This is a genomic window from Streptomyces sp. NPDC056224, from assembly GCF_042267665.1.
In the GTDB taxonomy this organism is placed as follows: Bacteria; Actinomycetota; Actinomycetes; order Streptomycetales; family Streptomycetaceae; genus Streptomyces.
The window spans coordinates 1-54,278 of sequence record NZ_JBHJTK010000046.1 but is presented as its reverse complement, the minus strand read 5'-3'; the positions used below and the strand labels follow the sequence as shown (position 1 = coordinate 54,278).

The window sequence follows — 54,278 nt, the reverse complement described above, 5'->3', positions numbered from 1 at the left end:
ACCAGCCCACGACCGGGCATCAGTAAGTTCCCCACCCATGAACCGACCAACGACGGACCTGCCCAACCGTCACGGCAAACACCGTTGCAGTACTAGGGCCTGTGTGATGTCGTGATCAGTTGCTGGGTTCTGTCCTGCTCGTGGGGTGGGATCCGGTAGGACTGGGGTCGTGACACGCAGGCAACTCACCAATGCTCAGTGGAAGTTCATCGAGCCGTATCTGCCGATCGGTAGGTTCGGCCCGTACCCGGAGCGGTTGCGGGAGCAGTTCGAGGGTGTGATCTGGCGGTTTAGGTCCAGTGCCCAGTGGCGGGAGATGCCTGCCGAGTTCGGTCCGTGGGCCACCGTCTACGGGCGCTTCCGCGTCTGGCGGGATGCCGGTGTCTTCTCCGCCCTGCTGGAAGGCCTGATCGCCGAGGCGGCCCGCGCGGGGAGAACGGACTTGTCGCTGGTCAGCGTGGACTCCACAACCGTCCGCGCCCACCACGACGCGGCGGGGATGCGCGTCAGCAAGCACCTCATGGAGGCCCTGCAAGAAGCCGCGCAGGAGCAGGAAGCGGCCCGCCAAAAAGGGGCGGACCGGAGGAACAGAACGGACAGGCCGAGCGTCGTAGCGGCCGGCGCAGACGCCGGCTCCGCCTGAAGGAAGCCCTGCTCGGCAGGTCCCGGGGCGGACTGACCAGCAAGATTCATCTCGCCGCTGACCGCAGGTGCCGTCCGCTCGCCTTGGTCCTCACTGCCGGGCAGGCCGGGGACAGCCCACAGTTCACCCCCGTGCTCGCGAAGGTGAGAGTCCGCCTGCCTGTCGGCCGTCCCCGCACCAGGCCCGGCGCGGTCGCCGCGGACAAGGCCTACTCGTCCCGCGGCAACCGCTCCTACCTGCGCAAACGAGGAATCAAGGCCGTCATCCCGGAAAAGCGGGACCAGGCCGCCAACCGTAAGAACAAGGGCGCACGAGGCGGCCGGCCCGTCAGCCACGACGCCGACCTCTACAAGGAACGGAACACGGTCGAACGCCTGATCAACAAGCTGAAGGCCTGGCGAGGCATCGCCACCCGATACGGCAAGACACCCGAGAGCTACCTCGCCGGCCTCCACCTCCGCGCCGCAATGATCTGGATCGACGACCTTCTGAAGGCCCCCGACTGATCACGACACCACACAGGCCCTAGTGCGATGGCGGTGCGGCCGCGGGCGGCGGCTCGCCGCTGGAGCGCTTCGAAGGAGAGCCGCGCGGCTGCGGTGTCCCAGACGACGAGCTCGCCGTCGAGGACCAGGCCGTCGGGCAGCTGCCCGGCGGCCGCGGTGAGGTCGGGGAAGCGGTCCTGGATGAGCGTGCCGTGCCGGGTCTGGAGCAGCAGCCGCCTGCCGGGGCTGGCCGGAGTGAAGAGGATCGCGCGGTGGCCGTCGAACTTCTGCTCCAGGGCCAGGCCGCCCGCCAGGACACCGGGTCCGGGGATGGACTCGGCGGCCTGGGCGAGCATCGGCTCGAAGGGAGGGGCCAGGCCTGGGCGACGGTGCTATTCGGCGGTGGTTCTTCAGTGATCACCTTCGACGGCCGACTGTCAGCGGCCCGTCAGTAGCCCCAACCACCATGGCTACACCGTTCGATTGGCCCTCTCTGAGTTGTGCCCCATCTGGGACGCCGCCGGCATCTTCAACCACAAGCAGTCCGTGATCGTCCCCGAGCTGAGGTGGGCGGCTACGCAGGGGTCAGTGCGGGGGCACGGCCCCGGTCATCGGCCGGCGCTGGAGCAGACGGAGAAGGTCGGCGACGAAGGCCCACTCCAGGTCCTGCGTCCCGCCGAAGACCTGCTCGCAGCGGGCGGTGAGTTCCCGCAGGCTCTCCAACCGCGTCTCGTCGAGGCAGAGTCGGTGGATTCGGTCGGCGGGGACCGGGACCTGGCTCGTTCCGCCGGCCAGCGCGGGCTCCACGGCCAGGTCCTTCATGCCCGCCGTGCGCTCGATCACCCGGCCGTCGCGGCGGACCCTGTAGTGATCCGGTACGACCAGGCCGCTGACCACGGCTTCGCCCAGGCCCCAACTCGCCTCGATGACCAGGACGTCGGAGCCGTCGAGGGGGTCTCGGGAGAACAGGACTCCGGCGCACTCGGGTACCACCAACTCCTGTACCACCACTGCCACTCTGGGCCGGCCGGGCAACCCGAGCCGCTCACGGTAGGCGAGCGCGGCGGCGGAGTGCGCCGAATCGCTCACCATTCGGACCGCCTCGGTCAGCCCGTCCGGACCCCGTACGTTGAGGCAGGTGAGGTGCTGTCCGGCGAAGCTCGCCGCGGCCGAGTCCTCGCCCAGCGCGGATGAACGGACGGCCAGCCCGCCGCCCTGCAAGTCGGCGGTCGACACGTGCAGGGCGGCGAGCGCCTCGTCGTCGCCTGCTGCGACGGCGTCGACAAACAGCCATTCCAGGGCGATTCCTTCCGGTACCGGTAGACCCGCCCGGGCGGCGGCCGCGAGCTGCGAGGACTTGCCGCCGTACCGGCTCTCGTCGGTGGCCAGGCGGAGCGGCACGGGGGCGGACCACGTGCTCGGCGACAGCGGACCCGTCATCGGACCACCGCCGCCTCTCCGGCCCTGCCGTCGACCCGCACCCAGGCGCCGTCGGGTATCACCGCCGTGGCATCCGTGCATCCGACGACGCCGGGGATGGCGAACTCACGGGCGACGATGGCGGCGTGGGAGAGCGCCCCGCCGCGATCGGTGACGATCGCGCCGAGCAGTGGCAGGACGATGTTGAAGGCCGTGGTGGTCGCGTCGGTGACCAAGACGTCGCCGGACTGGATGCGGTCGAACTCGGGCACGCCGCTGATCACCCGTGCCGTGCCCTCGTACACGCCCGGGCTCGCGCCGAGCCCGTGCACGGTCCGCCCCTCGGTCCGGGCAGCCGGGTTGGTGAACATGGCAAGGACGATGGCCCCGAGGGCTCGTTCCAGGCGTGCCGCGGCGGGCGGCAGCCAATCGGGAGGCAGCGGGTCGCCCGGCGGTGGACCCAGCATCGGCGGCGCGTCCGCGTACCGGGCGTGGTCGCGGTAATACGCCCGGGCGGCGAGTTCTGCGGCGTCGGGCCCAGAGCCCGTACGGACCAGGGCGCGCAGCTCGGCGTAGCCCGCCTCGGCCAGGTGGGCGGGTGCGTGGATCCGGCCCTGCTCGGTGAGCCGTCGGCCGGCCGCCAGGACGGCGCGCCGGGTGAGGCCGATGGCCGGCAGGTCCGCGCACGACCCGCGCTCGTCGCGCAGCCGGGAGACCACCCGCGCCTCGGCGAGCAGCTCGTCGAAGCGGGAGCGGTGCGGCGCGGGTACGGCGTCGCGAAGGTCGGCCGCCGCGTCGGCGCGCTGGTCGGCGCGGGCGTCCGCCTGAGGCCTCGTCGAGGAGGAGACCGCCGAGCGAATGGCCGCGAGCACGACGGCGGGCAACTCCGCCACGCAGGGATCGCCCACGTCCTCGCCATTGACGGGGCGCCAGCCCGCCGTCTCCAGGTACTCGGCGAGGGCGGTACTCGTACGTCCCGCGACAGCCCCCAGTGCCGCCAGCAGCTCCTGGGGTCGCGCCGGGGAGGCGAGCAGCACGCTCGCCCGGGGGTCCGCTGCTACGGCGGCGGCCAGCTCGGCCAGTTCCTCCCGGTCCGCCAGCGGGTCGGGGCTCGATCCGGCCAGCGGGGCCAGGATCTCGCCGGTGGTGCGCCCGGTCCACTCCTGACAGTGTGCGAGCAGATCGCCCATCGGCAGCAGTGCCGGCATGTTGAACAGGTGGTGCAGGTAGCCGGCTCGGCGCTGGTGCTCCCGGCACCGGTCGAGGTACGCGAGCAGACTGCCGGTATCGAGGAGACCGGGCTCGACCTGCTGCAGTTCGCGCCGCTCGCGCTGGAGCCCGGGTCTGACCTCCTCGTCCCAGCGGCGCAGGTCCTCGCGCCACAGCTTGCGCTCGAAGACGGTCGCGCTGGTCGCGAGCCTGGTGCGGATCTCGGGATGATCGGCGGCAAGGCGTTCCCAGACCTCTCTCGGCGGGTGGTCAGTGGCGTCCGGCGGGGCTCCCAGCGGCTGGGGATGGTAGTAGCAGAAACCGTTGACGAAGGCCCAGTCCAGCCGTTCGAGCAGCGACCCGTACCGGCGGAGGCTCTCTCCGAAGCCGCGGTGCAGCTCCTCGACGAAGATCTCGGCGTGGAACCTGGTCACCGGGCGGGTGAAGTGGGTCGGGTCCAGGAACCAGGTACCCGGCCCCGGTGGAGCGAAAGTGCGTTCCGTGGCGATGCTCATGGCTCTCCTCCTCGCCGGTCATCTGCCCGGGTGGCGTAGCGGGCCGTCCGGGTCTCGCCGCAGCTCGTCTGTGAGCACCCGCACCGCCCAGGCGGCGGCCTTGCCGGCCTCCGCCCCGTCGAGCCCCGCCTGCAGCCGCATGGCCTGCCAGGCCGGGGCGCTCACCAGCAGGTACAGCACGGCGACCGCGCGGCGGCGGGCTACCGGGTCGGCCTCCGCCGTGAGCTCGGCCAGCGCCGCCTCCACCGAGTGGAACCGATGCCTGCGGCCCTGCTCCCGCAGCGGCCGGGCCGCCTTGGAGTTCAGCATGGCGAGGATCAGTGGCGCGTGCTCGTCGTACGAGCGGTAGAGCTCCGGCGCTACGCGGCGCAGCCCGTCCAAGGTGTCCGGGTAGGACTGCATGAGCACGTGCAGATTCTCCTGGGCCCACCCGCTCCAGGCCGCGAAGAGCGCCTCCCTGGTCGGGAAGTGCCGGTAGACGGTGCGGACGGCGACGCCTGCGCGCTCCGCCACCAGCGGGATGGTCAGCTCCTGGACGCTTTCGTCGGCGATGGCCTCGGTGAGCGCGGCGAGGATCAGCTGCCGGGTCTGTTCAAGCTGCCCGGCACGCAGCGGACTCTCGTACGCGCGCTTCTCTTTCATGGCACGTTGACGATACTCCAATTCATTCTAAAATGTCAAGAAATGGCATATATCTTCCCCCAAGGAGGGATGAGGCCGAGAGAGATGTTGAACGGACCTCCGATTCTCACCGTCCTGCCCGCCGCCGATCTGGACCGGGCCACGAGGCGCCGGCCTGACCGGTAGAGGCGTCCAGCGCGTACACCTTCTTGTCGCGGCTGCCGATGTAGACGGTGCCGTCCCCCGGCGACATCAACATCCGCTGCCGAAAACTCGGCATCAAACGCTCTTCGTCATCACCTACGGAGATTGGATGTCACCACTGCCCGGCCGGGGCATCTCGCCCACACGGCCGGACCGTCAATCTTCGTCGATCCCCGTCAGAGAACGATCACTGGGTCTGTCAATCGAAGAACGATTTACAGTCCCCCGGGAGTGGACACCGGCTTTCATGCGATGAGTGACAGCGTACGTGTCGTGATCAGCTGCTGTTCGAACTCGGCTGATGTGAGGTAGCCGAGCGCGGAGTGGCGACAGCGCCTGTTGTAGTACGACAGCCAGCGGAACAGCTCGAGCCGGTCTGTGCCTTCGAGGTCCAGCGTCGTCCATGGAGCAGCTCGCGCTTGAGGCCTTGGAGGAACGACTCGGCGAGGGCGTTGTCGTAGCTCGAGCCGACCCGGCCCATAGTGTGGCGGATGCCGTGCCGGCGGCAGACCTCGGCGACGGCGACCGCGCTGTCTGGGCGGCCCTGTCGGTGTGGAAAACGGCGCCGTGGACCCGGCCGCCGCGGGCGGCCACAGCGCCATCTTGATCGCGTCGGTGACCAGCGAGGTGCGCATGCGGTCCGCGATCGACCAGCCCACCACCCGCCGCGAACAGATGTCGATCTCCGTGGCGAGGTAGAGCCACGTCGGGCCGACGGCTGTGTAGGTGATGTCGCCGCACCACCTGGTGTTCAGCGTGAACGCGGTGAAGTCGCGCATCACCAGGTCCGGCACGGTGGCGCGGCCCTGTCCGCGATCGTCGTCCGCTCCTTCTTCCGCAGGTGCCGGCCGGCGATGTGGTTCATCCGCATCACCCGGGTCACGCGCTTGCGGTTGATCGTGCGTCCTCTCGTACGCAGCTCGGCATGGACGTGCGGGGCGCCGTAGGCGCCATGGTGTTCGGCGTGGATGGCGCAGATCTCGCCCACGGTCCGCTTCTCCTCGGCCTGGCACTCGGCGCGGCCCTGTCCGGCGGCCAGGTGCCGGTAGTAGCCGGCGCGGGACGCTCCGAGTACCCGGCAGATCCGCTTGACGCCGAAGTCGGCGCGGTGGTCGGAGATGAAGGCCCAGCGGCGGGGGCTCATTTCACCTCCCGGGCGAAATAGGCGGCCGCCCGGCGCAGGATCTCGCGCTCCAGCCGCCACTCCTGCTCGGCCTTGAGCAGCCGGGCGTTCTCCGCACGCAGCCGGGCCAGCTCCTCGGCCGCGCTCACGCCGCCGTCGCGGCCTTCGGGCACTGCCCGGGCCTCGGCCTTGCCACCCACGTCCGGAGCGACTCCGCGGTGATGCCGAGATCCGCGGCCACCGCCGCGTACGTCCGTTTCCCCGCCGCGGCACGGTACAGCGCAACCGCGTCCTTCCTGAACTCCTCCGGATACGGAGACCTACGTCCCACCTGGACATCCCTCCCTGGACCATCAAGATCCATTGTCAGGGTGTCCACTCCAAAGGGTCAGCCTCAGACCAGTACAAACACCCCGCAGGGTGTCACCTGTTGTCAGAGATCCGTCTTCTCGCCTCGGGTGTCCGGCGTCCATGGGGGTGCGCCGTCCCAACCTTGAGGCGTTCGCGGCGGTTCATCGCGCTTCCAGGATGCCGCATCCCGAGCAGTAGGGAGATGGCACCCCACTGCATGCCGTCTGCCCTGGCGTCTTCGATGGCTGCGAGCTCCTCCACATCTAGCACCGCGCGAAGGTGCCGGACGATGGTGAGTCGGATTCCGGCCTGGTCACCGCGGTGGTGCTGCCCGCAGGTCGCCGGAGGCAGCGCGCAGTGGAACCGGCGGGTGTAATCCAGAATGCCAATGGCATCTTGATAGCCAGGCCACAGAGCGAGACATGGATCGTGGACGCCAAGATGCATCTCGTAGAGGGCGGCCAGAAGATCTCGCAATTGAGCGGGTTCGGGTGGGTGTGGGTTTCCTTGGGGCACTCCCCGATCTTGGCGGGGCCATCGCGCCCTTTCAGTCTGGCACGCACATTGCTGCGTAATATGCCAACGGCGCTGAACTTTCCCGCCGCCGGCCTGGGGTACGACCTACGGGGTTCGGGCGCCCGGATCATGTCGTTGCCCACCGGCCCGGACGAAACAGCCATCCAGGTGCGCGACATCATGGAAGACCACGGCATGTTCGGATCCGTCGCCTGTCCCCCGCCGCCCCCGCAACCGCACCGCACTGCGGCTCTCCCTGCACTGCGACCTCACCGACCAGGACATCGACCGCCTCATCCACGCCGCTGAGGTCGTCCGCCTCCTGTACACCACACCCGCTCACCACGGCCTTAGCCCTCAAGCGCCGCCCGGCGGCCGACGTCACCGCCACCCCTTTCGCGCGGGCATGGCGTTGGGGGCTACGGCGAGGCCCCGGGCAGAGGGGTGTCCCGGGGCCAGGCGCAGCCCGTGACTGCGTTGCGGTCCGCGCGGCCGCTCAGCTCTGCTCGGATGCGAGCCCGGTTGCAGCGCCGTGTCCTTCAGCGCAGGGAGCGGCTCGATGCTTGGAGCCGGGTACGCCGCCGGGCCTGCCCTGCGGAGGGACCAATCCGGACCCTGCCGCACGGCCGGGTGTCGGCCGCCGCACCCCTGTGCGCCGTGCTGCGCGTCGCCACAGGCGAGGCAGGAAGGCGTAGAAGCGGTTGGGAAGGAACACCGCGTCCGCAACGATCATCGCGCCGGAGAAGAGAGGCAGTCCAAGGAGCACAGCGATGCCGATGTGCATGCCCAGCAGCACGGCCAGAACGGGGTACTTGAGCCTGCCGAAGAGCACGAACGGGAAAGCTACCTGCAAGAGCACCGTCACGTAGCTGGCGATCGCGATCACCATCGGGTACTCGTCCACGAGGTGGGAGAGCGCGGGCCAGGGCTGGAAGAGTTCGAGGTTCAGCGCGTAGTGGAGAGCGGTGCCGCCGCCCCAGGTCGGGCCCTGGATCTTGTACAGCCCGGCCGATCCGTAGAGGAAGCAGACCTGTGCCGCGATGACGAGGATGCCGCAGTTGTGCACCACCGTGGTCAAGGTGATGCGAGCGTCCCGGAGTTGCTGTGCGTAGAAGCTCCTCACGGGCTCCGGCGCGTTGCCCGCACGGGCTGTCTTGAGCCGGTTCCTGCGTGCGTCCAGGGACCAGTGCCGACCGCACGCGGTGAGGACGAGGTAGAGGGCCATCAGCAGGATCAGGTTGTCGCCCCCGTCCGTCATGAAGATCGATCTGGCATGGAAGGAGGTCACCACGACGGCGAAGAGGACGGACATGGCGCGGGTCCGCCAGCCCAGCATGAACAGCGCGGACGTGACGAGGGCCGTCATGTAGCAGAGTTCGAAGTAGGCATGGCTGTCGGACAGGATCAGGATGCTGTTCCAGCCCGTCTGGTCGAAGAGCTGTTGTGCCAGCGCGGGTGTCCAGGGGGAGCCGGGGCCCCAGATCTCGTCACGGTGCGGGAACTCGCGTAGCAGGAAGATCAGGTAGAGCAGCCCGTAGCCGATGCGCAGAACCGACGCGGCGTACAGGGAGATCGGCCGGGCGGTGAGAAGCGCCCATAGAGCGCCGATCCGGTCGAGGAGCCACCGGTGGGCCGTGCCGACGATCGACGTCTGGACCCCAGGCCGGTGCGGCGTGGCCGTTGTGGAGGGGAGCAGGGGGATCTGCTCAATTCCCATGGGAGGTCACCTTCCACCAGGGCAGGAGCCGGTCCTCGGTGGGCGCCGGCGGGCGGTTCCCGGCCGCTGTGCCGGGCGCAGCGACGGGCAGTGTGATGACCCGGAGCTGAATGAAGCCGAAAGTGCGGCCGTGGTTGTGGGCGGCGACGCGGTCCGCGGCGATGTTGCGCAGGTACGTCTGCAACATCACGGCCCGTTCCGAGCGTGCCGTGTCGCTTCCTCCATGTGTCTCGACATAAGAGGTCCAGGCGCGGCGCAGAAGGTTCTGGGAAGTATGGCTCGGAAATACATTGTGGTCGACCGCGGAATGGTCCACAGCAGCCAGATCGAACCAGGGGGTCACCTGCACCGATCCTTTGGAGTCGGTGTGTGCGGTTCTCGCCAGGATCTTTCGGTTGAAGGAGTCGGGGTCCGGGGCGAAGAGCCGCCAGTTCTGTTCGAAGAGCGGGTACACCCATCCGTTGACCTGCGAGCTGTAGCGCTTCGACACAGGGTTGGAGGGGGCCACATGAAGAAACACCAGGACGACATGGACCAGAGCCGTCACCAGGCAGAGGGCCACGGCGGTGTGCAGCGCCGCCTTTAGCGTACGTACGCCCATGGGCGACTTACCCGGTCTGACCGCCTCGTCATGGCACTCCTGGGAGGCCGGACCGGAATCGGACTGATGAAGTTCCTTCACGTCCGCAGATTCAATTCCGCTCGACACCGCCCACCCGGTCTTTCTCATGTCTGCTGTTCGCCTGAGGCCTCTGCGGCTCGCACCGGCGGCGCGCGGCGGATTCGATGAGGATTCCGCCGCGCGCCGTCATCCGATGAACGGGCTCCGTGTCGCCTGCTGTCTAGCCCTCGTGGCCCTGGTGGCCTTCGTGACCCTCGTGGCCCGCGGGCTTGTTGCCGTAGCCGTAGTGATCGCCGGGCTTCCCGTCGTGGTCGTGGCCGTGGTCCGGCTTACCGGGCCCCTCATCGTGTCCGTTGCCCGGCCCGCCGTGCTCCGGCCCGTGGTGCTCCAGGCCGCCGTGGCCCGGGCCGCCGTGGTCCGGGCCACCGGGCTGACCGCCGTGCCCGCCGGTGACGTTGCCCCCGGTGATGGTCCCGCCAGTCGTGTTGCCACCGGTCGTGTTGCCGCCGGTCGTGTTCCCGGCCGTGTTGCCCGCGGTGTTCCCGGAGGTGTTTCCGGCGATGTTCCCCGAGGTGCCGCCCGACACGAGGTCGACGATCGGTCCGCCCAGGAGGCCACCACCGATCAGACCCACGGTCGTGCCGGTTGTCGTTCCGGCGGTCGGCGTTCCGGTGGTGGTGCCGGTCGTCGTGCCCGTGGTCGTGCCGGTCGTCGTGCCCGTGGTCGTGCCGGTCGTCGTGCCCGTGGTCGTGCCGCCGGTGGCGCACCCGCCGAGGAAGATCCGGTTGTTGTCCATCGTCACTTCGCCGTTACGGGCCAGGGCCCGGCCCTCGATGTTCGTCCCGGTTCGCAGGAAGATCGAGGTCAGCGCCATGATGGTGCCCACAAAGGTGGTGTTGGTGTTGAGCTCCGCCGAACTCCCGATCTGCCAGAACACGTTGCACGGCGAAGCGCCGTTCGTGAGGAGGATCCGGCTGGAGGTTGCCGTCGTCAGGGCTGCGGGAATCTGGAACACCCAGACCGCGTTGGGGTTTCCCCCGGCATTCAGGACCAGGTCGCCGGTGAGGCCGACACTGCCAGCGGGGTCTCTCGTGTAGACGCCCGGAATCAGCTCTGTGGGGCCGGACGTGCCCGACCCGATGGCTGCCGGAAGGTCAAAGTCCTCGGCCTGGCCGGCCGCGTTGTTGTACGCGATGATCAGATCGCTCTTGGCCTGGAGGGCGGCAGCGTCCGCAGGGTGCACGGCACCGAGGACCAGGCCGGGCGGGAATCCGGTGATGGCCGGGTTCGGGTGCGTCCCGAGGTCGTGGTCGATCACCGTGGGGCCGGTGTTGGTGACTCCCTGACCTGCCAGAACGGAGTAGCTGGCGGTGGTGCCCAGAGGCACGGCTGTCGCGATGGCCAGGGCCTGCGTCGGCAATCCGGCGACCATGACACCGGCAACCGTTACGGCGACGGCCGAGGCCAGCCAGCCGGAAAATGTGCGGCGCTGAGCCACTTGGATTTTCAGCTTCATCGAGGGGGCCACTTCCTATGGGGGCCGTGGCATACCGGGCTCCTACCGATCGCCCGGGAAGCCTTGTCGTTGTCGCCGCATATTACGCAGCAACATTCACGTGTCAAAAACAGGCCAGAAGAAAGAGGGGGAATTACAAACATACTCAACACCATGAAGCGCGATGAAAATATCAAAACTCACCGCACCTATCATCCGATACTCCCCCCGCCGTATGGGGCCCGATTAACTCACACGAGGCAAAGCCTCCGCCGGGGGCGATACACCAAGTCCCGCCACACGCGAGAAGTGCCGCCAGGCGAGTGATCTCACGAAATCGCTGCAGGACGGGCGCGCCAACTCTTTCGCCAATCCACATGACCCTGAGGACGAAATAGAAATCATTTACGACCTGATCGCATTGGTGAGCGATATTCCCTGATCTCGTCGTTTCCCCAGAGCGAGCGTGAGTCCATCCGCAAGTGGCTGGCGACCGCTCTTCGTCTCCGGCAACACCCGGTGGCTCAGCTCGCGCACCGCCCAACGCAGCGTCCGAACTCTCGCCCAGCACGCAGAGCGGAAGAAGCCCGTCGTCCTCCGCCAGCACACTGACAAGATCGGCGGTGGGATGATCAAGATGGCGGAGAGCCCGTCCGGGCCGCCGTAGAAGAGTTCGGCGGCTCGATCACGGTGATATGACAGCCTTCGCCTCCAGGTGCCGCATCACCGCGGTGAGCATCGCCGTGCGCTTCGGCTCCGCCGCCCGCTCCAGCAGCGGCGCCTTCGACCCCAGCGCGTACCGGGCCAACGCCGACATCCGGTTCGGCGGGATCTGCGACAGCTTCAGCTGCCCCAGCCGGTACGCACCGATGTCGTCCACCCGCTCCAGCGCGCGGGCGAACGCCGTCCCGGTCGTCCGCGTCGGCGGCCGGCGCAGCCGCTCCAGCTCCGAGAACCGGAAGCCCTCCGGCGTCTTCAGCGTCGCCACCAGGTCACCGGGCAGTGCTGGGTCCGCGCGGCGGGCGGTGCCCGCGATGGTGGCGTGCAGCCGCTTGTCCGCGACCTTCCGCACCTCCGACACCTGCCGGGCCAGCACGCTCGCCCCCGGCAGCAGCACCCGGTTGCGGCGCAGCCAGCCCACCGCGCCGTCTTGGGGCCCTCGGCGTGCGTCCACGCCCGGCCGTGCAGGAACGGACGGATCCGCCGCGACCACTCCGGGTCCTCGTACTCGTGGTACTCGTAGGCGTCCCGGATCTCCCACGCGTGCTCGTACGCCGTCTTCGGCCGCTCGGTGTACCGCTTCACCACCGACGGGTCCTCGATGCCGAGCTGCGCGGCCAGGTGCTCGACCACCGGCTACAGCACCGCGAGCGGGTCCTCCAGGAACAGGCCGACGTACCGCACCGTGCACATCTGGAGCGCGAAGCCGAGCTGGTGGTGCGTGGAGCGGCGCAGCGCGATCAGATCGCGGTCGACGTCGTCCAGGAAGAAGAACCGCTCCAGCTCGGGGCGGGTAGGCTCCTCGGCGAATTTCCCGTACGCCTCGGCCTGCTCATCACCCAGAAATTCCACCAGCACGAGCCAGCCCCGGAGCAGGCCCGGAGACGTTTCACCGAACCCCAGCGGCGAAGTGGATCACTGCGCTAGCCGACCATGATCGTTCTCACCGCTAGCCGCCGTACCGATGTTCCCCGAGGCCGTGGAGGCCCGTGGGTTCAGGGAAACCGAAGTCTGGTCAGCGGGAACTCGCGGGTCGGTCTGTGTGTATCAGCTGGGCGAATCCGTGGGTTCGGTGGGAACCGTGGGGTGGGCTGCGAGGCGGCGGGCTTCGGCTGTGACCTCGGCATCGACCTGGTCCACGGTTCTGTCGCCGTATTCGAGGATGTCGTACTCGTCGTCGAGTTCGGCGAGGCGCTCGGTCAGGGGCAGCTCATGTCCGTGGCGCTGGTGAATCCGGAAGGTGAACTCCCGAGGCGTGAGTTCGCCGGCGAGCATGTGGCGTGCGAGGGCTCGGGCGGCGGCTTCCTGACCGGCCTCGCTGCCGACCGGATAGAAGGTGAGGCCGAGTTCGTCGAGTGCTGCGGGAAGCAGGTCGTGGACGTCGTAGTCCGCCTCGGCGCGCGTGCAGGCGGCGAGAATTCGGAGGCAGGGGGTGTCGAGTCCGGCGACGAGCGCATCACAGGCGGCATTCACGACATCGCTCGCGCGGATTTCCCCCATGCTCCAGAGGGCGGCATGGTCCTGTAGAGCGATTGCTGCTGCTTCGGTCGACGTCACTCGTCCATGATTCCCTTCACGGTGCGTCCAGGTCGAGCAGATTTCATCGAAGGTGCTGTTCAGCGGCCTGTTCCAGCAGGGCTCGTGCGGAGTCCACGTAGCGCATCGCGGTCTTCTCGTCGAGCCCGAAGACCTCGGCGAGATGCAGTGGGTCAGGCCCGTGGGTCAGGGCCTCTTCGAGCTGCCGGTCGACTCGAAGCCGTTCCAGGGTGGCGTCCTGTCCCCGCATCAAGGCACTGATCCAGTGGTTGCTGGCCCGGCTGGTCGTGTTGGCGGTCTGGTTGTTGATCAGCAGGTGGAGGTTCGCGGTGCTGGGCCAAGTCGCCCCAGGCCAGGCAGCCCGGGCAGGAACTGGTGGGCTTGACGTAACCCTTCGGGAAGCTTGCCACCAGCTCACTCCGGCGGCAGCGACCGGCCGTCCCGGCGCTTGGGGATCGCCTTCGGAACGGCGGTCCCCGAGCCGACAGCGGCCCGGACCGTCTCCACCTGGCCAGGTCGGGGCACCTTCTCTGGCTCGGGAATGAGGAGGTCGCCGATCTCGCAGCCGAGGACGACGCAGATGACGTCCAGGTCCTCCAGCTTGAGGGAGACCGGCTGACCGGACCACAGACCGGACATCTTCCCGGCCGAGATGACCAAGCCATTCTCGGCAGGCTCCGCTGGAGCTCGGAGGCTTTCCAGATCCCCTTGTTCGCGGCGGTCAGCCGCAGGTTCCACTTCATCGCAGAAGTCCTTCCAGCCGCTTCGCGGCCCGCTGCCCGGCCACCCAGGCGTCTTCGACCCGGGTCTGTTGGACATGGACGTATCGCATGGTCGTGGCGATCCAGGAATGTCCGAGGACTTCCTGAATCGCAATCAGGTCGAGTCCGCCGAGGTAGAGCTCGGACGCGCAGAAGTGCCGCAGGACGTGCGGGGTGAGCTTGTCGCCCCAGCCCGGCAGATGTGCCGTGGCCGCGGCCTTGAGGCCGCCGCGCAGGGCATCGTCGCCGACCCGCCCCGAGGAGCCGTCGGCGCATCTGCGTTCGGAGGGGAACAGCGGGGCGCCGGGACGGGTGTGGTCGTCGTCGAACTGGCCCCAGACGTCCTCGATGAACCATCGGAGCGTGCGGTCGGCGCCGTTGATCAGGGGGACCATCCGCTCGCGCGGGCCCGAGCCCCGGGCCCCCTTGCCGTGGCGGACGCGGAGCTTGCCGAAGCGGCCCAGGTCCCACTTGACGTCCGCCAGATCGAGCTTGCATGCCTCGCTGACCCGCAACCCGACCTGGGACATCAGCTTAGAGGGGTGTAGTTCCGGGCGGTCGAGGCGAACTTCCGGCAGGTCGCCAGCTCGCCGCCCCATCCGGCGAACAGCGTTTTGACCTCCGGCCCGGATGGCGGAATCCGCAGTGCCGCGTCCTTCGTGCCGCGCGGCCGGTTCATCTCGTCGATCGGGCACTTGATCACCCGGCCGGTCATCCGGTGGATCTCGACCTTGTGCCGCAGCTCCAGGAACAGGAAGTACGTGGTCAGCGCCTGAGAGCGCCCCAGCCGGGTGCCGCTCGGCGAAGCCCGCAGTACCTTTCCGAAGTACGCGTCGGCGTCAGGCGGCTCCATCTCCCACAGCGGCCGGCCGAACCAGGACCGCATCTGCTCCAGGTGCCCGACGTCCCCGCGGATCGTGCCGTCCGCCAACCCCGCTGAGGCCCGCGCCAGCACGAACCCCGCCAGCGCGTCGGTCTCGAACTGCTCCAGTTCCTCCGCCGTGGCCGGCGGCCAGACATCGCGCAGGTCCCGTACGACAGCCAGCGCCAACCCGAGCCCCCTCACCTTCACCCCGATCGTGAACCGATCAAACACAGTGAGAGCGCTTCAGGAATCCCGAAGTTGCGTCACCCTGCGAACTGCTTACAGGAGAGGGGACGAAGCCCCTGGCCACGGGGTTGAGGACTCGGGAAGGCTCAGAGCAACCCACGGGATGTCGCACACTCCGCCCGGATGTTCTGGGAATCCCCGGTGACACCCCGCCCTCCCGCTGCGGCCGCCTCCCGTCCAGTACCGGCGCCCTGCGGCTGGGCCAGCACAGCCAGTCACGACGTCCACGGCAGCGATTCGCGGGGCCTGCCCGTGGCGTCCTGGCTCGCGTCGGACACCCCGGTCTACGTCGCCCTCGAGCGGCAGTGTCTCGCCGAGGGCCGGGAGGCGCCCCGGCGCTCTGGGCTGCCTTGCGGCGGCCCGTCCCGGATGGACGCCGGCGCCCTGTTCTTCCGCGTGTGAGCCCCACAGCCAGCAGACTCCCGGTGACGTCCCCACGCACGGGACTTGGCAGGTGAGCGGGCTTTCCGGCAGATAGGTGGAAGGTCATGGCATTCGGGTGAACTCTGCTCGGGCTGTGCACGCGGCTGCGTTCGCGCGACGTGACAATTGACAGCGGGGCCCGTCGATCATCATTGCGCGGCACATGCGTTCGCCCGGGCCCGGCCACGGCAGTTTCCGCGGCTAACAGACAGTCCCGAGCCGGAGGTAGACCGCCCGTGGCGGTGAACGGAAACCCGACCGTCAGACGACGCCGGCTGGGCGCGGAGCTGCGCCGACTCCGCCTGGCCCGTGGCCTGACCAGTACGCAGGTGGCTGAACACCTGTTGATCTCCCAGCCCAAGGTCAGCCACTTGGAGAACGGCCGTCGCGCCATCAGCCCGCGAGATGTGCGGGACCTGTGCGGCCTCTATCAAGTCACAGACCAGCAGGTCATCGACTCGTTGATGGAGATGGCCAGGGAATCGAACCAGCAGGGCTGGTGGGTCGCCTTCGGGGAGGTCCCGTACGCCGTCTACATCGGCCTGGAGACGGCAGCCGCTTCTGTGCGCTCCTACGAACCCCTGGTGATCCCCGGCCTGCTGCAGACACCTGCCTACGCGGCAGCGGTCATCGCGGAAACGATCCCTCTGGCCACGGAGGAACAGATCGCCGTGCGCCGTGAGGTACGGCTGCGCCGTCAGTCCCGCGCCCACCACCCGGCCCGGCCCTTCCGCTTACGGGTCGTACTGGACGAATCCGTACTGCGCCGCGTGGTCGGCAGCCCACAGATCATGTGCGAACAGCTGGAGTACCTGATCCGCCTCGGCGAGCAGCCGCACATCACCATGCAGATCCTCCCGCACAGCGCGGGAGCCCACCCGGGCATCTCGGGACAGTTCTCCATCCTCGGCTTCCCGGACACCGCCCCGGGGACTGTGTATCTGGAGCGGTTCACCAGCGACCTCTACCTGGGGAAACGATCCGACGTGCAGCACTACAGCACCATGTTCGACCAGCTTCAGGCCCAGGCCCTGAACCCTGAGCACACCCGTCACTTCATCACCCGCGCCGCCGAGGAGCTGCCGGCCGCCGCATCACTGCCCGGCCAGCAGTGATCGCCGCACCGGCCGCAGATCGCTGCGCCGCCGACAGCGCCTCGCGCAGGTGCAGCAGGGCCACGGTCCGCGACGGCGGCCAGATCGGCCAGCAGGGTGCGGTCCGCGTCGCCGTCGCGGACCGCCTACGCGATTGCCGACTGGCTGGCGCCGGCCAGCGGCCGGAAACCGGAGGGTGGGCTGCCCCGGTCTGGGCGAGCCCATCCGACGTCAGGCTGCCTGCCGGGAAAGGCCCGGCGGGATCACCAGGGGTTCGTAGGAGCGCACAGAAGCGACTGCCGTCTCCACCTGCCCGGACTGACGATGCGGCGGATCGCCGAGCTCTACCCGGGTGAGGCCAAGACCGGCGCCCGCGACGCCTTCGTCATCGCAGACGCGGCCCTCGTCATGCCCCACACGCTCCGCTCGGTCGACCTCCAGGACGAGACCATCGCCGGGCTGGAGATGATCGTCGGCTTCGACGACGACCTGGCCGGCGAAGCAACAGGCATCAGCAACCGGCTTCGCGGCCTGCTCACGCAGATCCACCCGTCTCTTGAACGGGTCCTGGGCCCGCGCATCAAGCACCCGGCCGTGCTCAAGCTCCTCGACCAGTTCGGTTCCCCGGCACAGATCCAGCAAAGCCGGACGCCGACGGCTGATCACGCTGATACGCCCGAAGGCACCGCGGATGGCCGAGCGCCTCGTCGAGGACATCTTCACCGCCCTGGACGAACAGACCGTCGTCGCCCCGGGAACCGACGCGGCCTCCCTGATCCGTCCCCAGCCTCGCGAGCTCCCGTCAAGCAGTACGCCTGCGGCCGCGACGGTCAGCGGCACGGCGAGGACCCATCCGAGTCGCCCTCCGCCCCGGTCGCCGCGACGACACCGGGGCCGGCCCCGGGCAGCAGCCCGAGTATGTCCAACAGCAACGCCAGATCTCTTGCGTCAACGGCACATGCGGCAACAGCGCGGCGCGCCGCCGCCCGGTCCGCGGTCCCGGAACACTCCAGGAGAGCCGGTGCGTCACAGCCAAAGGGATCCTTCACCCCACCGATCCCACCACCCCCACCCGTCATGCGCAGGCGAACTACTCCACCTGCCCCGCGATCCGCGATGAGTGCCTCACCGCGCGGGTTCGTTCCCCGTCTTCCCCGCACGAATGGAGTCTTCTGTGCTCGAACGCAAGCGGCTCAAGGACCGCACCCAGGTCACCTTCATCCTCCCCGAGGACACCCCGGACGGGCCGGTCAGCGTCGTCGGCGACTTCAACCACTGGAACCCCGCCGCCCACCCCCTGGAACCCCGCGGCGACGGCACCCGCGCCGCAACCGTCACCCTGCCCGCCCACAGCGCACACTCCTTCCGCTACCTCGCCGCCGGCGACTACTGGTTCGACGACGAACACGCCGACAACCACGATGAAACCAACAGTCGCATCCACACCTGACCCAAAGCCGGCACAGCCCGGCCGCGGCACCAAGCCGCGCCGGTCAACCAGCCACCGCTTGGAAGGAAACATCCGGATGACGACAGCCCGCGAGATCATGACGGCCGGCGCCGAGTGCATCGGCGCCAAGGAGACGGTCCTTGAAGCCGCGAAGAAGATGACACAGATGGGAGTCGGCGCCCTACCGATCTGCGGAACGGACGACAAACTCAAGGGCATGCTCACCGACCGCGACATCGTCGTGAAAGTCCTCGGCGTCGGCAAGGACCCCGCCCAGGTCAAGGCCGGGAAACTGGCCCAGGGCGAAGCGGTCACCATCGGCGCCAACGACGACGCGCAGGAAATCCTGCGCACGATGAGCGAGCACAAGGTACGGCGCCTGCCCGTCATCGACGGCCACCGCCTGGTCGGCGTCGTCACCCAAGCCGACGTCGCCCGCGCCCTGCCCGACCTCCACGTCGGCGACCTCCTCCAAGCCCTCTCCACCGACTGACCACGAAAGATGACCCCGGACGGCCCGCGCCCCCGGCCCCTACCCACGGCAGACATACACAGATAGTGATGACCGGCGGCTGAGGCGCGGCGCATGGACGAAGACTTACTGGACGTGCTCCCCAACGCGGCGACCGAGACCCGACAGAAACTGCTGCCCCTGGAGAAGCCCGAGCGATCGTGATCCTCCGGCGCCCTCGAAGACGCAGCCTGCTCCGACGCGATTCGTCTGACCCGCCGGGGAGATGCGATTCGTCTCGGATCGCGCCTCGCCGTCCCCCGGCAGCCCCCTACCGGCCCGTGTCGCGTGAGGTGGCCATGACGTCCAAACGCAGACGCTCGGAGCGGACCAAGTGATAGAGCTCCGCCGACGTCGCAGCGTCACCCCGCATAGCCTCCCTTGGCGTTCACGTCCGGGATCAGGACAGGGCTTTGACGAGGTCATCGCGGGTGATGTGGGTGCGGCCGGGGATGTCGGCGGCGGCGGCCTTCTTGTAGAGGTCGGCCTTCGACAGGACGCTCAGCTCCTCCACGGGCGCGGAGCGGACGCACTTCTTCGCTCCGGTGGCCTCGACAGCACCTACGTGACCAAGGCGGACCGCGATACCCCGCCCTGGGAAGCCGGAGGAACCCACCACCTGTCTGTCCCCGCCGATGCATTCAGGAAGACCCTGCGCGCGGTGGCCGAGGACTCCCAGGCGTACGCCCTGCTGCGGATGGCAGAAACCCGCACCGCAGCCGGGCAGCTCGCTGCCGTCACCGTGGACGCGACCGGCTCAGAGCTCTCGCTGCCGCCGACGAAGAACGCACGCGCTCTCGGCATCCTGGACGGCATCGCCGACGCATCCACAAGCCAGGACGCCGACCAGGCCCGGAAATGGCACGCCGCGGTCTTCGACCGCCTGCTCACCGAACAGACAGATCAGGCGGAGCCGGCCGGTTGTCTCACCGCCACGTGGCTTCAGGAACTCAAGAACACCCCCGAACAGCAACGCGCACAACGCCTGCATGCCCAGGGCGTTGACATGGCCCGCACCTGGGCCCAGGCCCGCACCATGGACGAGCCAACCCGGCAGGAACTGCTCGCCAAAGTGGAAAACAGCGCCCGCAACGCCCGCGAGCACGTGAAGCACTGACCCCTCTGGTTTCACTGGCTCCAACGAGCTGCAAGCGGACCCGCGTGATCACTTATGGCGTGTGAGGGAGCCGGCACCCGACAACGGGGTCGGCTCTTGGCGTATCCAGCCGAGGCCGTACGCCGACACCCACCGGTCAGGGGCCCGGCCTCCGGTGCCACGGGACTCCTCAGCGGTCCACGCCGTGCGTTCTGCGGCACCTCCACGCCGGCCGATGCGCGTCAAGCCACGAATTCCAGGGGCATGACCCGGCACGGGTCTGTGGGGCCCAATGGAGACACGGGCCCAGCACGGGCCCGCCCGGACAGAGCCGGCCTTCGGCCCTGTCCGTCTCACACCACAAGGAGCAACACCATGATCCGCACCACCCTGACCCAGCGTCTCGCCCTCCTCGGCGCCTCCGGAGCCCTCGTCGCAGGTGGCGCGCTGCTGCCCTCCAGCGCCATGGCCGCACCGGCAACGCCGCAGGTCGCAGCCGTGCAGACAGCGCCCGGCCACCAGGCGCACCCAGTCGGCAACACGGCGACGTCGACCAAGACCGAGACGAAGACCGTCAGGCGCACCCTGTCCGACGGCAGGGTCAAGGTCACCACGATCAAGACGGTCACCAAGACGACCAAGAACCACCACGGCAAGGTGGTCAAGAAGACCGTCACCACGACCGAGACCCGGCAGATCCTCCCGGCACCGGACGACGACTGACGCCGCCAGGGCTGCAGGCCACCGGAGTGAACCAGTGGCCTGCGGCCCGGTCGGGCGGGGCGGGGCGACGCCGCGGCCTCGTATGCCGGACGCCAGCTGCGGGTGCGCGATCGATTCAGACATGACAAAGCCCCCCCACGTCGTCAGCGTCCCACTCACGGCAGAACCCCCCGAGCAGCACCCGGGCTCCTGCGCCGTCGTCGTGCGCAGCCGCGACCGGGCGGGTGTGGAGGGATAGCGGGTACGCGGGCCGGCCGACGACTGCCCGGCCCGTCACTGCAGTCGCGACCACGGGTGTCGCCTCCGGGACGACTTCACCGAGGGCTGGGTCGCAGCAGGTCCGTCGGGCGGGTCACTGCCCGGCGTGGAGTACCTCGCCGTGGTCCTTCGTCCAGGTACGCAGGCGGCGCCGGATGCCGTCCGTCTCGGTCCACAAGGCGATGGTCACGTCGTCCGAGCCGTGCATGTGAAGCCGCGGAACCGCTTGACCGCAGACTCCTCGGCTTCCCAGGTCCCCTCGACCTTCGGTCCGCCGGGGGTGAAGGTCATCGACACGTGGAAGCGGACCGCGCCCCGCGGGGGTGTGCTCAGCACGGTGTCGTCTACCGGCCGTGGGTGGTCTCGAAGATCTCTACAGCCGTGGCTCCGGACTGCACGAGTGCCCGCTGCCGCTGCTCGGCAGGGGGCCGGTCGTCGTGCACGGCTGAGGTCTTCTCCTGGCCGTCGAGGACCCATCTCACTTTGAAGCCCACCATGGCCATCTCCGGACCTCCGTCACGATGCTGCGCGGCCGCCGCGAGAGCGCGGAGCCTGCCGTTTGATGCCAGCTTCTGCCACCACTGACAATCCCGCGGCCGGATGGAGGCCGCCGGACCGCCCGGCGGGGGCGTCGCCCATGAACCCGGCGTACGGGCGGACCAGGTCAGCCCTCGGCAGCGTCCTCCGCGGTCTTCACTGCTGTCACCAGTGCCTTCTCGACCTCGTAGCGGTTCTGGCCGGTCGCCTTCGCATGCTCGGTGACCGCGTCGTGCACCACTGCGGCGGCCTCCAGCCACGGCCGCCACGCCTCCACGCTGTACGGGCCGGCCGTCGCCCGGGCCCGGGCCTGATCGGCCGCACGCCGGAGCTGGACGAGTTCGTCGGTCAGTTCGATTGCCACCGCGAGATCCTAAGGGCTGTCCCAACCCGCCAGTGCGCGCCGCGCCCTGTCCTGTGCCAGGGGGCCTACCAGCCCATACCCCGTATTTACCTGGGCAGCGGCGTCCTCGCTCGACCCGGCGGCAACAACGCCACCCGTCGGGCTCCTTCGTGGGCGCCGTGTTCCTCTCGACAGTCGGCCGGGAAGCCGGTGCCCTGGCTGGTGAGGTCTGGGCGGGGGCGGACCGCTCGGGGTGGGTCCGCCCGCGGGTATGCCGGATCAGGTGTGCAGGAGGCTGTTGATGCCGTCGTGGCCGTCGGCGTGGTCCTCGTCGAACCAGTAGTCGCCCGCTGCCAGGTAGCGGAAGGAGTGCACGCTCTTCGCCGGGAGGCCGACGGTGACGGCGCGCGTGCCGTCACCGCGGGGCTCCAGGATGTGGGCGCCGGGCTTCCACTCGTTGAAGTCACCGACAACGCTGACCGGACCCGGCGGGATGTCGGCGGGCAGGACGAAGGTGACCTGAGCGCGGTCCTTGAGCAGCTTGCGTTCGAGCATGGCGGAGAGCTCCTGCAGACAGGGGTGGCTGTTTCGCCTCATCCTGCGGCCCGCACCGGGGGCAGGCCCCCGCACGCGGCCGTCCCGGGCCCCGGCTTCACCCGCCCGGCACTCGAAAACACGGATGTACGGGGACTGGAAGCCCCTGTCGGCACTCAGCCGGCCACTGCGGCCGGGCCCGCCCCGAACCGCTGATCTCCGCGACCAGCTCCGGGCGCACAAGGGTCACGTCCAGGACGTCCCGGCTGCCCCGTGCCGAGGTGGACCGCAGGCCCGTCCATGGGTGTCCGTGGTCGGCCGGAGGCAGATTCCCGCCGACCAGGCGCGTTGCTTCGGGGCTCAGCGGGACGGTACGGCCGATTGCATGGAGGTGGCTGTGGGTGTCGTGGCGGCCCAGGAGGAGGAGCCGGGGTCGGGTCATGGTGCCGGTGATGGCGCCGATGATCGCTTCGGTGGTGTCGCGGCGTCTGAGTTTGTACCAGCCTCTGTAGCCGGTCCGGTAGGGCTGGTTCATGGCTTTGACGACGCTGCCCTCGACGCCGGACACCTCGGTCCACGACTCCAGCCACTCCTCGGCCTTGACCAGGTCCGTTGTCATCGGGCACAGCGTCCAGGGGGCGGTCAGCCTGTGCGTGGCGAACAGGGCTTCCAGTCGGGCGCGGCCTTCTCCACCGTTTCGCCGGCCTGCTTCGCCTCTACGAGAGCGGCGACCTTCTCCTGGAAGGTGTCGTGGAACTCCTCGGGGTCCCACCGGATGGTCGGGGCGTCGATGAGCTGCTCGGCCATCTTCAGCTCCTTGTCGGAGGCCTTCGTTTTGCCGGGCAGGTTGTCGATCTCCTTCTTCGGGTCCCTGATCTCGTCCGCCCAGTGCAGGGTGTGGAGGGTGAGGACGCCGTTCTCTGCTTTCACCGCCACCAGGTACTCGTGCTGGCGCATCACGAACATGGCGATCCCAGCCTTGCCCGCTCTGGCCAGGGCCTGTTCCAGGAGGCCGTAGACCCTGGCGTTCTCGGCGCCCCGCGGTCCCAGGTAGTACGTCGTGTCGAAGAAGATCGGGTATCGGGTCCACCTCGTCCAGGTTGACGAACCCGGCGATGTCCAGCGACCGGGAGCGGCCCGGCGCGATCTCGTCGAGCTCCTTCGGCTCGACCAGGACGTACTCGTCGCCGGTGTCGTAGCCCTTGACGATGTCGTCCAGCTCGACCTCGTCACGAGTCCGCTCGTTCACCCGCCGATTGCGGATCCGGTCCGAGGTGCCGCGCTGAAGCTGATGGCCGTGTAGAGGCCGACCGGCAGGCTGACCAGCCCAAACGACAGATTCCCGGCCCACACCGGACGAGCCACGACCATCACCGCCTTGCGTTGCCCCCGTACTTACAGCTCAAGGCCTCGGACACGTGTGACTTAGCGCTCCACTTGGCCAGCGTTTCCTTGGTTGGCGCGAGGTGACCCCGGCCCAGCCGTCCCGGCGGCGGCAAGGTGGGCGTCCACGGCAACGACACCGTCGACGCCCTGGCAGAGGCCCACGACCACCAGGACGAGACGCGGTTCCGGGACGTTACCCCACAGGGTGACGACCCCGTCCCGGACCTCGATCGCGACGGTGCCCTCGTCCAGGCCGAGGATGCGCCCCAGGACGTCCTGCTCGACTTCGCCGCGGATCTCGGCGTCGGAGCGGATGAAGGCGTCGAGCAGGTCGCTGCGGCTGACGATGCCGGTCAGGAGCCCGTCGTCGCCGACCACCGGCAGCTGCTTGACGTGCCGACTGCGGAGTTCCCGAGCGGCCCGGGGGATCGTCCAGTCGGCGTGGGCGGTGAAGACGGGGCTGCTCATGAGCGCGCCCGCGGTTCGGGCCCGGGCCTTGCCCCAGACGCCCGCGTCGTTCCCGTCCTGCCCCTGCGGATCGGGCATGCCGGTCTCGTGCCGCAGAACGTCGGACGCGGACACGACGCCGACAAGGGAGCCGTCGTCATCGACGACCGGGGCCGCGACGATGTCGTTCGCGTCCAGCAGGCCGACGACGTCCTGGACCGGTGTGCTGGGGTGGAGGGTGACGACATCCCCGGTCATCACGTCACCGACCGTGCGACGGTGCAGCATGGCATCGGCCTCCTCTGGTTTTGCGACGGGGCGGCTGCGGCAGGACCGCCCGGGCGGACGACGTGCGGCGCGCCGGCCTCCGCGGCCCTGCCGGCTCGTCAACGCGTCTTCCCTCCCATGACACCACCCCGCCTCTCCGGCGACCAGTGAACTTGGACCTGGCGAGAAGGGCCGGCGTCCCCACGGCCAGAGTGCCGCCGCGTGTGTGGCAGGTGCTGGCACCTCGACGCCCTGTCCGCGTCCGTCTGGGGTTGAGCGTTGTAGTTGGCCGAGCCGGCCAAGTTGGGTGCTCAGTCACAGTGATCGCATCCCTACTGTGACCGGACAGGTCAGTTTGCGAGTTCATCGGCGGGATCGGCAGGCCACAGCGTTTCTGGGCGGCGTTGTCTGCGAGTCGCTGGCCGTCGAAACTCGCGAGGCGGGCGCGCCTGACACGCCCTGCCGAAAGCAACGCCCCGGTTTGCGCGGGTCCGGCCTTCGTACGCTGCCCTGGCTCGCGCTACGAGGCGACCGTCCTGGTCGCAGCCCTTGACGAATGGCTTTGACCGGAGGCGGCTTTCCCGTCCTCGGTCACCAGTCCCGGCCGGCGGTCAGCTCCTCCGCATCCGCGCCGGTGAACCCGTACGCCGACGCGACGAAACAAAACTCGTCACAGATCCACTCACGCGCAACCGTCTCGATCCCGCTCGCGGCCGCCACGAACTCCCTGTCCAGCAGGTTGAACTCCTCCGTCGCAGCCTGAGTGAGCTCATACAAGGTCGCCAGATCCGACGGCCGCTCGGCCTCAATTCGTTCGCACAGCCGCAGCAGGACCGCCTTCCCCTGGTCGACTACGCGATCAGGGAAGTACGAGTCGTCGTTCATCTGCCGCAGGAATGCACGTCCCGTTACCTGCTGGTTTGTGATCGACATGGTGCTTTCCTACCTCCACGAAGAGCTGATGCGCCGATCATGCACAGCACCACCGACAACGACGCCCCTATGTATGCCAGACCGCACGCGACCAGGACTTTTTCACAACAGGCCCTATTTGATCCGAAACGGTTCGGGTTCTGGGGCGTTGCAGTGGTGTGAGCGATCTGGTGGGGGACGCGCGGCATCTGTCGCCGTCGGCACAGGAAGCGTTACGGCTGCGGGCGGTGGCCGCGCTGGTGGAGGGCCGGGACCGCGAGGAGGTTGCGGCGGTGTTCAGGGTCTCGTTGAAGGCGGTGGACGGCTGGTGGGCGAAGTGGCTGACCGGCGGCCGTGACGCTCTGACCGCCCGGCCGCGGGGCAAACGCGTGGGTGAGCATCAGGTGCTGACCGAGGCCGAGCAGGAAGCCCTGCGCCAGGCGGTACTCGATCACCGCCCCTGCGAACTGGGTCTTTCAGGGCAGTTGTGGACGCGTGGTCAGGTCGGCGCTCTGATCGCGAAGCTGTACCGGGTCCGGCTGACCGAGCCGGGAGTGGGCAAGTACCTGAAGCGGTGGGGCTGTCCTTCCAGCGCCCTGACAAGCGGGCCGTGGAACAGGACCCGGAGGCGGTGCGGGCCTGGCTGGAGGAGACCTGGCCGGCGATCCGGGCGAAGGCGAAGGCCGAGGGCGGCGTGGTGCTCTTCGCAGACCAGGTCGGCATCCGCTCCGACCAGGTCACCGGCCGGACCTGGGGCGAGAGGGGACGCACCCCGATCGTGCGCCGCACGGGCAACCGGTTCTCGGTGAATGCGATGTCCGCGATCAGCACCAAGGGCCGCATGCACTTCATGGTCTTCACCGAGACCTTCGACCCGACCGTGATGTGCCGCTTCCTGGAACGGCTTGTGGGTCACTTCGAGCACAAGATCCACCTCGTGGTGGACGGGCACTCCGCGCACCGCTCGAAGACGGTCCGCACCTGGCTCGCCGGCCACACCGCGGACATCGAGTTGCACTTCCTGCCGCCGCACTCGCCCGAGCTCAACCCGGACGAGCTGGTCAACACCGACCTCAAGCACAACCTGCCCAGAGGCCACCGGGCCCGCAACCAGGCCGAACTCGCCACGGAGACCCGACGTTTCTTCCGCCGACGGCAACGCCAACCCCACATCGTCCGCGACTACTTCCACGGCCCCCACGTCCGCTACACCATCGAAGAGAACCCCTTGAGTTTCTGATCAAGCTAGTTCACCAGCGTCTCGCGAAGCACATCGGCGATCGACGTGTCCGCCAGCTTCCGCCGCATGGCCTGCTCGACCCGGCCGTAGACCCCGCTCAGGGCGGGCCGGATGCCTCGGCCGACCGGACACTCCAGATTGGGCTCGGTGTGATGCAGGCCGAACGGTGGCTGCGCATCGACGGCGTCATACACCTCAAGCAGGGTGATCTCCTCGGGCTCACGGGCCAGACTCCAACCTGCACCGGCGCCGCGGCGGGCCTCCACCAGACCGGCTCGCCGTAGGTCGCCGAGGCTGCGCCGGATGATCACCGGGTTGGTGTTGACGCTGGCCGCGACCTGCTCCGAAGTGAGAACCTCCTGGCCACGGCGCTGCGCCAACGCCAGCCAGGTCATCGCGTGCGCGCAGTAGGCCCGCGCGGCGCCGAGGTTCTGCTCGAACACGGCGTCGGCGGTCTCCCAGACGATCCCCAGCCCCTACAGCTCGGCTGCCCGTTCGCCGGTCATGGTCCCGGGCCGGTAGGCCTGTCGCTGGTCCGGGAGCCACCTGCCGAACCGCCCCCGCCGAGCTCAGCGGCCGGGTGTGCGGGCGCGCAGACGGTTCGAGACCAGGATGAGTTCCTCTGGCACGACATTCCTTCCCAGGACGAACCGGCCGAGCAGGCCCTGTGGCCCGGTGACGACCACGACGTGCCCCTCCAGGGCCAGCTGCAGTTCCCTCCACGGGTGGCTCCACTGCGGCAGGTAGCCGAACTCCCACAGTTGGAGCCGTCGCGTGGTCGTCGTCAGGGAGTAGGACGTGTAGTCGTCTTCCTTGAAGGGTGCAGGCGCTTGAGCGCCCTCGGGGACGAGCTTCACCCGGTACTGGCTCAGTTCCATTTCGCCCGTGTCGAGCGTGTCCCTGCGGACCTCGGCCTTGACCCTGTCCCGGCGCCCGATCACCGCTCCGCCGAAGGCTCCCAAGAGGCCCACGGCGAGGGAGAACGTCAGGTTGAGCCACCAGGGCCAGTGCTCCGTACCGTCAATGGCGATCGGTACGACGCCGGCCGCGCCGCCGATCCCGCCCCAGACCGTGGCGCGCCGCACACGTCTGCGGCGTGCCACGTCCGCCTCGCCCGCCGCTGCTTCCTCGACCGTCCCGTCCATGGACTCCCCCAACACCTGATGGCACAGCAGTTACTGCTCGTCAGAACACTACGTGCCGCACGGCGTCCGCCCGGCCCGGACGGGGGCCGGCATCCTTGGGATGAGGTGGAGACCGCCGGGAGCCGATACCGGCACGGGGCACGACCGGCCGCTGCCGGCAGCGCTGACGGATCCAGGCCGATGCAGCTGTCCGCCGGGTCCTGCCGCCATGGCTCAACTACGCTGATCAGCTTGGAGGTTGTGCCGGGCCGACACGAGCGCCCCAAGAGGGGCGCCGTCTGGGGAGGGAGGGGCCGCGGCTCAGTGGCTGCGGCGGTACCGGTTCGCGATCACGGAGATCGTGAGCATCGCGGTGATGGCACCGACGGCCAGCGTCAGTGTGCCGGCCGTGCCGCCGCCCATCGCCCAGCCGTTGCCGATCAGGAGGGTGGTGCCGGCGACGCGGGAGGCGATGGCGTAGCCGCGGTTGCCGATGCGGCCGAAGTGACGGCCGAGGACGTAGCAGGCGGCGATCAGCGAGGTGAAGGTGACCGATCCTGCGGCGAAGTGGGCGTAGCTGTGCCAGGTGAGCGCGGCGGCCCCCGCGTCGGGGGCGCCTGTGGGGAAGCCGTCGACCGGGTCCATGACGAACAGTCCTGCGGCGATCATGCCGATGCCGCCGATCCGGACCAGCCGAGGGGCCCAGGTGCTGCCGAGGGTGCCGTGCAGGGCCCTGCGCAGCCCGGTCGCGCCGATGGCGAGCAGGACTCCGGCGATGAGGAAGTTGGTGATCTGGAGCCAGCCGAGCGAGCCGTTGCTCAGGGCGCTCAGCGGGTGGCGGGTGATGTCGAAGCCGTCGCGGCCGGCGGCCTGGGCCAGCGAGAGGGCCGCCCACAGCGGAGAAGCCACTACCGCGCAGGTGAGCAGGGAGCGGGTGGTGGCACGGGCGGGGGTTCCGGTTGCGGCGGCCGTCGCGGCGGTGGTGGCGGTCGCGGCGGCGGTGGTGGCGGTCCGGGTGCTCATGATGTTTGCCTCTCGGGTTCGAAGTGCGGTGCTTGTGTCAACGCGTCGATCAGGCGATGTGACAGGGAATGCACGCGTTCCCTGTCACATGCCTTTGTTCGTCGTGTTGGCAGAAGCGGTCGAAAACCGCATGACGAGATGAGGGAACCCATGCGCTATCTGATGACGACAAAGCCTTCCGACACCGCCCCCGACGAGAAGCTGTACGCCGAAATGAGCAGGTTCGTCGAGGAGTTGACGGCGGCCGGTGTGCTGTTGGCCACCGGTGGCCTGGAGCCGGGCGGCGTCCTCGTGCGGTCTGCCGGCGAGGAGATTACGGTGACCGACGGGCCGTTCACCGAGGCCAAGGAGGCCGTGGCCGGCTTCGCGCTCATCGAGGTCCGCTCGAAGGAGGAGGCGATCGAGCTGGCCCGCCGCTTCCGCCGGATCGTCGGTGACGGCGAGAGCGTGGTCCAGCAGGTCTTCGGTCCCTGAGCCTTCGGCGGGGCCCGAACCCTGAACGGCGACGTGCACCTGCCCCGGGCTTGCGGACGAGTCGGGCAGGTGCTGTCATCGTGCCTGTGCTGGATACCCGTCGCACGGTTGCTGCGGTCTGGAAGCTCGAGTCGGCCAAAATCATCGCAGCGCTCACGCGGATGGTGCACGACGTCGGCCTCGCCGAGGAACTGGCCCAGGACGCGCTCGTCGCCGCGCTCGAACAATGGCCGAGCACGGGCGTCCCGGACAACCCCGGCGCCTGGCTGACGACCACCGCCAAGCGGCGGGCCGTCGACCACATCCGGCGCTCCCAGCGGCTGACGCGCAAGCAGGAACAGCTCGCCCACGAGCTGGAACAGCAGCCGGACCCCGAAGCGGACGACGTCCTGCGGCTGATGCTCATCTCCTGCCACCCCGTTCTGGCGACCGAGGCTCGAGTCGCCCTGACGCTCCGGTTGCTCGGCGGTCTGACGGCCGAGGAGATCGCGAGGGCCTTCCTCGTCACCGGGACGGTGATCACCCAGCGCATCGCAGTGGCCAAGCGGACGCTGGTCGAGGAGCAGGTGCTGTTCGACCTGCCGGACGGCGCGGAACTGACCGAACGTCTCTCATCCGTGCTGGAGGTCATCTACCTGGTCTTCAACGAGGGCTACTCGGCGACCTCCGGCGATGATCTGATGCGGCCCGGGCTCTGTCTCGAAGCGTTGCGCCTGGGCCGGCTACTGGCCGAGCTGGCACCTCAGGAAGCCGAGGTGCACGCGCTGGTCGCGCTGATGGAGATCCAGGCCTCCCGCTCGGCCGCGCGTACCGGCCCGTCGGGCGAGCCGGTCCAGCTGCACGAGCAGAACCGGGGACGCTGGGACCAGTTGCTCATCCGGCGCGGCTTCACCGCGATGCTGCGGGCACGGGAAGCCGGCGGCCCACCCGGACCGTATCTGCTGCAGGCCGCCATCGCCGTGTGCCATGCGCGGGCGCATACCGCAGAGGACACCGACTGGGCCCAGATCGCGGTCCTGTACGGGGCGTTGGCGCAGCTCGTGGCGACCCCGATCGTTCACCTCAACCGGGCGGTGGCGCTCGGGATGGCGTACGGGCCAGAGGAAGGCCTCGCCCTGGCCGATGCGCTGACCACCGATCCCACCTTGCGCGACTACCATCTCCTGCCCAGCGTCAGGGGCGATCTACTGGCCCGCCTGGGCCGGCACCAGGAAGCGCGGCTGGAGTTCTGCCGGGCGGCATCCCTCACCAGGAACGCCGCCGAGCGTGCTTTTCTGTACCGACGGGCGGAAGCGATCGAGGTCGCCGGCCCGCCCGGACCCACACTCGGGCGGGCCGCCCACGACTTCCTGAGCCGCGACGATTTGGACGCGGCTACGATCCACTCCTACGGACAGACCCTGAGGCGCCTGTGCCTGGCCCTCGGCGACCACCTGCCGCTGGCCTCCCTGACGGCCGAGGAGGTGGCGCGGGTGTTCGCGACCGCGTGGGGCGCAACCGCGGCCGCGACGTGGAACCGGCACCGCTCGGCCGTCCGGTCCTTCAGCGCGTGGGCGTCCCTGGGCGACCTCGCGGCCGGCCTGGACCGTCGCGCCGAGACCCGCCCCCGGACGCCGGCGCTCAGCCCCGCACAGCTCGACGCGCTCTGGAGCCGCCCGGGCCTGCCGCTGCGTGAACGCACGCTGTGGCGGCTCCTGCACGAGTCGGCGGCCGGGGTGAAAGCCGTCCTGTCGTTGAACGTCGAGGACCTGGACCTGGAAGAGCGCAGGGCCTGCACGGGCGACACCTGGGTGACCTGGCGCTCCGGGACCGCTCGGCTCCTGCCTCTGTTGCTGGCCGGCCGGAGGCGGGGGCCGGTGTTCCTCTCCGACCGGCGTCCCGGCCCCGCCCGGACACCCGCGCAGGCCGATCTGTGCCCGGACACGGGCCGCCGCCGCCTGTCCTACGAGCGGGCCGAATACCTCTTCAAAGAGACCACCAAGCACCTGGACCCCGCAGCGGGCGGGTACACCCTGCGCCGACTCAGATCCCGCCCTTGATCCCCCGGCTGCAGGTGCGGGACTCGCGGCCGATACGGACGGGCCCGTGGACGATGCGCCTAAAGCCCGCGGCCAGGCTCGATGTCCGAGTCGGCCCGCCAGACGGCCCCCGCACCGGGGGCGCGCCGTGCAGGTGCAGGCAGGAGACCGAGGGCCCCGTGTCTGAGGGGCAGCACCGACAGCAGGGCTGGTCGATGTGTCCGGTAGTGGTCGGGCCTTTCAGGCGTGCTCGTGGACGCAGGGAGTGCCGAAGTCACGCGCGCAGACGCCCGGAAATATCGCGCGCTCCCAATGACGCCCCCCGCCAGCTGGCGCCAGTTCGCGGACCGCTCAGAGGCGTGAGGCATACGCGAACGACCAGGGGCCGGCTGTCCAGCCTGGTCGCGGTGACGGCCCGCTCGAACCGGGCAGAAGTCCGATCAGGACCGGCGCAGTGGCTGCCGTCGACTGCCTGCTTCTAGCCCCGCTGGTACAGGTCAGTGGCGGTCAGCCGGAGCATCGGGGAGCCGCCCCGTTCGCGCATACGTCACCGTGACGGAACCGCGAACGGCAGTCTGGGGCTTCGTGCAGCTGTGGCGAACAAGAGGAGCGACCACTGTCATCGGGTAGCCGTGCTGAACGGTCTCAGGCCAGCGCTTCCATGCCCATGTGACCCATGACGACGATGGAGCTGAGCTCTCCGCTTTCTGTACGACCGAGCCAGGCTACGGAAAGTCCTTCGGTGGCGGAGAAGGTGACGAGGTCTGCGCCCCGGGCTTCATCACGGACCACCTCGAACTCGCCACCGCCCACGCTCTCGGTGTCACGGGACACGAGGGTGCCCGGTGCTGCTGTCCTACGCTGCTCCCAGAACTTGCGGAATGGCGCTGTCAGCGCGGGCCAGGCTGTCGCGTCGGCGAAGCTACCCGTGGAGGTATCCGTGTTGAATCCGAACTCGTCGCCCCGACGGAATCGTTCGATGTCGTCGCCTGTCGCGAGGCCCCCACTCTCGGGCATCGCCTCCCGGCCACCGTCGGACCGGCATGTAGGACACCCGGCCCCAGTCCAGAAACAGGCAGCAGCAGAGGTCATCCAGCCTTGACTGACTCCTCGGCTCGAGCTCGGGTGCTGGCGAGACGGTAGGAGTCGGTTCCGGTCTCGATGATCGTTCCGTTGAAGGTGAGGCGGTCGATGATGGCTGCGGAAAGGCGGGGGCGCTGGTGATGACCATCACCGACGTGGTCCGTCGCGCCACCCAGAAGCGCCTTACGGGCAAGGAGGAGGAACTCAGCGAGGACGCCGGGAAGATGGCTCCGGGCTGGTCGGCGGACCAGCTGCGCGGCGTCCTCGGGGACGACGTCCTGGCCGAGCTGATGGCGGGGGCGGACTGGCCGGTGATGGCCCGACAGCTCGTCGGCTCCAGCAGGCCGGTGTCGGCCTCGGGGTGTTTCTGCCGCAGATGGGCCGCATGATGGAGTTCACCAGGCCGTCGCCGCGAACATCGCGTCGCGGACGAGGGCGGAGGACACCGACCGGTGGGCCGACCCCCCTCAAGGCCACGATGCCAGGCGGCCTGGTGCGCGACGCGATCCTCGCGTCCCCGGCCTGGCCGGACATTACGGCCGCGATGGCCCGCCTCGATGCGAGGGGCATCGACGTCGCCCGGATCCTCCTCGACGCGCACGCCGCCGGAGCGGGCGTCGACCAGGCCGTCGCCGCCGTCACCACCGCGGCCGCCACCCTCACTCGCGCCCCGGCGCCCTCGGCCCTGGCTGCCCCCGCCCCGGCGCCCGCTTCGGGTCCGGCTCTGGCGTCTGCGTCCGCCCCGGCTGCGGCCCGGGTTCCCGGTCCCGCACCGGCTCGGGGTGCTGCTCCCGCACCCGCTGCGGCTCCTGCCCCGTCGGCGCGGAGGGCTGGGGCGGCCGACCCGTGGGCTCCTGCGGCGAGCGCGGATGCGAGGCGTTCGTGGGGACCGCTGACCGAGGGCCTGGATGTCCCGAACGACCTGGTGCTCGCCGACCGGGAGCGGGCTCTGCGGCAGCTTGGCGTGTCTCCGGCCGCGAACGGGGGCATCGGCTGGATGGTGAGGGACGTCGCCAGGAAGAAGGTAACGGGGGGGGACCGACCTGCGGCGGTGGTGGTCAGACGGGTTGGGGGTGGCCGAAGAGGAGGTCGTAGCCGGGCGGGAGCTGGAACAGGACCTCGCGGGTGAGGACGTCTCCCGCGGCGACGGCCACAGCACAGGAAGCACCGGCCTCGGCCTTGCCATCGTCCATGCAGTCATCACCGCCCACGGCGGAACCGCAACCGTCACCAGCAGCCCCGGACAAACCATCTTCCGCCTCACACTTCCCATCTGAACATGCAGGCCGGGCCGGCCTGGCGGGTGGCCGTGTTCCGAAGGCGGACACCGTGCGGGTGAACCGCTGGACCGTCTTCGACTGCGGTATGGCGTCATTCTGCGCGGCGGTCCTGAACGGCGAAGCCGACCCGTGCAGCGAGCGGATCGACGCGGACGACCGGCACGTGTGCGTGAAAAGGGGCCCCGTACCGCCGTGTGGCGGCGGTACGGGGCCCCCGGTGCGGTCGGCGCCCGTGGGGGCGCCGCCGGTCACCGCAGTGCGGCTGCGGTCACCAGGTGCCGGGCAGGGTCTGCCAGCTCAGGAAGCCGTTCTCGAAGCCACCGTCGGGGCGGCTCTTGAAGGTGAAGGTGCCCGAGGCGCCACTCGCGTAGTTGTACAGCGAGGAGATGTCGTCCCGGCCGTCACCGTCGGAATCGCCCGAGAGCGGCACGCCGGCGCTCGTGCCGTACCAGGTGCCCTCCGGGGTTTCCCAGCTGCGGACCGCGTCCCCGATCGTGCCGTCGGGCTTGGCGAGCAGCGTCGACAGCGAGGCCTGGCCGTCCCCGTGGTCGTACATCAGGGCGGCGTCGGCGCGGCCGTCGCCGTTGTAGTCGCCGACCGTGAACTTGGTCTTCGCGTACTCCCAGGGGCCGCCGGCGGGCTGGGTCCACGACTTGACCGGGGCGGCGACGCCGCCGTTCGGCTGGGCGAGGAAGGTGAAGACCGCGACACCGCCGGCCGTGTAGCCGTACAGGGCGACGAAGTCGTCGCGCTTGTCGCCGTTCACGTCGCCGACCCGCCACGTGGCGTGGTCGATCCACCAGTTGCCCGCGGGCGTCCGCCAGCTCGCGGCGGCCGGGTTGAAGAACCCGTCACCCTTCGAGGTCCAGGTGTGGGCACCCGCTTCGCCGTTGCCGTAGTCGTAGACCATGGCGACGTCCGCCTTGCCGTCGCCGTTGAGGTCGCCGGCCAGCGGCTTGGCCCTGGCCCACTCGAAGCTCCCCGCGGCGGCCGTCAGTCCCTTGACCGGGGTGAAGGTGCCGGTGGCGTTGGACAGGAAGCTCCACAGGGCGTTGGAGCCGTCGGCGTAGCCGTACAGCGCGACGACGTCGGCGCGGCCGTCGCCGTTGACGTCACCGGCAACCCATTTGGCGCGCTGGTAGGAGAAACCGCCCTTCGTGCTGGTCCAGCGCACGGTGGGTGCCTCGTAGCCGCCGTCGGGCAGCGCGTTGAACACCCACAGGGCGGTGGTGTTGTCGCCGTAGTCGTAGACGGTGGCGATGTCGCTGCGGCCGTCGCCGTTGAAGTCGCCGGACAGGTCCGTGCGCAGGTGCGCCGTGCGGTCGGCGGGCTGGTGCTCGGCGGTCGCCCCGGTGGTGGTGTTGGCCCGGATGTAGCCCTTCTCGAAGTCCTCGCGCACGCCGCCCGCGACCTCGTACTCGCCGGATGTCGGGTAGCCCAGGGTGCTCTTCTCCGCGCCGAGGGCGATCCACCGCCTGCGGATGGAGCCGTGGATCGGCCAGGAGCCGTTGGCCTTCGACCAGTAGATCGAGGCCGTCGCCTCGGTGTCGGAACGCTTGCGGAAGTGGTTGAAGCGGGCGACGGAGCCGTCGCCGACGTTGGTCTCGTCGGTGACCGGGTAGCCCAGGGGGCTGGCCGGGCCGCCGAGGGAGACGTACTTGTTGTAGACCGAGCCGTGGACGGACCAGGCGCCGGTGTCGGTGGAGTAGAAGATGCCGCCCTTGCCGCCAGAGGCGGAGGAGAAGGTGGAGAACCGGCCGCCGTCGAAGGTCGGGCTCTCGTCGGAGGTCGGGTAGCCGAGGATGCCCTTCTCGCCGCCCATTGCGAGCCACTTGGCGCGGATCGCGCCCCACACCACCCAGGCTCCGCTGCTCGGGTGCCAGTAGATGGAGCCGTTGTCGCTGGTCTGGCCCGCGCTGCGGAGGCTGACGTAGCGGCCCACGCCGTCGGCCGGGACGAGCACGTCCGTGGTCGGGTAGCCGAGCGACGTACCGCCCTTGGCCAGGTACTTGGCCAGGATCGGACCGCACAGGGTGTGCGTGCCGGTCGCGGCGGAGGTGAACGTCTGGCACTGCGACCAGGAGGTGCCGCCGAGCACGAGCTGCCGGCCGGCGCCGAAGGCCGAACCGCCCGCCAGGGTCTGGCCCGGGAACTCGGTGATGCGGCCGTTGCCGTCGCGCGACCACAGGTCGGCGAAGCCGTTGGCCTCGAAGTCGCCGTTGCTGGACAGGTGCGCGTAGGCGGCGCCGGTGAAGCCGCTGCCGATGGAGGTCGTTCGGACCGCCGGGTCGGCGAAGACCGACAGGTCGGCCGCGGTGGCCGCACCCGGCTCGGTGGTGACGCGGCTGGTGTACTGGTGGATCTTGCCGGTGACCGTGTCGCGGGCCCAGATCTCGGGCAGCCGGTCGCCGTTGAGGTCGCCCGGCGCCATGACGGTCATGTTCTTCCAGTCGGCGTTGCCGAGCAGGATGGGCTCGCCGAAGGCGTCGAGGAAGCCGACGGCGGAGCCGCGGTACAGCCACAGCTGGTCACCGGTCTTCACCAGCAGGTCCGGCTGGTCGGCGTCGTCCACCTTGCCGTCGCCGTTGTCGTCGTCGACGCTGCCGATCGCGACGGCCTGGTCCGCGTCGGCCCAGTGGTCGTCCGCGTCGGGGTTGCCCACCTGGAGCTCGATGCGGTTGGCGTCCGCGCTCTCCAGGTCGCCGTCGCCCTTGCCCGGGTAGACGTAGAGGTTCTTGCGGGAGTTGTCGGGGCTGGGCTGCAGGGCGACGAGGTCCTCGTAGTAGTCCTCGTTCCAGCTGCCGCGGTGCGTCAGCGAGGCGGCGTCCGCGAAGGAGCCCTGTTCGAGCTGGCGGGACAGGTCGAAGGTGCCGTCCCCCTTGCCGGGGTGCATCCACAGCAGGCCGGAGCCCGGGTCGACGCTCCAGATGTCCACGGTGCCGTCGCCGTTGAGGTCGCCGTGCTTGTCACGGGTGGCCAGGCGCTTGGCGTAGAACAGGTACTCCTTGAGGTTCGACCGGTTGCCGGACGCGTCGAGGCTGTGCACGAACAGGCGCTGCGGACCGGCCGTGGTCGGCGTGTACTTGATGTCCACCGAGCCGCCGACGATGGTCGGGGGGATCTTGTTCACCTTCGGGTTGGAGTCGGTCCACCACTCGAAGGCGGTGACGTCCTTGACCCCGTTGGCGCTCAGGGTGAAGGTTCCCTCGGAGCGGGCGAAGCCGGTCTTCTCCGGGTCGTCCTCACCCTCCGGGAACTGCTTCGAGGTCACCAGCGGTGTACGGTCCGGGCGGGTCCGGTCGATGGTGAAGTGGCACTGGCCGGCCCAGGGGCCGGCCGGGCCGACGTGGTCGAGGGTGCGCACGTCCCACCGGTAGGTGCCGTTCAGGTCCTTGGCCGGGATGCGCAGCTGCGCGACGTTGCCGTTGCTGGCCTTGATGGTGGCCTTGGTCGGGGTGGAGGCGCCGTCCTTCCAGTAGTGGAACTCGGCGGCGAGGGAGACGTCCTGCTTGTCCTTGTCCTTCACCCGGGCGCGCAGGACGATCTGGTCGGTGGTCCCGATGACCCCGCCCGCGCAGGGCACCGACGGGTCGGTGGAACGCTCCGTGATCTTGTCCGGAGTGGTGTTGAACGTGGTCGAGACACGGGCGCTGTTCGGGTCGAACTTCCGCCAGGAGACGTCGACGGTGTCCTTCGCGGCCTTCAGGCCGAACGTCCAGGTGCCCCAGTGCTTCTGCGCGGCCGTCGCGACCGCCGACTTCACGTTGAGCTCGATCACGTCGCCGTCGCCGGGGCAGTTGCGCCCGCCGTAGGACTGGCCGCTGGAGTCGACGAGCCGCTTCCAGTCCGGCTGGTTGTTCCAGGTGGTGGACTTGGAGATGGTGCCGGTTTCCCAGACCTGGATGTCACCGGACTTGCAGCTCCAGGAGCCCGCCGACTTCTGCTTGATGCGCAGGGTGGACTCGATGATCTGCTTGTCCCAGTAGTCCTTCATGCCGACCTGGAAGAAGGTCTTGGCGCAGATCACGGCGTTGCCGTTGGCGGCGTCCTTGGCGCAGCCGACTCGGGCGTCCTTGCTGAGCGTGCCGCCGTTCCAGTAGTTCGTGTTCGGCGAGGACGGGAACGCGTTGTGCTTGTACGCGATCGTCCACGCCTGCTTCCAGGCGTCCCAGGTCGGGTCGATCACGACCGGGTACGTGGTCCCGGGCGCCTTGAGCAGGTTCTGGTCCGGCGTCAGGGTGAGCGTGGTGCCGCTGAGCCGGACCCCTAGGTCGGCCTGCTTCGCACCGGTGGTGACGCCCTCGACCGGCGCCGGGAGCGCGTCGGCCGGGGCGGATCCGGCGGCGGCCGCGGGCCCAGCGGCGGCCGCGGGGACCGCTGGGGCCGCTGGGGCCGCGGCCGAGCGCAGGGACTTGGCGGCGGGCGCCGGTGACGCCGCTGCGTTGACCGCGGCCTCGGCCTTCTGTCCGCCCGCGTCCCACATCTGCGGCTTCGCCGAGCCGAACACGGTCTGTCCGGCCGGGTCCACGGCCCGCAGCTGCCCGTCGGCCTCGGCACGTACGGTCAGCCCCTTGGCCTTCAGGCCGAAAGAGAGGGAGGCGAGGGCCGGATTGGCGGCGGCCTCGCGGGTCTTGACGACGAGCGCGTGCGAGAAACTGTCGACCGTCGCGCTCACCCGCAGGTCCACCCCGGGCAGGACCTCGGGGTAGACCGCGCTGCTGCCGTCGAGGCGGGGCTCGGGCAGCGGCGCAGGCCAGCTCAGGGCGACGTCGCGGCCGTTTTCCGTCATCACGGCGAGCGGGGTGTCGCCGCCCCCTGAGAACGTCAGCCCTATCGCGGTGGCCTTCGGGGCGAGGCGCCCGTCTGCTCCTTTGTGCAGGGTCGTGTCGACGGGAATGAGCTTTCCGCCCTGGCGGACCCGCACGGGCACCAGCGCTCGCTCTGCCGTTTTCGTGCCGTTCGGATTGGCCCACACCTCGTCGGTCTCGGTGCGCAGGCCGACGATTTCGACCGGCTTTCCGGTCCGCTTCGCCTCGGCGGCCGCCTTCTCGGCCTCGTCGGCGGGCGCCGACCGCCCGGCGGCCGGGCCGGCGCCGGTCGCCGCGGCGGCCAGGGGCGCGGTCCCTATCAGGCTTGCGGTCAGGGCCAGGGCGGTGACCAGCACCGACGCCCGCAAGCGGGGCTGGCCGGTGGCGCGGAGCCGCGCCAGGGGTGGTCTCACGGAGGTTCCTCGTAGTCGATCCGGGCGCTCAGGAGGCCTTCCCGCGCACGGATGGCTTGATCAGTCCGGGCGAGCTTCTCATGACCTGGGACTCCCCCGAAATAAACGGAATAGGAAATTCCTATTCCGGCCGCTTTCTGTCCGACTTTGCCTCACCTTGACGCGTGATTTGCGGTGCTCAATTCCCGGCTGGGAGGCGGCAGGAAATGTGGCGCAGCACTCGCTGTTACGGTCTTGGATCAACCTTCGAATAGCGTGTACTTTTGTGCATGCGCGACCTATGACGGAACCCAATTTGCGAAATCGAAATTGGTACGCTAGGGGCGGAAAGCGCAGACGCGCACTGGGCTGGTCGGTACCGGCCCTGTCCGTCGCCCTGTGTGTTACCGGGCTCGCCTCGCCACCGGCGTCCGCGGCCTCCAAGACCACCCCGCCCGCACTGCAGAAGCTGACCAAGGTCGGCGGCAAGCCGGTCACCGGCAAGCCCGCCCCCACGCCCGGCGAGTCCCAGCGCAACAAGTGGACCGCTCCGCCCAGGGTGGCCTGGCCCGCGGCGGGTTCGGCCGAGGTCCGGCTCCCCGCCCCGGCCTCGGCACCCGCCGACGGCCGCTCCCGGCTGCTCTCCGCCCCTGCGGCGGGCGGCCCCGCCGCCCCGCAGACCGGCTCGGCCAAAGCCGGGACGCTGCCGGTGCGGATCGCCGCACCGCCGCAGGCCCGTAACGCCGCGCAGGCCCTCGGCGCCCCGCAGGCGCTCGCCGCCCCTTCCGCGGGCGGCGCCGCCCCGGCAGCCGGTGCCCCGGTCAGCGTCAGGGTCGACCTGCACGACCAGTCCAGGGCCAGGAAGGCGGGAGTCCCCGGCGGGCTCCTGATGGCCGTCACGCGGACCGACAGCCGCGCCGGCGACGCGCCGGTGTCGGTCGAGCTCGACTACAACGCCTTCAAGAACGCGTACGGCGGCAGTTGGGGTTCCCGGCTCCGCTTCACAGCGCTGCCCGCCTGTGCGCTGACGACGCCCGAGCGGCCCGAGTGCCGCACGGTCACCCCCGTCAGCACGAGGAACGACGCGAGTACGGGCACGCTCACGGCCACCGTCGACACCGCGGCACAGCCCGGCTCCGCCCCCGCGACCGGCTCGTTCGCCACCAAGGGTGTCCGCTCCTCCACGCCCATGATGCTGGCCTCGGCCGCCGCGGCCGCCCCGATGGTGCTGGCGGCCGCACCCAGCGCCGACGGCGCCAACGGCACTTTCAAAGCCACCTCGTTGAACCCCTCCGGCTCCTGGCAGGCGGGCGGCTCGGCCGGTGACTTCTCCTGGTCCTACCCGCTCGAAGTGCCGGCCTCGCTGGGCGGCCCGAGCCCGTCCCTGGCCCTCGGGTACTCCAGCGCGCAGATCGACGGCCGCACCTCGGCGTCCTCGCAGCAGACCTCCTGGGTCGGCGACGGCTGGGACCTCGGGTCCAACTTCATCGAGCGCTCCTTCATCCCCTGCAGCCAGGACAAGAAGGAGGGCACTGGGTTCAACAACCCCAAGGACGACACGGGCGACCTCTGCCACGCCGTCTCCACCGTCACCATGTCCCTCAACGGCGGCTCCACGCAGCTCGTCCGGGACGACAGGACCGGCGTCTGGCGCCCCTCCGACGACGACGGCTCCCGCGTTGAGCTGCTCACCGGCGCCGACAACGGGGACAAGAAGGGCGAGCACTGGCGGGTCACGACCCCGCAGGGCGTCCAGTTCCACTTCGGCCTGAACAAGGTGCCGGGCTGGAGCACGGGCAAGCCCCTCACCAACTCCGCCCTCCTCGTGCCGGTCTACGGCAACCACCCGGGCGAGGACTGCTTCAAGGCCGGCGACTTCGCGAACTCGGTCTGCGACCAGGCCTACCGCTGGAACCTGGACTACGTGGTGGACCCGCGCGGCAACGCCATGACCTACTGGTACGAGAAGGAGGTCAACCACTACGGGTCGAACTACAAGATCGCCGGCGGTTCCACCAACCGCGCCTACGACCGCGGGGGCTGGCTCGACCACATCTCCTACGGGCTGCGCAAGGACAACCTCTTCGCCAACGCCCCGGCCCAGGTGCAGTTCACCGTCGCCGAGCGCTGCCTGAAGACGAAGGACTTCGACTGTGCGGAGGCCAAGCTCAAGCCCGAGGTGGACTGGAACATCGCCAAGATGTGGCCCGACACCCCAGGCGACCAGCTGTGCGCGGCCAAGGAGGAGTGCAAGGCCCGCTTCACGCCGACGTTCTTCACCCGCAAGCGGCTGACCGAGATCACCACCGAGGTCTGGAACGGCACCGCGCACCAGCCCGTCGACACCTGGAAGCTCACGCAGGACTTCCCGCAGACCGGTGACGGCACCGACTACCCGCTGTGGCTCGCCGCCGTCCAGCACACCGGCAAGAACGGCAAGGAGATCGGCCTCCCGCCGGTGGCCTTCCGGGGCAGGCAGCTGCCCAACCGCGTCGACGGCATGGACGACGGCAAGCCGCCGTACCTGCGCTACCGCATCGAGGCCATCGACACCGAGACCGGCTCCACGGTCAACGTGCACTACCGCGCCCCGGAGTGCCGGGCCGCCAACCCGAGGGTGATCCCCGCCTCCCACGAGTCGAACACCCTGCGCTGCTACCCGGTCATCAGCGAGATACCGGACCCGAACGACCCCAAGCGCGAGAAGAAGCTCTACGTCACGGACTGGTTCCACAAACACGTCGTCGACCAGGTGCAGGAGGAGGACCGCAACGGCAACTCCCCGACGCGGGTCACCGAGTACCAGTACCTGGGCACGCCGGCGTGGGCGTACGACGACGAGACCGAGACGATGCGCCCCCACACGCGCACGTGGTCGCAGTGGCGCGGCTACGAACGCGTGCGGACGCTGATCGGCGCGGCGCCGGACAAGCGGTCCCTGACCGAGACGCTGTTCTTCCGCGGCCTCGACGGCGACCGGGCCGCCCCCTCGGGCGGCAAGCGCTCGGTGAAGGTCAAGGACTCCGAGGGCGTCGAGATGGCGGACCACCGCCTCTTCGCCGGCCAGACCCGCGAGGTCCTGGCCTTCAACGGCGAGGGGGGCGCCCTGGAGGCGGCGACCACCTACACCCCGTGGCTGCACGGCCCGACGGCCACCCGCCTGCGTGAGGGCATCGAGCCGCTGCAGTCCTTCGTCCGGGGCACCACCCACGTCGCCTCCCGCACGCTGCTCTCCGAGGGGCGGGGCTGGCGGCGCACCGCGCAGGAGACCACCCTCGACGGGCGGGGCATACCGCAGACCGTCTCCGACCTCGGTGACGTCGCCGATTCGAAGGACGACAGCTGCACCCGCTACGAGTACGAGTCCGACGAATCCCTGTGGATCATCGGCCGGGAGAAGCGGATCGAGACGGTCGGCAAGGCATGTGACGCCAAGGACGTGAAGCGTCCCGACGACGTCATCTCCGACGCCCGCCTCTCCTACGACGCCGTCGGCAACGTGGTCCGCTCCGAGTCGCTGTCCGGCTACGCGAACGGCCAGCCGCAGTACACCACGGACGGCTCGCTCACCTTCGACTCCTACGGACGTCCCAAGACCACGACCGACGTGTTCGGCAAGGTCACCAAGATCGACTACACCCCGGCCTCGGGGCAGATCGTCACCAAGGTCGTCACCACCAACCCCCTCGGCCACACCGACACCACCGAGACCGACCTCGGCCGCGGGTCGATCCTGGCCAAGCAGGACGCCAACGGCCGCCGCAGCGTCATGCGGTACGACGCCCTCGGCCGCCTCGCCAAGGCCTGGTCCCCGGACCGCGATCCCGACACCAAGTCCCCGGACGCCGAGTTCACCTACGACGTCCGCCCGGACGCGCCCGTCGTCATCACGACCAAGTCACTCGTCGACGACGGCAGCTACCGCAGCAGCTACGAGATCTTCGACAGCAGCCTGCGCATCCGCCAGACCCAGCTGGAAGCCCTCGGCGGCGGCCGGCTGATCGCCGACACCTTCTACAACAGCCTCGGCCAGGTGTGGAAGTCCAACGGCGCCTACTACACCGGCGGCACCGCCTCCGGCGAGCAGTGGGCCCCCAAGGACAACGAGGTGCCCTCCTCCACCGTCACCGAGTACGACGGCAGCGGCCGGTCCACCGCGCAGATCTCCCGCAAGTTCGGTGAGGAGACCTCGCGCACGACCACCGCCTACGGCGGCGACAGCATCACCGTCGATCCGCCGACCGGCGAGACGCCGACCCAGGCGTTCCTCGACGGCCAGGGCCGCAAGACCGAGCTGCGCTACTTCCGCTCGGACTCGCCGACCGGCGCGTACGACGCGACCCGCTATGGCTACGACCGGCGCGGCCAGCTCGAAACCGTGGTCAACGCGGCCGGGGACACCTGGTCCTTCGGGTACGACATCCGCGGCCGCCAGACGAAGGTCTCCGACCCGGAGAAGGGAACCACCTCCAAGGTCTTCGGCAAGGGCGACCGCCTGGAGTCGGTGACCGACCAGCGGGGCAAGACCGTGGCGTTCGCCTACGACGCCCTCGGCCGTGTCACCGGGACCCACGAGGGCTCGCTGTCCGGTGCCAAGCTCAGCGAGATCGCCTACGACACCCTGCCGGGCGCCGTCGGCCTCCCGGTCTCCTCCACCCGCTACGTGGGCGGGAACGCGTACACCCACGCGATCACCGGCTACGACCAGGGCTACCGGCCCACCGGATCCACGGTGACCATCCCGAAGTCGGAGGGTGCGCTCGCCGGCACGTACGCCTTCTCCACCGGCTACCGGCCCAACACGGGCCTGACCGCGTGGACGCAGCAGCCTGCGGTCGGCGGCCTGCCCGCCGAGCGCGTGACCATGACCTACAACCACTTCGAACTGCCCACCGTCATGGGTGTGGCGGGCAAGACGTTCGTGGGCAAGGTCGACTACTCGCCGATGGGTGACGTGCTGCGCACGGAGACCGGCGCCGCCGGCTCCCAGCTGTTCACGACCAATTTCTACGACGAGCAGACCCGGCGTCTGACCCGCACCGTCAACGACCGGGAGAAGGCACCGGGCCGGATCAACGACACCTCGTACGAGTACGACGCCGTCGGCAACATCCTCAAGGTCAACGACCAGGAGGGCGCGGCCGCCACCGGTACGACGGACACGCAGTGCTTCGCCTACGACTACATGCGCCGCATGAGCGAGGCGTGGACGGCGAGCGACGACTGCGCCGCCAAGCCGAACGCCACCGGCCCCGGCTCCGCGCCGAAGGTCGGCGGACCGGCCCCGTACTGGACCTCGTACTCCTTCGACACGGCCGGCAACCGCACCAAGGAGGTCCAGCACTCCCCCACCGGCGACCTCACCAAGGACGTCGTCCGCTCCTACGGCTACGGCACCCCGGGCAAGCCCGGCGCCAACCGCCTCCAGCGGGTCGAGACCACGGGCCCCGGCGGCACCCGCAGCGACTCGTTCGCCTACGACGAGGTCGGCAATACCAAGACCCGCACCGTCCAGGGCAACACCCAGCAGATGGAGTGGGACGTCGAGGGGCACCTCGCCAAGGTGACCGAGGGCGCCAAGACGACCGAGTTCCTCTACGACGCCAACGGCAACCGCCTCATCAAGCGCGACCCGGCCGGGACGACGCTGTACCTGCCCGGCACCGAGGTCAGGCTGAAGCCGAACGGCGCGACGGAGGCGACGCGCTACTACGCCCACACGGCCGGCCCGACGATGGTGAAGACCGCCAAGGACGGCGCGGTCACCACCTCCTACCTGCTCGCCGACAACAACGGCACGGCCACCACGGCCGTCGACGCGGCCACCCAGGCCGTCACGCGCCGCAAGTTCACCCCCTTCGGTGACGCGCGGGGCACCGCCCCGGCGGTCTGGCCCGGTAAGAAGGCCTTCGTCGGCGGTGAGACGGACGAGTCCACCGGTCTGGTGCACCTGGGAGCACGGGAGTACGACCCGGCCACCGGGCGGTTCCTGTCCGTCGACCCGATCGTCGACTACAACGAGGCCAATCAGCAGAACCCGTACGCCTACGCCAACAACTCGCCCGTGACGTTCTCGGACCCCTCCGGCCAGGCCATCGCGCCGCCGGTGATGCCGATCAAGGACTTCACCGACGCCGAAGTGGCCTGGGCGAACTGGGCGAACGGCCGAAGCGCCCTCGACGTGGCGCTGGACGTGGCCATCGGCATCCTCAAGGACGCCTCCGGCTACAACGACATCAAGGCCTGCCTCGGCGGTGACTGGGGGGCCTGCGCCGGCCTCGCCTTCGAGGCGGCCCTGCCCTTCGCGGGCAAGGCCAAGCGCATCCTGAAGGCCCTGGACCGGGCCTGGGACGCCTTCAACAGCTGGATGGGCAAGCTGAAGCTCGCGCGGGACATCCTCGCGCGCGTCGAGCGCTACCAGCAGGCCATGGCCAAGTACGCCGAGGACCTGGCCGAATGGAAACGCCAGATCGAGGAAGCGGCCGAGCGGGCCAGGAAGCTGGAGGAGGAGGCGGCGGCGGCCCGCAGAGCCGCACAGGAACGCGCAGCGGCGGCGGCCCGCAAGGCCGAGGAGGCCAAGGCCACCGCGGCCCGGCAGGCCAGGGAGGCGGCGGCCCGGGCCAAGAAGGCCGACCGGCACGGCAAGTCCTCCAAGTCGGCCGAGCCGAAGAAGGCCGCGAAGAACGACGGCGGCGACGGCGGAGGCGGCGGCTGTAAGGTCCGCAACAGCTTCACGCCCGGCACCGAGGTCGTGATGGCCGACGGTTCCGCCAAGCCCATCGAGGACGTGGAGATCGGTGAGGAGGTCCTCACCACCGACCCCGGGACCGGGACCACCACCGCCGAACCCGTCTCCGCGCGGATCGTCGGCGAGGGCGAGAAGCACTTGGTCCGCATCACCGTCGACACCGACGGCGATGGGGGAACGGCCTCCGAGGTCATCACCGCCACCGACGGGCACCCCTTCTGGGTGCCGGAGCAGCGCCGCTGGGTCGACGCCGGCGACCTGTCGGCCGGCCAGTGGCTCCAGACCTCCTCGGGAACGTGGGTGCAGGTCACCTCCGTGACGGCGTGGACGCAGGCACAGCGCGTCCACAACCTGACGGTCACCGACACGCACACCTACTACGTGCGCGCGGGCGCGGCCTCCGTTCTGGTCCACAACTGCGGCGCTCTCAAGAACGCCACGGACGACGACCTGCGGGCGGCGGCGCTGAAGGAGATCCCGCCGAAGAACGGCAAGCCGTTCCAGCGCGACTTCCACATGACCGAGGCCGGCCGGGCGCTGCAGAAGCACACCGACCCGGTGAAGCGCACCGCCGACCACGTCAAGAAGTACCTGCCGTTCCTCAACGGGGCCAACCGCCTCACGGACAAGCGGGCACTCAACGACGGGGCCGAGGTACTGCTGGACGAGATCCTGGGGAGTTCCACGACCACCAGGACCATCGAGAAGTCATCCGCCTTCTACGGTGGGCACGTCCTCGACATAATCGAGAAATCCACCGGTCGCGGCGCGCGATGGAGCCTGCGCGGCGGCGGCCTGCAATTCGAGGGATGGCTATGAGGGTTTTCACCGTGCAGGGACGGGAGTACGCCGCCCTCACCGTGCTCGGCAGCGACGACTTCGACGCCATGGAAGTGGTGGAGATGACCGACGCCGGACGCGGTGGACTCCTGCTGGAGTTCCGCATGGGCGAGGAGTCGGCCAAGCTGACCCACCTCGGTGCGGAGGTGGACATCCCGCTGCTCAGGGCCTGCCTGGAGATCTTCCGGGAGGACTTCCTGGAACCGAGGCGCGCCGCGGGCCTGCCGCTGCCGCCCTGGTAGCCCGTACGGCCTGAACCTCGTGGGAGAGCCCCGCCGGACACCTGTCCGGCGGGGCTCTCCGGCTCCGGCGGCTGCCGGCGCAGAGCACCCGTGGCCATGGCCTCGGCCTCGGCCTCGGCCAAATGCCAGGCCACCCGCCACCGCCGCAGCAGACCTGGCCCACAGCTGAAGAGGGAGCAAGCCCATCAGGATCCCCAGGTCGCAAAGGGTCCCACCGAAGTGAGCCAGAATGCCATCAGACGCCTGAGGTCGCTGGAGTCCTGGAGGAGAGGTGCGATCGGGCGCCGGGGCGCGTAGCGGGGGGCGTTCGTCCGATGCAGAGGTTGCCGATGCCGCGCATCAGCTCGTAGGGCTGCGTGGCGGGCTTGATGCTGCCGGACTCGGCCGCGGCGTCGAGCGGTAGGGCTGTCCCGCAATCCCCGGCGGGCGCACGACGCCGGCTACGGCATCTCGCTGCGTTGTCGCATCGCCCGAATACGCCCAGTATGAGGACGCCCCTCCGCCGTGCGATGCACCGCATCCGACGCCGTGCGCCGACCCACCGGGGATTGCGGGAAAGCCCTTCGGGTCCGGAAGTCGCGAGAAACGGGGCGGCGCAGCAAAGGAGGGGAAAATGGGGAAGATGCAGACGCCGGAGAGGCGGTCAGCCTCTCCGGCGTCTACTGTGGGCGGCTCGCCGGGACGTAGTCCCTGGGGGCCTGCGGGGATTTCAGCGAGCTCACTTACCGAGCTTCGCCTTCAGGTCCTGCTTGATCTGGTTCTTGATGACCTGCTTGTTGACCTTGTTCACGGTGCCGCCCTTGCCGGTGCCGTCACCGCCGACGGCCGTGGCGTCACCGAGGTTGGTGGCATCGGCACTGGCGTTACCGCCGGTGGCGTTGCCGGTGGTGATCACGCACTTGCCCTTGCAGTTGCCGACACCGGAGTTCGCGGCGCCACCGGTGGCCGTGCCGCCGACCGTGGTGTTCTCGGCGTTGGCGTCACCGCCGGTACCGATGCCGTCGGCGCTGTCGCCGTGGGCGAGGGTGACGGCCTGCTGCGGGACGGCGGCCGGGGCGGCCATCGCCGTCGCCGGAAGGGCGATACCGCCACCCACCAGCGCCAGGGAAGCTCCGGCCAGAACAACACGACGAGTCGAGAACAGCTTGCGCATGGGAATTCTCCATTCGGAATGAAAGAGGTTTGAAAACCGTCCCGCAGAACAGAGCTGGGATAATTTTCCGGCCCCACATTTTCCGGGAATTCCCCGGTGAGGACGTGCTTCAAATAAACCCTGCCGAGGGGCGTGCGTCACGCCACTCGAATACGTGACTGGACATACAGAACCGATCTTGGTACAAGCTGTCGCCAGGCCGGCGCAAGCCGTCCGAGCCGTCCGAGCCGTCCGGCGTCCGGCGTCCGGCGTCCGGCCGAGGCCTTCGGCTGTACACCCGCCCTCACTTTCCACCCCGGCCCGGCCGTTTCCCGGCGCTTCCCACCGACGGAGGGGTGGCCGTTGTGCAGCAGCACGGCTTGTGGGTCACCGGGCGGCCGACGATCGACACCTTCGCCCGTCGGGCGGGGCAGCGTTTGCGGCAGGCTGCGGTCGAGGGCGGCGAAGAGAGGCCGCCCGAAGGTGAGCCGCGCTTCGTCCCCGCACCGGTGCGGCGGCAGGAGGACCCCGCCCGGGCGGCGGCCGCCCTCGACTTCGCCGAGCGGCTGCCTCTGGGCTGCTGTGCGCTGGACCTCGATGGCCAGATCACCTTCATCAACGCGGCCGGCGCCGACCTGGTCGGCAGCGAAGCGTCGCAGCTCCGGGCAGGCGCCCCTGGGAGGTGCCGACCGCCTTCACGGCAGTGCGCCCACCCGATGTACGCCTGTTCTTCCGGCTCTCTCCGGACGAGCGCGGCATCAGCCTGCACATCTCCCCCGCCGAAACGGTGGCCTCCGACGCGGCCGACCACGCCGCCTTCGCCCGCGCCCCGGCTGCGGTGCCGGGTTCGCAGGTGGCACAGGAGCCGGTAGGAGCCCTGGGGCTCTACCACCTGACGCATCTGGCCGCCGCCCTTGCGGAGGCCGTCGGCGTCCTCGATGTGATGGAGCGGCTGGCCGATCAGATCGTTCCGGCACTCGGCCCGCAAGGCCTGGTCCTCATGTCGGTCGAGGAAGGGCGGCTGCGGATCGTCGGCCACCGCGGCCACCTGCCCGGCTTCATCGAAGGCCTCGACGGCGCGCCGCTGACGTCGGACGTCGGACGTCACCAACGCGAAGGTGCTCGCCACCGGTACCCCGGTCTTCCTCCCCAGCTACGAGAAGTTCCGCCGCGCCCCCCAAGGAACTCCGCACAACCGACCAGGCGGAACTCATCCGCATCCGGAGGCGGTCGCCGCGGCTGAGCTTGCTGAACTTGGTCTTCACGCCGGCCTTGACGGCGTTGACCTTGCCCGGGCGGTCCAGGTTCACGCTATCGCGATTCTGCACGCCGAAGCGGGTCGCCGGCTCAACGAGCTCTCGGTTCACGACCGGGAAGAGATCCTTGGAGGCGGCTGTGACGGCATCTCGGACACGGTCGGTCACAGCGCCGACGATCTGACCGGGGCTTGTCAGCGACTCGGTGGGACCAGGCAGGCGGGGGCCGGTGGCTGCCGGTCGTCCTTCAAGTCCGGCCGCTTCGATCTCCAGGGCGCGCAATCGGTCTTGGTTCTGGGAGGTGGCAAGTGCCTGCCGGAGGGCGGCGTCCGCTGCTTGGTGGGTGGCGAGGGCGTCGGCCATCGCTGCTGCCCTCCGGCCAGTGGTCCGTGGCTCTTGGCAGCCTCTCAGGCGACGGTCGTCGGAGTGTCGCGCAGGGTGACGTTGGCGTGGCTCTCCTGGAAGCTCTGATCGGAGACCAGGGTCAGCCGGGCCGTGGACTGGAATTCCGGAAGAGTGGTGGAGCCGCAGGACACCATCGTGGTCTTGAGCTTGGCGATGGTCACGGCGAGCCCTTCGTTGAGGTCGCCGGCGTAGGGGACGTAGCCGTCGACGCCCTCTTCGAAGATCAGGCCCTGGCCACCTTGTCCGTAGCGCTGCCAGTTGCGGGCGCGGTTCGAGCCCTCGCCCCAGTACTCCTTCACAAAGCCGTCCCGGGTGGGGAGCTTCGCGCCGGCCGCCTGGTCGAAGCGGGCGAAGTATCGCCCCATCATGACGAAGTCGGCTCCCATCGCCAGCGCCAGGGCCACGTGGTAGTCATGCACCAGCCCGCCGTCGGAGCAGATCGGCACGTACTCGCCGGTGCGATCACGGAAGGCGTCCCGGGCGGCGGCGACGTCCAGCACCGCGCTGGCCTGGCCGCGGCCGATGCCCTTCTGATCGCGGGTGATGCAGATGGAGCCGCCGCCCACGCCGACCTTGACGAAGTCCGCACCGGCCTCGGCGAGGAAGGTGAACGCATCGCCGTCGACCACGTTGCCGCCGCCGGTGGGGATCTCCGGGTAGTGCTTCTTCACCCAGGTCAGGGCTTGCGCCTGCCAGTCGCTGTAGCCGTCGGAGGAGTCGAAGCACAGGGCGTCGGCGCCCGCCTCCAGCAGGGCGGGAACGCGCTCTTGGTAGTCGTGGGTGTTGATGCCCGCGCCCACCCGCAGGCGCTTTGCGGTGTCCACGGCCTGGTTCGGGAAGCGCTTGTTGTCCGTGTAGTCGGACCGGAAGACCAGGTACTGCAGGTGGCCCTCGGCGTCGAGCACGGGAAAGCAGTCGAGTCGCTGGTCCCACAGCCGGGCGTTGGCTTCGGAGAGCGTGGTGTCAGCTGCGGCGTGAGGAAGGTCGGCGATGGCGGTCATCCGACCGCTCACCGGTCCGTCGAGGTCGTGGCGCTGGGGGTGGAAGTCGCGGGAGGTCACCAGGCCGAGCAGGCGGCCGGTGGCGCTGCCGTCGTGGGTGACCGCGGCGGTACTGTGACCGGTGCGTTGCATGACGGCGACCAGGTGGCTCAGGCTGTCGTCGGGGCGTACGTTGGTGTCGCTGGTGACGAATCCGGCCTTGAAGTTCTTCACTTGGCGGACGGCTGCGGCCTGGTCCTGGATCGACTGGTTGTGGTGCAGGAAGCTCAGACCGCCGTTGCGTGCGAGTGCGATGGCGAGTTCCGGTGTGCTGACAGCCTGCATGATCGCGGAGGTGAACGGGGAGCCGAGTTCGATCGCCGACGGCTCTCCGACGACGTGCCGCACCAGGGGCGTGCGCAGGTTGACCGTCGCGGGCGAGCAGTCGGTCCGGGTCCGGTTGGGCAAGAGCAGAAACTCGTTGAACGTCCTTGAGACCTCGGCGATGACCTGTGCCACTCGTTCCTCCTGACCCGTCGACCGGAACCCGACTGCCCGGCCGTGAAGGCCGCCCCCTGTCCCAAGACCCGGGCAGGCAGGTGCCGGCATGGCAGCTGCGGAGGTGCCACGAGCCGCGGCAAAACCCTGACCTGCCCGCGGTTCGAACCGGTGGCGGTCGTGACCTGGCACCCTATCGACTGCCCCGCCGCTGCGCGAATCTTGTCCTCTTGGGCGGTGATCGCCGGTTGCGAGTGACTCCTTCTGGTCCTCGGCGCGTGCCGCGAGGTACTCGGCCAGGTCGCGTCTGGCGTAGGCGACCCAGCGGATCGCGGTATGACGGTGCATGCCAGTCAGGTCGGCGAGGATCGGGCTGGGGAGATCGGCAGCAAGCGCGGCGAGGGCCGAGGTGCGGGCCGCGCGCACCGAGATCCCGTCTCGATTGAGCTTCTGCGTCATGGCGTGGGTCGCGATCGGCTTCCCCGGCACCGAGCCCGCGAACAGCAGCCGGGGACCCGGGGTGGCCTGGGCGAACAGAGCTCGTGAGCCGGGCAGGGGCTCTTCCGCCAGTTGCTGCAACAGCCCGGCCAGTCGCGGGGGCGGTAGGACCGGGTGTCGGCCGAGCATCAGGTGGGTGTGCTTGTCGCCGAGTTGCAGGTGGTCCGGCGTCAGGTTGCAGAGCCGCTCCGTGGACGGGCCGAAGAGCAGGGTGATCGCGCCGGCGGCTCGGACGTCCAGGGGCAGGTTTCGTCGGTGAGGCAGCGTTGGAGGAGGCTCCAGCGGTCTTCGTCGTCGAGCAGGGTCTGGGGTTCTTGTTGCGGGATGGAGGGGACGGTGAGCGCCGGGGCGGCGACGGGGCTCAGTGCGCGCTGGAGTGCGCCGAGTTCGTCTTCAAGCGCGGCCAGAAAGTTGTGGGTGGTGCCGCCGTCGGGCAGGACGGCGGACTGCCACGCCTCTTGGAGCGCGTTGGAGTTGGCAAGGATGTCCGAATCTGCTGGTTCAGGGTCGCCGGTCAGGCGGCCGGCTTCGGTCTCGGGGCCGACCCACAGTGGCAAGGGCTCGGAGGCTGCCGCTGGGAGGAGTTCGCTTTCGCGCAGCGCACCGATGCTCGGCGGCTCCGGGCTCGGCTTGGGCACGGCCGGGGCGGCGGCCACGGGCACCACGGGCCAGGAGCCGGCCGGGCCTCCTCCACGGTGGGTGGGGAGGCGACGGTCCCGGCCGGGGCCGACGGGATGGCCGACGCGGCCTCCGGGTGTCCGATGGGAGCCGGCGAAGGTGTTGCTTCACAGTCGGCCGGTCCAGCGGGGATGAATGTGGGTGCCGGGTCTTCGGCCGGGGGCGGAGCGGGGGGCGAGGGCGGGGGCGGGGGCGGACTGCGGCGCGATCGGCTGGTGTGCGACAGGTGCCGGCCGGTCGGCTGCGGCAGCCCGCCCGGCGGCTGCTGCCCGCTCCGCCTGCACGGCTGTGGCCGTGGTTTCCAGACGCTGATCGGGGCTGCGCTCGGTGGGGCTCGGCTTCGCCGAGCCAGAGCCGGCCCTTCGGGCCGGGGTCCTGCGCTTCGCTCCGGACGGTTCGGGATTCCCCTGCGCTCCACCCGAGCGGCCCGCTCCGCAGGCCTGAGTGACCCCGTTTCACGGGCTCCGGGCCTCCGGCCCCTTCGGGGTGTCCGCGCCTGATCCCACCCATACCGTTCCGGCTTCGTCTCCAGGGCCCAGCCCGCCAGGCAGGCTGGAGCTCTGTACGATTGCCGCCCCTGAGGCCTCTCACGCAAGCGGTGCCGTCAGGGGCCTGCCGCTAATCGGCAGGCCCCAATGCTGAGCTAGAGCGCGCTGATCAGTACGCGCCCCCCTCGGGTCACGTAGGCCCCCAACCCGTTCCGACACAGTTGTAGGTCTGCCGAGTGGACGTGTCGAAGTCACATAACTCGTATTCGACGAAGAGGTCTTCTTCGAAGCTCTTGTTCACCGTGGTCCAGCCTGCGGACGGGCCATAGTCGTTGTAGATCACACCCCGACGTATCGCTCCAGTGGACGTCCTGTGGTGCCATTTGATGGCGATCGGAATGTGATCGTCGTACTCATCCCTGAGCCAGAACACCTCCCCAGACCCCACGAAGCATCCGGTGCCGTCCCAGTCGCTGACAGCACAGCTTTCCGATGGCGGATTACCGGAAGTCGGGACAGCACGCTGCACACCGTCAGCCGCTGAGGCCGGCGCAGTCGCAACCCCTAGGGCGAGCACGGTCCCAAAGACCCCGCTCGCAAGAACTCGTCCGATGCGCACCGATTTCCTCCTACTCTCCACCCACTGAGGGCTCTCATCGCGGACGGTCAGGTCGGACCTCGCCAGCAGAACCAGCGTCTTGAGGTGAGGCCGACAGCGCACAGGCGTAGCCAAACGGTCCTGGTCCGACCCCGACCCGTGTGCTTCATTCCGTGGTCTAGCCAGGCTTTGAAAGGGGCATGGCACCCCGCTTCGGTGGGGCAGCCGCCCCTGCCACGCCACATTCCGCTGCTCAGCCCGACTCCCCCTGACACCGCTTTCACCGCACCAAACTGCCCTACCGGCACCCACATCAGCCTGAACAGCATGAACAAGCGCCACCTCCGGCTGACGGGCGCGGCGTAACGTGTGTCCAGATTGATGCGCCTCTTGGGCGTTCGGCTTGTAAAAAGGCGCACCCTCATCACCGAACGACTGACGCGCGCACGGTGCGGGCGTCGCAGACGGGAGGGTGAAACGTCCATGCAGTCGAAGAACAGGGGCGACTATGCGGAGCGTCGCGCCTCCGCGCGGTTACGGGCTCAGGTCGTGATGTACCGAGGTCATCGCACCCTGGGACGAGGACCGGTCAGGCTCACTCTTCCCGCGGCCACAGTGACGTTGGTCCTAGGCTGGGGGGATCCCCTGCACCTGTTCCCCAAGGCTCAGAGCGTTCCGGCGCAGCGGACGACTTGGCACGCCATGCTCGCCGGCCTGCGGACATCTCCGGTGAAGGGTGGCTACGAGGGCGTCGCGGAGGCCATCGAGGTGGAGTTCACTCCGCTCGGCGCCTACATGTTTCTGGGGTTACCGCTGCACCACCTGGCCAACAGCCACGTACATCCGGATGAGGTCCTGGGAGCCGGCTGGTCGGCCAGGCTCACCGAGCAACTCGTTGCGGTGCCCCATTGGGAAGGGCGCTGGGCAGTTGTCGAGAACGCCCTGGAGCGGCGGATGGTGGATGCTCCCCCACCCTCGCCAGTCATGGCCGAGGCATGGAGCCTACTCCGCGCCTGCCACGGGCGCTTATCCGCCAAAGAACTGGCTGCCGCCACGGGCCGCGGTAACCGGCGGCTGCAGATACTCTTCCGCGAGCAGATCGGACTGCCACCGCAATCCGCGAGCCGGATCCTGCGGTTTCAACGAGCACTCACCCTGCCATCCGACGCCTGCCAATCGCTGGCTGACCGGGCGGCTCTGTGCGGCTACTACGACCAAGCGCACATGAACCATGACTTCCGTGACCTGGCCGGACTCACCCCCGCACAACTGTGCGCCCTCGTCGACCATGCCGCCTCCCGTGGCAAGGCTCCGGTCGATGGACGACTGCCCAACGTCTTCGACCACTAAAAGAGCGTTTTGTCCCGGCGGGGGTGTTTGGTAATTCGCGGGTTGGGGTCGCGCGAGGAGGCGTGTGAAGATCCGCTCGTGGAGTGCGATGTGT

41 protein-coding genes and 9 pseudogenes are annotated in these 54,278 nt (G+C 69.5%); 16 read left to right on the top strand and 34 right to left on the bottom strand.

Annotation, left to right across the window (positions count from 1 at the left end; translation table 11 throughout):
- The first annotated feature begins 169 nt into the window (after nt 1-169).
- Nucleotides 170-1,149: pseudogene (locus ACFCZ1_RS32975) on the top strand (IS5 family transposase).
- Here ACFCZ1_RS32975 and ACFCZ1_RS32970 read toward each other — a convergent pair.
- The 15 genes and pseudogenes from ACFCZ1_RS32970 to ACFCZ1_RS32900 form a co-directional block, all read right to left on the bottom strand.
- Nucleotides 1,080-1,484 (bottom strand): hypothetical protein, encoded by a 405-nt coding sequence (locus ACFCZ1_RS32970; RefSeq protein WP_376681945.1) that lies wholly within the window; start codon nt 1,482-1,484, stop codon nt 1,080-1,082. The pseudogene ACFCZ1_RS32975 and the gene ACFCZ1_RS32970 sit on opposite strands and share 70 nt — an antisense overlap.
- Nucleotides 1,485-1,713: 229 nt before the next feature.
- On the bottom strand, nt 1,714-2,568 hold the full coding sequence (locus ACFCZ1_RS32965) for a PEP/pyruvate-binding domain-containing protein (RefSeq protein ID WP_376681944.1): 855 nt from the start codon (nt 2,566-2,568) through the stop codon (nt 1,714-1,716).
- Nucleotides 2,565-4,271, bottom strand: a complete 1,707-nt coding sequence (locus tag ACFCZ1_RS32960; protein ID WP_376681943.1) for a PEP-utilizing enzyme — start codon at nt 4,269-4,271, stop codon at nt 2,565-2,567. Before ACFCZ1_RS32960 ends, ACFCZ1_RS32965 begins: the two co-directional genes overlap by 4 nt.
- A gap of 18 nt (nt 4,272-4,289) precedes the next feature.
- The gene (locus ACFCZ1_RS32955; RefSeq protein WP_376681942.1) at nt 4,290-4,913 is read right to left on the bottom strand and encodes a TetR/AcrR family transcriptional regulator; all 624 of its coding nucleotides are present in this window, start codon (nt 4,911-4,913) and stop codon (nt 4,290-4,292) included.
- A gap of 106 nt (nt 4,914-5,019) precedes the next feature.
- Nucleotides 5,020-5,145, bottom strand: coding sequence for a PQQ-binding-like beta-propeller repeat protein (locus ACFCZ1_RS32950; protein WP_376681948.1), 126 nt, complete (start codon nt 5,143-5,145; stop codon nt 5,020-5,022).
- Between the two features lie 196 nt (nt 5,146-5,341).
- A pseudogene (locus tag ACFCZ1_RS32945) lies at nt 5,342-6,550 on the bottom strand (IS3 family transposase).
- A gap of 1,032 nt (nt 6,551-7,582) precedes the next feature.
- On the bottom strand, nt 7,583-8,803 hold the full coding sequence (locus tag ACFCZ1_RS32940; protein ID WP_376681941.1) for an HTTM domain-containing protein: 1,221 nt from the start codon (nt 8,801-8,803) through the stop codon (nt 7,583-7,585).
- Nucleotides 8,793-9,533 (bottom strand): DUF5819 family protein, encoded by a 741-nt coding sequence (locus ACFCZ1_RS32935; RefSeq protein WP_376681940.1) that lies wholly within the window; start codon nt 9,531-9,533, stop codon nt 8,793-8,795. Before ACFCZ1_RS32935 ends, ACFCZ1_RS32940 begins: the two co-directional genes overlap by 11 nt.
- Nucleotides 9,534-9,645: 112 nt before the next feature.
- Entirely contained in the window at nt 9,646-10,941 is a 1,296-nt protein-coding gene (locus tag ACFCZ1_RS32930) for an ice-binding family protein (RefSeq protein WP_376681939.1), read from the bottom strand.
- A gap of 676 nt (nt 10,942-11,617) precedes the next feature.
- A pseudogene (locus ACFCZ1_RS32925) lies at nt 11,618-12,498 on the bottom strand (DUF4158 domain-containing protein); the annotation flags it as partial.
- A 189-nt stretch (nt 12,499-12,687) separates the two neighbouring features.
- Nucleotides 12,688-13,197 (bottom strand): hypothetical protein, encoded by a 510-nt coding sequence (locus ACFCZ1_RS32920; protein WP_376681938.1) that lies wholly within the window; start codon nt 13,195-13,197, stop codon nt 12,688-12,690.
- A gap of 43 nt (nt 13,198-13,240) precedes the next feature.
- Complete coding sequence (locus ACFCZ1_RS32915) at nt 13,241-13,426, bottom strand: hypothetical protein (protein WP_376681937.1); 186 nt, start codon at nt 13,424-13,426, stop codon at nt 13,241-13,243.
- A gap of 164 nt (nt 13,427-13,590) precedes the next feature.
- Nucleotides 13,591-13,919 (bottom strand): annotated as a pseudogene (locus tag ACFCZ1_RS32910) (helix-turn-helix domain-containing protein).
- Complete coding sequence (locus ACFCZ1_RS32905; RefSeq protein WP_376681936.1) at nt 13,916-14,467, bottom strand: tyrosine-type recombinase/integrase; 552 nt, start codon at nt 14,465-14,467, stop codon at nt 13,916-13,918. The pseudogene ACFCZ1_RS32910 and the gene ACFCZ1_RS32905 overlap by 4 nt, the downstream one beginning before the upstream one ends.
- A complete protein-coding gene (locus ACFCZ1_RS32900) occupies nt 14,467-14,988 on the bottom strand; it encodes a hypothetical protein (protein WP_376681935.1) in 522 nt (173 codons plus the stop codon). Before ACFCZ1_RS32900 ends, ACFCZ1_RS32905 begins: the two co-directional genes overlap by 1 nt.
- Nucleotides 14,989-15,707: 719 nt before the next feature.
- Here ACFCZ1_RS32900 and ACFCZ1_RS32895 point away from each other — a divergent pair.
- From ACFCZ1_RS32895 to ACFCZ1_RS32870, 6 genes and pseudogenes are all read left to right on the top strand, one after another.
- Nucleotides 15,708-16,586, top strand: a complete 879-nt coding sequence (locus tag ACFCZ1_RS32895; protein ID WP_376681934.1) for a helix-turn-helix domain-containing protein — start codon at nt 15,708-15,710, stop codon at nt 16,584-16,586.
- A 285-nt stretch (nt 16,587-16,871) separates the two neighbouring features.
- Nucleotides 16,872-17,352: pseudogene (locus tag ACFCZ1_RS32890) on the top strand (transposase); the annotation flags it as partial.
- A 387-nt stretch (nt 17,353-17,739) separates the two neighbouring features.
- Nucleotides 17,740-18,015 carry an isoamylase early set domain-containing protein gene (locus tag ACFCZ1_RS32885; RefSeq protein WP_376681933.1) on the top strand — a complete coding sequence of 92 codons (276 nt, stop codon included), beginning with the start codon at nt 17,740-17,742 and terminating at the stop codon, nt 18,013-18,015.
- A 76-nt stretch (nt 18,016-18,091) separates the two neighbouring features.
- Entirely contained in the window at nt 18,092-18,508 is a 417-nt protein-coding gene (locus ACFCZ1_RS32880) for a CBS domain-containing protein (protein ID WP_376681932.1), read from the top strand.
- A 583-nt stretch (nt 18,509-19,091) separates the two neighbouring features.
- Nucleotides 19,092-19,643 carry a hypothetical protein gene (locus tag ACFCZ1_RS32875; protein WP_376681931.1) on the top strand — a complete coding sequence of 184 codons (552 nt, stop codon included), beginning with the start codon at nt 19,092-19,094 and terminating at the stop codon, nt 19,641-19,643.
- Between the two features lie 354 nt (nt 19,644-19,997).
- Nucleotides 19,998-20,345 carry a hypothetical protein gene (locus ACFCZ1_RS32870; protein WP_376681930.1) on the top strand — a complete coding sequence of 116 codons (348 nt, stop codon included), beginning with the start codon at nt 19,998-20,000 and terminating at the stop codon, nt 20,343-20,345.
- Nucleotides 20,346-20,947: 602 nt separating this feature from the next.
- Here ACFCZ1_RS32870 and ACFCZ1_RS32865 read toward each other — a convergent pair.
- The 8 genes and pseudogenes from ACFCZ1_RS32865 to ACFCZ1_RS32830 all read right to left on the bottom strand — a co-directional run bounded on the left by ACFCZ1_RS32865 (nt 20,948) and on the right by ACFCZ1_RS32830 (nt 25,050).
- The gene (locus ACFCZ1_RS32865; RefSeq protein ID WP_376681929.1) at nt 20,948-21,106 is read right to left on the bottom strand and encodes a hypothetical protein; all 159 of its coding nucleotides are present in this window, start codon (nt 21,104-21,106) and stop codon (nt 20,948-20,950) included.
- Nucleotides 21,107-21,267: 161 nt separating this feature from the next.
- Nucleotides 21,268-21,504, bottom strand: coding sequence for a hypothetical protein (locus tag ACFCZ1_RS32860; protein WP_376681928.1), 237 nt, complete (start codon nt 21,502-21,504; stop codon nt 21,268-21,270).
- Nucleotides 21,505-21,762: 258 nt separating this feature from the next.
- A complete protein-coding gene (locus ACFCZ1_RS32855) occupies nt 21,763-22,038 on the bottom strand; it encodes an isoamylase early set domain-containing protein (protein WP_376681927.1) in 276 nt (91 codons plus the stop codon).
- 97 nt (nt 22,039-22,135) lie between these two features.
- Entirely contained in the window at nt 22,136-22,636 is a 501-nt protein-coding gene (locus ACFCZ1_RS32850; protein ID WP_376681949.1) for a hypothetical protein, read from the bottom strand.
- Between the two features lie 23 nt (nt 22,637-22,659).
- Complete coding sequence (locus tag ACFCZ1_RS32845) at nt 22,660-23,250, bottom strand: Ku protein (RefSeq protein ID WP_376681926.1); 591 nt, start codon at nt 23,248-23,250, stop codon at nt 22,660-22,662.
- Nucleotides 23,162-23,368, bottom strand: a pseudogene (locus tag ACFCZ1_RS32840) (Ku protein); the annotation flags it as partial. The gene ACFCZ1_RS32845 and the pseudogene ACFCZ1_RS32840, both read right to left, overlap by 89 nt.
- A gap of 74 nt (nt 23,369-23,442) precedes the next feature.
- A complete protein-coding gene (locus tag ACFCZ1_RS32835; protein WP_376681925.1) occupies nt 23,443-24,138 on the bottom strand; it encodes a CBS domain-containing protein in 696 nt (231 codons plus the stop codon).
- Between the two features lie 570 nt (nt 24,139-24,708).
- The gene (locus ACFCZ1_RS32830; protein ID WP_376681924.1) at nt 24,709-25,050 is read right to left on the bottom strand and encodes a DUF5713 family protein; all 342 of its coding nucleotides are present in this window, start codon (nt 25,048-25,050) and stop codon (nt 24,709-24,711) included.
- Between the two features lie 218 nt (nt 25,051-25,268).
- On the opposite strand from ACFCZ1_RS32830, the pseudogene ACFCZ1_RS32825 reads away from it, so the two are divergent.
- Nucleotides 25,269-26,269: pseudogene (locus ACFCZ1_RS32825) on the top strand (IS630 family transposase).
- A gap of 5 nt (nt 26,270-26,274) precedes the next feature.
- Here ACFCZ1_RS32825 and ACFCZ1_RS32820 read toward each other — a convergent pair.
- The 3 genes from ACFCZ1_RS32820 to ACFCZ1_RS32810 all read right to left on the bottom strand — a co-directional run bounded on the left by ACFCZ1_RS32820 (nt 26,275) and on the right by ACFCZ1_RS32810 (nt 28,416).
- Nucleotides 26,275-26,712 (bottom strand): Rrf2 family transcriptional regulator, encoded by a 438-nt coding sequence (locus tag ACFCZ1_RS32820; protein WP_376681923.1) that lies wholly within the window; start codon nt 26,710-26,712, stop codon nt 26,275-26,277.
- Between the two features lie 126 nt (nt 26,713-26,838).
- Nucleotides 26,839-27,426, bottom strand: a complete 588-nt coding sequence (locus ACFCZ1_RS32815; protein ID WP_376681922.1) for a hypothetical protein — start codon at nt 27,424-27,426, stop codon at nt 26,839-26,841.
- A gap of 288 nt (nt 27,427-27,714) precedes the next feature.
- Complete coding sequence (locus ACFCZ1_RS32810) at nt 27,715-28,416, bottom strand: DUF998 domain-containing protein (protein ID WP_376681921.1); 702 nt, start codon at nt 28,414-28,416, stop codon at nt 27,715-27,717.
- A 150-nt stretch (nt 28,417-28,566) separates the two neighbouring features.
- On the opposite strand from ACFCZ1_RS32810, the gene ACFCZ1_RS32805 reads away from it, so the two are divergent.
- Together ACFCZ1_RS32805 and ACFCZ1_RS32800 are read left to right on the top strand one after the other, a co-directional pair.
- Nucleotides 28,567-28,890, top strand: coding sequence for a YciI family protein (locus ACFCZ1_RS32805; protein ID WP_376681947.1), 324 nt, complete (start codon nt 28,567-28,569; stop codon nt 28,888-28,890).
- 80 nt (nt 28,891-28,970) lie between these two features.
- Nucleotides 28,971-30,929 carry a DUF6596 domain-containing protein gene (locus ACFCZ1_RS32800; protein WP_376681920.1) on the top strand — a complete coding sequence of 653 codons (1,959 nt, stop codon included), beginning with the start codon at nt 28,971-28,973 and terminating at the stop codon, nt 30,927-30,929.
- Between the two features lie 624 nt (nt 30,930-31,553).
- Here the strand turns inward: ACFCZ1_RS32800 and ACFCZ1_RS32795 are convergent.
- Both ACFCZ1_RS32795 and ACFCZ1_RS32790 read right to left on the bottom strand, forming a co-directional pair.
- Nucleotides 31,554-31,925, bottom strand: a complete 372-nt coding sequence (locus tag ACFCZ1_RS32795; RefSeq protein ID WP_376681919.1) for a hypothetical protein — start codon at nt 31,923-31,925, stop codon at nt 31,554-31,556.
- Nucleotides 31,926-31,996: 71 nt separating this feature from the next.
- Nucleotides 31,997-32,122 (bottom strand): annotated as a pseudogene (locus ACFCZ1_RS32790) (AAA family ATPase); the annotation flags it as partial.
- Between the two features lie 9 nt (nt 32,123-32,131).
- On the opposite strand from ACFCZ1_RS32790, the gene ACFCZ1_RS32785 reads away from it, so the two are divergent.
- Both ACFCZ1_RS32785 and ACFCZ1_RS32780 read left to right on the top strand, forming a co-directional pair.
- Nucleotides 32,132-32,380: a hypothetical protein gene (locus tag ACFCZ1_RS32785; RefSeq protein ID WP_376681918.1), complete on the top strand. Its 249-nt coding sequence runs from the start codon at nt 32,132-32,134 to the stop codon at nt 32,378-32,380.
- A gap of 654 nt (nt 32,381-33,034) precedes the next feature.
- Nucleotides 33,035-33,268, top strand: coding sequence for an ATP-binding protein (locus tag ACFCZ1_RS32780; RefSeq protein ID WP_376681946.1), 234 nt, complete (start codon nt 33,035-33,037; stop codon nt 33,266-33,268).
- Nucleotides 33,269-33,539: 271 nt separating this feature from the next.
- Here ACFCZ1_RS32780 and ACFCZ1_RS32775 read toward each other — a convergent pair whose 3' ends face one another.
- Nucleotides 33,540-38,492, bottom strand: a complete 4,953-nt coding sequence (locus tag ACFCZ1_RS32775; protein WP_376681917.1) for an FG-GAP-like repeat-containing protein — start codon at nt 38,490-38,492, stop codon at nt 33,540-33,542.
- Between the two features lie 295 nt (nt 38,493-38,787).
- Here ACFCZ1_RS32775 and ACFCZ1_RS32770 point away from each other — a divergent pair, with 295 nt between their 5' ends.
- Nucleotides 38,788-46,038 carry a polymorphic toxin-type HINT domain-containing protein gene (locus tag ACFCZ1_RS32770; RefSeq protein ID WP_376681916.1) on the top strand — a complete coding sequence of 2,417 codons (7,251 nt, stop codon included), beginning with the start codon at nt 38,788-38,790 and terminating at the stop codon, nt 46,036-46,038.
- A complete protein-coding gene (locus ACFCZ1_RS32765) occupies nt 46,029-46,301 on the top strand; it encodes a hypothetical protein (RefSeq protein ID WP_376681915.1) in 273 nt (90 codons plus the stop codon). Before ACFCZ1_RS32770 ends, ACFCZ1_RS32765 begins: the two co-directional genes overlap by 10 nt.
- 185 nt (nt 46,302-46,486) lie before the next feature.
- Here ACFCZ1_RS32765 and ACFCZ1_RS32760 read toward each other — a convergent pair.
- Nucleotides 46,487-46,698 (bottom strand): annotated as a pseudogene (locus tag ACFCZ1_RS32760) (hypothetical protein); the annotation flags it as partial.
- 321 nt (nt 46,699-47,019) lie between these two features.
- Entirely contained in the window at nt 47,020-47,454 is a 435-nt protein-coding gene (locus ACFCZ1_RS32755; RefSeq protein ID WP_376681914.1) for a hypothetical protein, read from the bottom strand.
- A 682-nt stretch (nt 47,455-48,136) separates the two neighbouring features.
- Between ACFCZ1_RS32755 and ACFCZ1_RS32750 the strand changes: the two genes are divergently transcribed.
- On the top strand, nt 48,137-48,676 hold the full coding sequence (locus ACFCZ1_RS32750) for a hypothetical protein (protein ID WP_376681913.1): 540 nt from the start codon (nt 48,137-48,139) through the stop codon (nt 48,674-48,676).
- Between the two features lie 420 nt (nt 48,677-49,096).
- On the opposite strand, the gene ACFCZ1_RS32745 is transcribed toward ACFCZ1_RS32750, so the two are convergent.
- The 3 genes from ACFCZ1_RS32745 to ACFCZ1_RS32735 all read right to left on the bottom strand — a co-directional run bounded on the left by ACFCZ1_RS32745 (nt 49,097) and on the right by ACFCZ1_RS32735 (nt 52,855).
- Nucleotides 49,097-50,593: an IMP dehydrogenase gene (locus tag ACFCZ1_RS32745; protein ID WP_376681912.1), complete on the bottom strand. Its 1,497-nt coding sequence runs from the start codon at nt 50,591-50,593 to the stop codon at nt 49,097-49,099.
- Nucleotides 50,594-51,240: 647 nt separating this feature from the next.
- The gene (locus ACFCZ1_RS32740) at nt 51,241-51,726 is read right to left on the bottom strand and encodes a hypothetical protein (protein ID WP_376681911.1); all 486 of its coding nucleotides are present in this window, start codon (nt 51,724-51,726) and stop codon (nt 51,241-51,243) included.
- Between the two features lie 700 nt (nt 51,727-52,426).
- Nucleotides 52,427-52,855, bottom strand: a complete 429-nt coding sequence (locus ACFCZ1_RS32735) for a hypothetical protein (RefSeq protein ID WP_376681910.1) — start codon at nt 52,853-52,855, stop codon at nt 52,427-52,429.
- A 681-nt stretch (nt 52,856-53,536) separates the two neighbouring features.
- Between ACFCZ1_RS32735 and ACFCZ1_RS32730 the strand changes: the two genes are divergently transcribed.
- On the top strand, nt 53,537-54,184 hold the full coding sequence (locus ACFCZ1_RS32730) for a helix-turn-helix domain-containing protein (RefSeq protein WP_376681909.1): 648 nt from the start codon (nt 53,537-53,539) through the stop codon (nt 54,182-54,184).
- Nucleotides 54,185-54,278 lie beyond the last annotated feature (94 nt).

What these genes read in the sequence shown, in the direction of transcription:
- ACFCZ1_RS32970 (WP_376681945.1), bottom strand. Translation starts at nt 1,484, where the DNA reads ATGCTCGCCCAGGCCGCCGAGTCCATCCCCGGACCCGGTGTCCTGGCG.
- ACFCZ1_RS32965 (WP_376681944.1), bottom strand. Translation starts at nt 2,568, where the DNA reads ATGACGGGTCCGCTGTCGCCGAGCACGTGGTCCGCCCCCGTGCCGCTC.
- ACFCZ1_RS32960 (WP_376681943.1), bottom strand. Translation starts at nt 4,271, where the DNA reads ATGAGCATCGCCACGGAACGCACTTTCGCTCCACCGGGGCCGGGTACC.
- ACFCZ1_RS32955 (WP_376681942.1), bottom strand. Translation starts at nt 4,913, where the DNA reads ATGAAAGAGAAGCGCGCGTACGAGAGTCCGCTGCGTGCCGGGCAGCTT.
- ACFCZ1_RS32950 (WP_376681948.1), bottom strand. Translation starts at nt 5,145, where the DNA reads ATGTCGCCGGGGGACGGCACCGTCTACATCGGCAGCCGCGACAAGAAG.
- ACFCZ1_RS32940 (WP_376681941.1), bottom strand. Translation starts at nt 8,803, where the DNA reads ATGGGAATTGAGCAGATCCCCCTGCTCCCCTCCACAACGGCCACGCCG.
- ACFCZ1_RS32935 (WP_376681940.1), bottom strand. Translation starts at nt 9,533, where the DNA reads ATGAGAAAGACCGGGTGGGCGGTGTCGAGCGGAATTGAATCTGCGGAC.
- ACFCZ1_RS32930 (WP_376681939.1), bottom strand. Translation starts at nt 10,941, where the DNA reads ATGAAGCTGAAAATCCAAGTGGCTCAGCGCCGCACATTTTCCGGCTGG.
- ACFCZ1_RS32915 (WP_376681937.1), bottom strand. Translation starts at nt 13,426, where the DNA reads ATGCGGGGACAGGACGCCACCCTGGAACGGCTTCGAGTCGACCGGCAG.
- ACFCZ1_RS32905 (WP_376681936.1), bottom strand. Translation starts at nt 14,467, where the DNA reads ATGTCCCAGGTCGGGTTGCGGGTCAGCGAGGCATGCAAGCTCGATCTG.
- ACFCZ1_RS32880 (WP_376681932.1), top strand. Translation starts at nt 18,092, where the DNA reads ATGACGACAGCCCGCGAGATCATGACGGCCGGCGCCGAGTGCATCGGC.
- ACFCZ1_RS32870 (WP_376681930.1), top strand. Translation starts at nt 19,998, where the DNA reads ATGATCCGCACCACCCTGACCCAGCGTCTCGCCCTCCTCGGCGCCTCC.
- ACFCZ1_RS32865 (WP_376681929.1), bottom strand. Translation starts at nt 21,106, where the DNA reads ATGGCCATGGTGGGCTTCAAAGTGAGATGGGTCCTCGACGGCCAGGAG.
- ACFCZ1_RS32855 (WP_376681927.1), bottom strand. Translation starts at nt 22,038, where the DNA reads ATGCTCGAACGCAAGCTGCTCAAGGACCGCGCTCAGGTCACCTTCGTC.
- ACFCZ1_RS32850 (WP_376681949.1), bottom strand. Translation starts at nt 22,636, where the DNA reads ATGACAACGGACCTGGTCAAGGCCGAGGAGTGGCTGGAGTCGTGGACC.
- ACFCZ1_RS32835 (WP_376681925.1), bottom strand. Translation starts at nt 24,138, where the DNA reads ATGCTGCACCGTCGCACGGTCGGTGACGTGATGACCGGGGATGTCGTC.
- ACFCZ1_RS32830 (WP_376681924.1), bottom strand. Translation starts at nt 25,050, where the DNA reads ATGTCGATCACAAACCAGCAGGTAACGGGACGTGCATTCCTGCGGCAG.
- ACFCZ1_RS32810 (WP_376681921.1), bottom strand. Translation starts at nt 28,416, where the DNA reads ATGAGCACCCGGACCGCCACCACCGCCGCCGCGACCGCCACCACCGCC.
- ACFCZ1_RS32805 (WP_376681947.1), top strand. Translation starts at nt 28,567, where the DNA reads ATGCGCTATCTGATGACGACAAAGCCTTCCGACACCGCCCCCGACGAG.
- ACFCZ1_RS32795 (WP_376681919.1), bottom strand. Translation starts at nt 31,925, where the DNA reads ATGCCCGAGAGTGGGGGCCTCGCGACAGGCGACGACATCGAACGATTC.
- ACFCZ1_RS32785 (WP_376681918.1), top strand. Translation starts at nt 32,132, where the DNA reads ATGACCATCACCGACGTGGTCCGTCGCGCCACCCAGAAGCGCCTTACG.
- ACFCZ1_RS32765 (WP_376681915.1), top strand. Translation starts at nt 46,029, where the DNA reads ATGGCTATGAGGGTTTTCACCGTGCAGGGACGGGAGTACGCCGCCCTC.
- ACFCZ1_RS32755 (WP_376681914.1), bottom strand. Translation starts at nt 47,454, where the DNA reads ATGCGCAAGCTGTTCTCGACTCGTCGTGTTGTTCTGGCCGGAGCTTCC.
- ACFCZ1_RS32730 (WP_376681909.1), top strand. Translation starts at nt 53,537, where the DNA reads ATGCTCGCCGGCCTGCGGACATCTCCGGTGAAGGGTGGCTACGAGGGC.